Genomic DNA, 57671 nt, shown 5'->3' on the forward strand with positions numbered 1-57671 from the left:
CTCGCCGTCGTCGTGGTGCCACTGGTTTTCAAGGGAGTCGCCGCACAAGCCGGACAATGGGCCGGGCACTGCCTGTTCGTCAGCGCCTTCGTGGCAGCGGGCATCCTGCTGCCCCAGCTGAAGAACGAATCCCTGGCCCTGGGCGCGCTCATCGCCGTTCTGGCCCTGACCGCGGTGCCTGCGATGCTGGCCGGCAATGCGATCCACGCCATCACCGTGCCGGCCGCGGTCGTGTTCTTGACCTGGGTCGGACACGACCCGGACATCGCCCTGAGTCTGGTGCGGTTGGGCGCCCTGGCAGTGGCCGTGGCGGTCGCGCTGATCCTCGAGAAACGTCTCCCGGACGGGCCGGAGCACATCGTGGCCGTCTGGCTGGTGGTGTTCCTGCTGGTGCTGCGCCTGCCCACGGTCGTCCAGGAACTGCTGCGGCGGTTGGGCGTCGAGCCGGCCTGGAGCGTCACGGTCTGGGGAATCCTCATGTTGAGTGTGATCGTGGCGCTGATCGGGCTGGGCCTCGGAAGCGGGCACGCGACGACCCTGCCCCTGCTATCCGGCAGGCTGTTCGGACAGCGGGCGCACCTGGTCGACGACCCCGCGGTCGGCACGGTGTCAGCGACCCCGTCGTCGCCGGTTCCGATGATCCTGACCCTCGGGACGACCGGTGTGATGCAGTACGCGATCTACGCAGTCACGTCCTGGTCCGTGCTGCCGTGGCGGCCCGCAGCCCACCCGGCGTGGGCCTTCCTGGCCCACGAGCTGGCGCTGATCCCCTTCGTGCTCGCTGTGGGCTGCGCGGTGGTGTGGATGATGTGGCCGCTGGTGCGGCACCCGTGGCACGGCGTGGCCGCCGGCGTCACCTTCACCCTCTCGCTGCTCGGGATGAACACCCTCCTGACGGCGACGAACGTGGATTCCGCGACGAGCAGCGCCTTCCTCATCATCGCCGGCGCCCTCAGTATCGTCGCGGGTTTTCGCACCCACGCCACGGCCATGCGCCTGTACGGGCTGATGTTGGTGATGTTGATGGTGCTCAAACTCGCCGTGATCGACATGTCCGGGCAGAACTCCATCACCCGCATCCTGTCGCTGCTGGTGGCGGGCGTGATCTGCTTCGCCTTGTCCGTGGCCTACAGCCGGCTGAGCGCCCACCTGAGCGGCGCCTCGGAGGAAACGAAGGATCTCGGCTAGCTGTGCTGACCGGGGACGTTGTTCAGGTGGTCAGCCGCGGTTGATTCTCACGCTCGTAGCAGTGGGTGGGGGTGTACCGCTCTCAGCTACGGTGTGACCCGTGCACGGTTCGCGGGTGACGCTTGCCCGTCGGATCCTGCTGACCAAGAACCAGCGCACGGCATCGCGCAGGCGGCACCATCCAATGAGGTACCAGGTGCCGTTGGTGTTGGCGAACAGGATCGGTTCGACATCGCGCCGGGTGGCAGCGCCATCGGCGGCGACGTAGTCGATGCGCAGTACACGCTGCTCAGTCATGGCCTGCTCACAGGCAGAACGAATGACTCTCGAGACGGTGGCTGCTGGGTTCACCCACACGCGTGAAGCGAGCTGATCGACCCGCGCTCGTGTGTTTGGGTCGAGGACATCCATGATCTTGCGAACCGCGGCAGCGGCAAGATCGGAGTAGGGCGCATCCGGAGCTGCCGCGACGGCGGCGAGAAGCGACAGGGCCTGAGCATCAGTGAGCGTCACCGGCGGTAGTGCTCCGCCGCTGAGTAGCCCGTAACCGCCGCCGGGGCCAGGCCGCGACCAGAGCGGCAACCGCACATCGTCCTTATCCCCGGGTATTGGCTTGGCGCCTGGGCCTGGGACGAGGTGATCGAGAAGTTGACCTCCGCAGGTGCCCTGGCCACGGCCCTGACCTTGCCTGGTCTCGACCCGCGGGACCCCCAGCGCGCGGCGCGGACACTCGATGACCAGGCCGAGGCCATTGCCGGCGTGCTGGGTCAGCTGGGTGGCGATGTCGTTTTGGTGGGACACAGCGGCGCCAATGGTCCCGTGAGCGTTGTCCTGGACAGGCACCCGGAGCTGATCCGCCGCGTGATCTGGGTCGACTCCGGCCCGATGGCCAACGACGGCGCGTTCGCACCCGACCTGCCGGCAGCGGTCCTCGAGCTGCCGCTACCTGACTTCGACACGCTGAGCCAGCAAGCGAGCCTTGAAGGTCTCAACGACCAGCACCTCACCCGATTCCGCTCCAAGGCCGTGCCCGAACCCGCCGGAGTCGCTCGCGCGTCCGTCGAGCTGACCAATGCTGCACGCCACGACGTGGCCACTACCCTCATCTGTTGCTCCCTGCCCAGTGCCCAGGTCCTCGAACTGGCCGCGCAAGGACACCCCATGTTCAGCGCCGTAGCCCAGCTCACCCAGCTGGACGTGGTCGACCTGCCGACCGGCCACTGGCCCATGTGGAGTCGCCCGCAAGAGCTTGCCAACGCCATTCACACCGCAGCCAGCCTGATCGATTCCAGGTCTCCTGGCCTATCGTGAAGCGCTGGGCTGAACGCTACCGGGCCGTTAAGACGAGGATCTTCTCCTCGATCATCCGGAACAACGGGAACCAGGTGATCAGCCAGCTCCGAGGCTGGATCCGTCGCATCCCCTCGGACAACCTGACGTCGCGTTCAGCCCGGAAACCGGGCGCCACGGTGCGGCAGAATTCCTTGCCGCTGCGACATCCGTAGGTGAACTTCGCCCCGGACTTGACGACGGACTTCTCTCGCCCGAAGCGCTGGAACAGCGGCGCCATGACTTCCACCAGGGCCGTCACACCAGGGAAGGAGTCGTGAATGATCCCCATCAGGATGCGCATGTCGTCGGAGCTCAGGTACATGGTCAGGCCCTCGACGACAACCAGCACCTCGCCTGTCGCATCCACGTCCTCGGGCCATCGCGGATCCAATGCCGAGGCGGCGATCGTCCGGACCCGTTCCACTGGGGCGATGAGTCGCTGGCGGACGTCGATCACCTGCGGTAGATCGAGGTCGTACCAGCGCATCTTCCCGTCGTCGACGCGATGGAAACGGGTGTCTAGTCCGCACGCAATGTTGACGACGGTGCACCCTGGATGCCGGGCGATGAAGTCGCGGACAAGGTCGTCGAACAGCAGGGTGCGGGCCGCAGTCCCGAAGGACATGAACCGATCGGATTGAGCAGCCGTAAAATCGTAGTCGATGCGGGAGACCAGCTCGACCGCTTGCGGGTCGGACAGCAGCTGCGGGTGGGACAGCGTGTACTGGGCCCTGGCGTGAAGGGTCTGCAACATGGTTTCCGGGACCCCGGTGAGTTCGACTTTCTCCATGCCCTCCAGTCTTCCCCCACGTGCCGTATCCCCGGGAGGGTCTCACGACACGACGGGTCCGTTCTCACCACACGTCGATGGACCACGAGTAGACCGGGATTCCCTCCTCGGTCGCCATGCCGTCCAGCCGGAATGGTACGACGCTTTCGTCTCGGTATTCGGGAGTGCAGGAGTAGCCGTCCGCCTTGTGGTCCTTGACGAGACCCTCGATCGTCTCGTCGTAATGCTCCTTGCGGTTAACGACGGATACCGGGACGAAGACCCGGTTCATGGGCATGTCCTGCCCGCCGAAACGCAGCGGAACAAGGTGCAACGGTGCCAATTTCCCCTCGGCGGCCAGGGCTTCGGCCTTCAGAACAGAATCGACCTTCGTGAAATCAAGCTTCTTGGCCCACTTCCTGCCCAGCCAGTCGAGAAATCCCATCGTCACCTCCATCTGCAGGCGCGCCCCGTGTTCCCCGTCCGCGCGTCATGGGCCAGTTCCCCTGCGACCACAGTAACTAGCCGATGGGTGCAGAACCCTGGAACGTGCCCCGGGTCGTCCGAAAGACCGACAGGAAACGGCTCGCGAGCCTCACTCCTGCGCTCGTGGCTCCCCACCGGCCTCACCCCCACGGGATCCGGCGCTGCGAGACGTGGCCAGCTGTTTCTTCCTCGTCTCCCATGTCCCTGGGGCCGCGTCACCACACCACCCCGAAACATCGTTGCGCAGGCGCCGAGGACGTTTCCGCTCTCGTGCCGGCAGGCGTGTTGTGATTCATCGTAGGGCGACGGAGACGGTCAGCGGCAGGAATACACCACAAATCGATGCGGTCCGCGGGCGCGACACCCGCGGCCCACATCAATCGGTCCGGTGTTCTCAGAACTGGATGTCGTCGGCGATCCCGGGACCGGTCTGGGACGCGATCCGGGCGGCGATCTCCCGCTGCTTGGCCTGCTGCAAGGTGATGAGGGAATCGGCGTTGCGCAGGTCCATCATCCAGTTCACCCCGGCACTGCCGACCTGGGCAACGGTGACCCCGTAGTTGGACTCGAGATAGCCGCCCGCGTCGAGACCTGCCTCGGTGGCGGCAGCCGCGGCGGCTGCGCACTCGATGTAGAAGTCACGGTCGGTGGACAGCCGGGCCGCGTTCGACGGCACCCCACCGGCGGAGCCTGCCGCGTCGAACTTCGGGTGGGGACGGGACATGAGGTTCGCGTACTCCATCCCGACCGTCATCGGGAGCATCTGGACGCGCTGGGTCCATTCCGCCGATGCCTGATCCCATTGGGGACGTTCGACGCCGAGGATACGCGCGATCTCGTCGCCCGGGACCCCGGCGTGCATCTTCGCCGACGCTGCGACCCAGTCGTGGAGGGAGACCCCGAGCACCGGCTGGAGTTCGGGGGCAGCCGGGTTGACCTGTCGCATCGCCTCGATGGGCGCGAAGGCGGCGTTCTCGGCGGCACGGGCAGCGGCGCCGGAGGGGTCGTGGTAGAACCCGAGCAGCGCATTGTTCATCGAGGTGTGGATCGACACCACCCGGGTGATCGCCTCGGTGGCGTGTTCCATGGGGTCCTGACCGGAGATGCGCAGCCCGATGTACTCGCGCACCTCCTCGACCATGGCTTCCAGCGTGGTGTGGATGTCCGAGTTGGCCAGCACCAGATGGCGGTTGCCCCGGAAATCAACGAGCCGGGCCTGCTCCACGTCGGCCTGCGCCAGCTGCGCCTCCCACTGGGCCAGCGCCTGCTGTGCCCCCGCGACGTCACCGGCCTCGACGGCCTGCACCGGCGCGACGTGCCCGTCGCGCACCCGCGCCCAGATCCCGTACCAGGCGTCGGCGTACTGAACGGCGGCCGGGTCGAGGCCCGCCGGGGGACGGGGACGCGAGAGGTCGCGGGCCTCGTCGACGTCCATCAGCATCTCGAGGCTGTACGGGAAGGCATGGGTGATCCAGTCGACGTGCTCCACGCCGCGCACGGCGTCGCTGATCCCGGAGACGGTCTCCTTGGCCTTCTTGAAGAATTTTCCCAGCATGTTTCCTGCTCTCTTGAGTTCGTGGAACCGATCAGTTTCCGATATGGGCGGGACCGGCCACCCACGGGTTATCAGGGCGTCTCCTGGCGGTGACGCGTGTCGCCGCGACCATGGTCGAGGACGGCGTGAAGGTGGCGCGGGAACCGCATCCCTGGCACGCCAGGTAGACCGCGACGGGGTACAGGTACGGAACCGGCACGGGCGCCCCGCACTGGGAGCATGTGAGCCGGATCGCGCGCCACTCGGCGACGGCCTGCTCCCAGATGGCCTGGTCGTGGTCGGTCTCGGGGGCGGCGAAGGCCTCCTCGGCAATGGCTTCGAGGCTGTCTTCCCACGCCTCGAACCGCTCCTCGAGGCGTTCGTAGGCGGCCTCGGTCGCGGGGTCGTCGATCGTCTCGAACACTTTGAACTGTTGCTCGAAGACCTCGCGACCCTTGTTCGCCAGTCCTGTGATCTGGGAGGTCACCCCGGCCTGGAGGGTGTGGGCCGTGACGCGGGTGTCCTTGTCTCCGGAGGCCTGCATCTCCGCGAAGGCGGCAGCAGCCTCGGCGGCCACCTCGCGGGCCCGGGCCGTCAGTTTGCCCAGGAACGTCTCGAGGCGCGGGATGAGGGCGTTGAGCTGGTCGCTGGAGTGACTCACGGGCACTCCTGCGGGTCTCGGGCGTATTCGGTGGCAAGGGCGGCAACGAAGACGTGTCCGCAGTAGCTGCACTCCCCAACCCCGTCGGCCTCGGACCGCGGCGCACCGCAGTCGGGGCAGGTGCGGGTCTCGGCGCGTGTCTTCTCTTCCTCGAATTGGATCGATGACCTGGGCGCGGAAACGGCCTGGCGGCGCATCCTCTCGACGAACGACTCGGCCATCACAGGGCCTCGATGATCTGCGATTTCTTGGCGTTGAACTCGTCGGCGGTGATGAGCCCGGCCTCGAACATCTTCTTCAGTTTCGCGAGTCGCTCGACGGGATCATCCATCCCCGCGGACGGCGCGGACGGCGCGGGCGCTGCCGGTTGCGCGGGCTGCATCGGCTGGGCGGGGAAACCCTGCTGGGCCGGGGTACCGAGCTGCTGCTGCACCTGCCCCATCGCGATGCCCATGGCCATCCCTCCTTGGACGCCCTGCCCGGCTGCGGTGTTGGGGTTGGCGGTCGCGATGGCGGTGTTGAAGGCCTGGAACCGCGACATGTCACCGATCATGTTCATGCTGGTGACTTTGTCGTAGTACTCGTTGACCTCGTCGGGCAGCGTCACCGAGGTCACGGTGAACTGGGTGAGCGTCACCCCCAGGTCCAGGAAATAGGGAGCGATGGCGGGCAGCAGGCGCGCGTTGACCGCCGACAGGTTCGCGGCGACGTCGAGGACGGAGATCTGCTGGGTGGCCAGCACCTCACCGAACTTCGCGGCGATGTAGTCGCGAAGCTGAACCTCGAGGTCGCGGATCGTCAGCACCGGATAGGCCCCGGCGTATTCCCGGAAGAACCGGGGAATGTCGGTGATGCGCGCGGAGTAGGACCCGAACGCACGCACCCGGACCTGCCCGAACTTCTCGTCGGCCATCATCACCGGCGCCGGGGTTCCCCACTTGAGATCGACGAACTGGCGGGTCGCGATGTAGAAGATGTCGTAGATGTGCGGCGACGCGAACCCGTACTTCCACCCCGCGAGGTTGGACAGGATCGGGATGTTACCGGTCGGGAGGCTGTAGGTGCCGGGCAGGTAGACGCCGGCTGCCTGTCCCTTCGCCAGCAGCAGGGCGTTCTGGTTCTCTCGGACGATCAATTTCGCCCCGGACTTGATCCGCCCGTCGGGATCCGGGTAGCGCCACAGCACGAGCTGCGGGTCCGGGTCGAGACATTCAACAATTTCGATCCAGGGCAGTGCCACGTTCAAACTCCTTGTGACCAAGCTGATCGTCAGCGGTGATCAGCGGGAGGAGTCTAGCAAGCAACACACGACACGGTTCAAGCCCCCCGGACACCAGCCGTCACGGCTCTGACAAGGGGTGATATGTCTCCCAGGGGCCGGGGTCCTCCGTCAGGACGGCCCACGAGATCCGCGCCCGGCATCCACGCCCACATCGCGGGAAGTGACGCTGCGGTCCCTTCGCTCAGCTGGTCTGCCACAACAGCTTGAACCACACCTCACTGCCGTCGGCACACTGGTGCACGTCATACCCCTGCCCATCAACGACAACCACACGCTGCGCAACGGAGGTGCGTTGCGCGTAACGCAACACGTCGTACTCGTCGCTCACCCGCAGCACCTGGTACGGGGCATCCTGGGTTCCATCGCCACTACTCATCAGGGTGTCCAGGGACAGCCGGGCAAATTTCGTCTCGCGCTGCGCCGCCTTCTCGTCACCCAGCTGGTCGTAGCTGTGGGCAAGCATCGCATGTGCCGTGGGACTCAGAAACGCCCCCGGAAGCATGCGCCACACCGCATCAACAGCCCCTTGATGGTTGCCACTGTCCACCAGCGGGGAGACCACGGATTCGAAAAGCACGAGGGGGTCGTAGTTGGCGGCGGCCATGATCTCGGCCTGCAGCGGAGCCAACGTCTCCTCGCTGGGGTTCAGGACAAAACTTTTCATCACTTCTACGAAATCCATTGCTTCTCCTTGGTTCCGGGTCGCCCTCGTCGTCTACACATGTCATCGTCGTGAGAATCAGGTCTGTTGTTGACCTCGGAGCATGCCGCGCATCCGAGGAGCCCTGAATCGTCGGCATCGCGCATTCATGGGAGATCGAAGTGACGCAGGCCATCCGCCGACCAGCACAGCACACCATGTTCTCCCGATGCCGCGTACAGGTTCTGTCCGTCCGGCGACCACTCCATGCGCCCCACCCTTCCCGGCGGATCCGGGGCGCACGATTGAACTGGCCGCCACCCGTGCGCCGTCCGGGGAGACTGCCAACCCCTCAGCTGCAATGTAGTCCTCGGGAGAGTACACAATGCCCACCGTGGTGCCGCTCTTCCGGGAGGGGCTCACGCTCGGGCTCGACATCGCCTCGCTCGCTGGGAAGCACTCACCACTCACCGCCTCCTCGCCACTCGTCCGACCCGAACCACACCCGGCCAGCAACGCGCAGAAGCTCACACCAAGCACGCTACGTCGACGCACGTCGCTCTCTTCTCTGAGCTCTTGCTCATCCGACACCGGCCTTGCGTTTATACTTCCCAAACTCCTCCGGGGTCAATGAATTGACGAAGTCACGTCCAGCTTTGCGCGCATCCTTCTCTATGGACCGATTGTAATAGTCGTCGAATTTTTCCTCCTTAGTTTTGCCCCAGTCACTCCAGACAGGACGATTAAAATCATCGTGCCACGCTTCCACTTCTTCGCGAGTGACATCATGCTGTTTCAGCAGGTTTTCTCGATACTTCCTTTTTGCTTCTCGCTCACGATCTCCCGCAAGGTATTCCCCGGCTCTGGGAGTAACTTCTTCGTCAAGTTGATGCTGTTCGGCATGTCTGGATTCATGGGCGGCAGTATGCAAGATCTGCGGATCATCAAGAAGATCTTCGTTGATCATCAACTCGTTACCAAAAACTTCACTTTCAGTCCACGAGCCGTAACTCCTTTTTTTACCCTCATGTTTGAAGGATATTTTTGGCGCTTTCATGCCATCCTTGGCGAACTCCTCATCGACGATCGCCTGCAGTATTTTCTTCCGTTCCTCGTTGCTCAGCTTGCTCCATTCCTCCTTGACAGCAGGATCCAGTTTGCCGCGCTCCTTGTCCTCCGCCGCGTCTTGAGACGTTAGATCTGCGGCACTAGAACTGGCTTCGGTCCCCTTGTTGGGCCATTGGCGGGTTGGGTCAGCATCAGCGTGGGCCTGCGCGACCGCCTGCTCGGTATCACCCCCGGTTTTCTCCAACTCCTCAATCACAGCCTGGAAATCAGCAATCGCACGATCACGCAACGCCTGCCCTGGATCCGTGAACGGCGTAATAGTAAGCGTGTAAGTGCCCGAACCGTTCTGCGCCTCCCACGCCGCCTTCTTCTGAAACCCCTCAGAAACATCACGATCGTAGTCCGCCTTCGCGGTTGCGCTGACCCGCTTACCCTCCTCATAGTTTTCCTTACACACCTGCGCCGCCTGCTGCGCGGCCTCCAAAGCAGCCGCGTATCCCTCCAGGGCAGCAGCGGCGCTGCGGAACCCATCCGCAACACCAGCCCAACGCCGCGGCTCTTCCTCGAGACGAGAACGGAAACGATCCGCAGCCTTACCCACCCAATGCTCGGTCTCAACCCCACCCAGCGACTCACCCACCTGGTCGAAACTCTCGGAGCACGTTTTCATGGTTGCGACGCGTCCGCGGATTCCCGACGGATTCCCCTCGATCACGAACTCCGGCTCTCCCCGGTACTGCGCTCCCATCACAACCCTCCCTTCAACGGCGCACCAGACCCAGACAACGAATCCATCGCTCCCTTGAGAGCATTCACCTTTTTCTCCACCACGGACTCGTATGTGGCGTACTTGGCTGCGATCCCCTCAACACGCTTCGCCATCTCGTCCACATCCTCGATCATTGACGTGGTGGCACGTTCCCACCGATCCCGAAACTCATCGACCACCTTGGCCAGGCCATCATTAGCCAAATCCTGAACCCCAGGAACACAACTACTCATGCTGGTTCCCTTCGCAGCCTGGGTTGTTTCTCCAATCCGCTGCGCAGTGGCCTTCAACGCCCCGTGATCAACCTCAAAATCCTGACCAGCCATACCGGTAATCCCCTGACTCAATCTAAAATGGCAGCGTTTTCTGTTTCCACCCGAGAAGCCAACGAATGAATCTCCTTCATCACCGCCGCAGCCCGCTCCATCGCCTGCACCAACGATTCGGCGCGTTTCTCCACCTGTGCGGCCTTCTGCTCCTGCGCCTGACGTGACTCCGTACCAGAATCCCACGCAGCAACCTCAGAGCGAACCTCTGCGCCCATGCCACTGATTCCCTCACGCAAACCAGCCGCACGCTTGGCGAAAGCATCCTCCAACGCCTGGACGCTGGCTTCCCTGAAGATCAATTTGCCCTCCGCCACGCCTCAGCCTCCCATCCGGCCAGCAATCCGAGAACTGGACGCCACGAAACTCTCCCGCTGCTCCCCTTCGACCTGCGCCACATCACGATCAACGGCCACCAACGCATCCGCATATCCCTGAAGATCAGCTGTAAACGCCCTCAACGAATCCGTCCACCCGGACATCACATCACCCAAAGCCTCGGCTGCGGGACCAGCTATGAAAGACGCATGCTCCGACACAGCATCCGTCAGCGACGACAAGCCATCCTCGGCCTCATCACCAGCCCGCACAACAACAGCAGCCGCACGCTGCTGAGCCCCAAGCTCCAACTGCATATGGGTGCCCATGTGGTGCCCCTCTCACACGCAAGCGACCCCCAAAACCATAAGCTTTGCAATCACTTTAGCCGCCGAAGGGGTCACACCCGCCCCCGACCACAACCGCTCCCCCGAAACCGGTTGGTCCTTTCCACACAGCACCGGGGCCGCCCTTCCTTCAGGGCGGCCCCGGTGAGAGATTCAGCGCAGGTAATGACGCTGGTCGGTCTTCTTGCCCTCGTACCAGGTGCGAGCCTGCTGCGTCGACTCAAGGCGCGAGACCTCCGAAATCGGCACATCCCACCAGCTGGAGCCGGGCGGGTTGGGACCGTACAGATCGGTTTCGATGTGGATCATCACCGGGCCCTCGCAGGCCACCGCCTCGGCGTAGGCCCTGCGGAACTCCTCCATGCCATGGACCCGCAGCACCTTCAGGCCCCACGACTCCGCATTGGCGGCGATGTCGACGGGCAGCAGGTCACCGTCGGCGTTGTGGGGGGTCTCGCCGGTGCGGTAGCGGGTACCGAAACGCTGCGACCCGTGGCTCTCCGACAGCGCCCCGATGGAGGCGAAGCCGTAGTTCTGCAGCAGCACGAAGATAACCTTGACCTTTTCCTGGACGATGGTCGCGAGCTCCATCGGCAGCATCTGGTAGGTGCCGTCGCCGACAATGGAGACCACCTCGGCCTCGGGCCTGGCCAGTTTCACACCCATCGCTGCAGGGATCTCGTAGCCCATGCAGGAGAAGGCGTACTCCACGTGGTACTGCTCCGGGCTGGAGGCTTGCCACAGGCACTGGAGGTCGCCGGGCATCGAACCGGCGGCGTTGATGACCACGTCCCTGTCGCTCATCAGCTCGTTGAGTGCCCCAAACACCTCGGTCTGCGCGGGCAGCGGGGTCTGATCGCGGTGGTAGCACTCATGCGTGGCCTTCGCCCAGTCCGCTTTCAGTTCCGCGATGCGCCTGGTGTAGTCGTCGCCGACCCGGTACCCGTCGAGAGCAGCGGTCAGCGCCTCCAGGGACTCGCGGGCGTCGCCAACCACCATCTCGGCGCTGTGCTTGGCGGCGTCGAAGGCGGCGACGTTGATGTTGACGAACTTCACATCCGGGTTCTTGAACTGGGTGTGGGAGGCGGTGGTGAAGTCCGAGTAGCGCGTCCCGATGCCGATCACGACGTCGGCCTCGTCGGCCAGGGCATTGGCCGAGGCCGCGCCCGTCGACCCGACCCCGCCGACCGCAGCCGGGTGGTCGTGGTTGATCGCGCCCTTGCCGGCCTGGGTGTCGGAAACGGGAATCCCGGTGGCGTCCGCGAAGGCCCGCAGCTGCGTCGACGCCTCCGCGTAGATCACGCCGCCGCCCGCGACGACGAGGGGTTTGCGCGCGTCCCGGATGATCGCGGCGGCCCGTTCGATGGCGGCGGCCTCAGCCGGTGGGCGACGCACGTGCCAGACCCGTCGCGCGAAGAACTCGACGGGGAAGTCGTAGGACTCGGCCTGCACGTCCTGCGGCAGGGCGATGGTCACCGCCCCCGTGTCGACCGGATCGGTCAGCACCCGCAGCCCGGCCAGCAGCGACGGGATGAGCTGCTCGGGCCGTTCGATGCGGTCGAAGAACCGCGAGACCGGACGGAAGCAGTCGGTGGCGGCGGTCATCGGCGAAACCGGGTCCTCGACCTGCTGCAACACCGGATCGGGGAAACGGGTGGCGAACTGGTCGGAGGGGAACAGCAGCACCGGCAGCCGATTCGTCGTGGCCAGGGCCGCACCCGTGACCATGTTCAACGACCCGGGGCCGATCGAGGCGGTGCACATCCAGGTGCTCAACCGATTCGTGGTCTTGGCGTAGGCCGCGGCGGCGTGCACCATGCCCTGCTCGTTGCGGGGCATGACGTAGCGCATCCGCTCGCCCTCGGGGGCTGGATCGAGATCGTTCTGCAGCAGGGCCTGTCCGATCCCGGCGACGTTGCCGTGTCCGAAGATGCCGAAAGCGCCGGCAATGAGACGTCGCTCGATACCGTCGCGTTCGGTGTACTGGTTGACGAGGAAGCGAATGATCGCCTGCCCGACGGTGAGACGCACTGTTGACACTGGGTTTCCTTAGTTGAGAGGGGTCATGGGGAGCCGGGGATCGACGTCCTGGGAGGCCCAGGTGTCGCGGATCCAGGTGTATGCGGGATCGTCGGTCATCAGCCAGGTGGAGTCCTCGGCGGGCCCGGCCATGACGTTGAGGTAGTAAAGGTCGTATCCGGGCGCGGCCACCGACGGGCCGTGGTAGCCGTGCGGCATCGTCACCACGTCGCGGGAGTGCACCTCGGCACAAACGTCAATGTCGTGGCCCGAAGGGTAAATGCGCTGCAACGCCATCCCCAGCGACCCGTTCAGCCCCGGCCGTATCTCGTAGTAGTAGATCTCCTCGAGGATGCGTTCCACCTCGTTGTGTTCGTCGTGCTTGTGAGGCGGGTAGCTGGACCAGTTGCCACCCGGGGTGAGCACCTCGCAGGCCAGCAGGTGGGAGGTTTCGAGGTCGTTGCCGAGCGCGTAGTTGTTGACCTGACGGGAGCACGGACCCGCACCGCGCAGGGTGGTGACCACCTCGGTGACGGGGCAGTACCGCACCGGCAGGTCGCGGGTGGCCTTCGCCGCGGGCAGCGCGAACCGCCCCCCGGATTCGCTGCGGACCGTGAACGTGGTCTCGCGCGGGATGTAGAGGTAGTCGGTGATGGCGCTCCACACCTCCTCGCGACCGTTGAGCACGTGGGTCTCACCGTTCACCTCGACGGCGCAGCCCCCGGACAGCGGCAGCACCAGCAGCTCGGAGACCCCGGAGGTCACCGTCTCCGATCCGCCCGCGGGCAGCGCCAGCACGCGGATGGAACTCCACTCCCAACCGGCGCGCTCAATACTGACGTCGGTCTCGAACTGGCCGTGGGCGGTGCTTCCCGCCTTGATCACGTGGGTTTCGTTGTCCATGTTTTCCTCCTCAGTGCCGGATTCTGCTGACGACCGGGACGACCTGCGGGTTGGCCGCCATCAGGCGCTCCACCTCGTCGATACGCGGCATGGCGGTGGAGCATTCCAGGCGTGACGCGACGATGGCGCCCGCCGCCGACGCGAAGGCGAACGTCCTGGCGAGATCCCATCCCTGCAGCAGGCCGTGGCACACGGCCCCGCCGAAACCGTCGCCCGCGCCGAGCCCGTTGCGGACCTGGACGTTCGTGACGGGCACGTAGACCCGCTCCGTCGCGGTGCGCACCAAGGTGCCCATCGTTCCCTGTTTCACGACGGCGACCTCCACCCCGCGTTCCAGCAGCGCGAGGGCAGCGGCGTCCGGGTCGGTCTCGCCGACCGCGATCCGGCACTCCTCCAGGTTCCCGATCGCCACGTCAACGCGCTCGAGAGCCTGCTGCACCTGCGCGGTCGCCTCCTGTTCGCTGGGCCAGAAACGCGCCCGGTAGTCGAGGTCGAGGACGCTCATGCCGTTGCCGTGGTGGCGTCGCAGCGCCTCGTGGTTGGCCGAGCGCGACGGCTCCACCGACAGGCCACTGACGGTCAGCCACAGGATGCGGGCCGTGGCGACCTCCTCGGGCAGGTCGTCGACGCCGATCTCCAGGTCGGGGGTGGTGGGCTGGCGGTAGAAGAACAACGGAAAGTTGTCGGGCGGGAAAACCTCACAGAAGGTGACGGGGGTGTTGAAGTCCGGGTTCACCACGACGTGCCGGGCATCCACGCCCAGCCGTGTCAGCTCGGAGCGGACGAAACGTCCGAAGGGGTCGTCACCCACCCCGGTCACACAGGCGACGGAATGTCCCATGCGAGCCGCGGCGACGGCCACGTTCGCGGACGAGCCGCCGAGGAACTTGCCGAATCGGGTGACGTCCTCGAGGTGGGTGTTCATCTCCAGCGGGTACAGGTCGACCCCGCACCTGCCGATGGTGCAGACGTCGAGTACCGGCTCATCCACGATGATGACTCCTTGATGTCGGGGATGGCTCCTCACGGTCACCGGGGGATTGCTCCAGTCTGCCCACGAGCAGAAGCCCAGTCAACCTATGTCAGGACATTTCTTCTCGTTCCTTGCCCCGGAGTATGGGCCTGGCTTGTATGATCAATTCAGAACCGTCGCCTACCCGCCATGCCGGGACAAAGCCTGTTCCGGCCCCGAGGACCGCATCATGGAACCGACCTACGAACCGGAAATCACGCTGGACCGCGATTCCCAGGTGCCCCTGTACCAGCAGATCGCGAAGCCGATCGAGACCGCGATCCTGTCCGGGGCACTGCCCGCGGGGGCAATGATCGAGGACGAGGTGTCGATGGCGAGCCGCCTGGACGTGGCCCGCCCCACGGCCCGTCGGGCCTTGCAGGAGCTAGCCTCACGAGGGTTGTTGACGCGCCGCCGGGGAGTAGGAACCCGCGTCACTCCACCCCACGTGCACCGCCCCATGAAGCTGTCCTCTCTGAACGACGACCTCGCCGAGGCCGGATTCACCCCCTCCACGCGGGTGCTTTCCTACGAGGTGCGGGAGGCATCGTCGGAGGAGGCCGAGAAACTCAGCATCCCCCAGGGCGAGGCGCTGCTGTCGGTGCGTCGCCTCCGCTACGCCGACGACCACCCCCTGGCGCTGCTGACGAATCTCATCCCCCACGACATCGCGCCGACCTGGCAGGAACTCGGCGACGTCGGTCTCTACCGCTGCCTGGCGGCACGGGGGGTCGAAGTGACCTCCGCCCGGCAGGTGATCGGCGCTCGCGGGGCGAACGCGAAGGAAGCCGAGGACCTGGGCGAGGAGGAGGGCGCGCCGCTGCTCACGATGGAACGCACCGGCTACGCCGCCGACGGGCGGGTGGTCGAGTTCGGGCAGCACGTCTACCGCCCGAGCCTGTACTCCTTCCACTTCTCGCTGTTCACGTCCTGACACAGCGAGGGTCGTTCTGGGTAGCCGACAGATTACGTCTGGCCGTGTAACGCCCTGAATCAAACGACCGGGCGTCCCCGCCGCTATTACCCGACACCCGACGCAGGCAGCAGACGCTGAGACACTCTTTCGTCCTGCCCGCTGCCGCCGAGAACACCTCTCTACCCAAGACCACTCAAGACCGGGCTTCCCAACATCACACCTTGCCCTGAGCCAAGAGACAGGTCCGCACATCCCAATCTTTCCTTGACTTGGGGCTCATCGGTATGCCACACCAGCGGCAAGTGATGTCATCGACCTCTGTGAGTCACGCTCGACCCAATCGGCGGGAGAAGGAATGCACTTTTGGCCATGAAACCCATCCACTATTCTAGAAAGAATGGTTGAGGTACTTGCACCATAAATTCCGGCCACTTAGCATGGAGACATCTTCAGCGCGCGATGAAGTGCCAAGAAGGCAACCAATTCTCAAAGGAGAAGGAAATGCACAAGAAGTACAACGAAGAGATCATCGACGACCTCGCCGAGATGAGCGACGCCGAGATCGAGGACCTGCTGGGCGCAGGATGTGGAATTGTCTGCACCCTTACCCTCGACTGCAACACGGGCACTCTTGGACGCTGGTGGGGCTGCTGCTAAGTAATGGTCATCCTTGGGGGTTAGGGCCACACTGCGTTCCTAACCCCCAAGGCCTCAATTAAGTCAGACTAGAGCCGGGACCCCACTACACATCAAAGGAGCATTACGTGATGTTCACTCAAATTTCACAAAGCTCAGCGAGTATTGCTTCAGCGGCTTATTCTCAAACACCTCCACTCACTATCGAAACCCAAGGGGTCACCAAAAAGTACGGAAACCAAACTGTGGTCAGCAACCTCAATATCGCTATTCCACAGGGAAGGATCTACGGTTTCCTGGGCCCAAATGGCGCAGGTAAGTCCACCACCATGAAGATGCTCCTGGGACTGACCAAACCAACCAGCGGTGAGATTCGTATCTTCGGTCGCGATCTGCCTTCCAGCAAGGCAGAGATCCTGCCCAGGATCGGCTCCCTCATTGAAGGCCCCGCCTTCTACCCGCATCTCAGCGGGGTTCAGAATCTACGCCTTGTGGCCGACTATTTGTCCTGCCCCAAAGAGTCCGTCGAGGCAGCACTTGACATCGTCGATCTCACCAACAACGCCGAAAAACTAGCCCGCCAGTACTCCTTGGGTATGAAACAACGCCTCGGCATCGCGATGGCACTGATCTCTGATCCCGAGTTGCTGCTGCTGGATGAACCGACCAACGGCCTTGACCCTGCCGGAGTGGCCGAGATACGTTCCCTGATCATCAACCTTGCACGCGAGCGCGGCATCACCGTCATGGTCTCATCCCATCTGCTGTCAGAGATCGAACAGATGGCTGATGTGGTCGGGATCATCCAGGCAGGCCATCTCCGCTACCAAGGCACCTTAGAGAACCTGCGCGACCAAGGGCATCTTGTGCTGAAGACCGCTCCAGTTAACGCCGCCGCCGCTCATCTTAAAGCACTGGGACTGCAGCCACAGATTGCTGGAGACGAGATCAGTCTGCCGCTCCTGAGCGATGACCTGATCGCTGAGGCCGTGAGCCAGCTCGTCACTGCAGGAGTGCGCATCGCCCGAGTCGAACTTCGACGCAAGAGCCTTGAGGAAGCTTTCCTCGAACTGACGGAGACTTCCACTGTCATCGCAAAGCCTCAGCCATCCAGAACCCAGAGGAGCCGAGCATGACCGCCCTCACCCTAGAGATCCGCAAGTACCAGAACAGCCGCCTGTCATATGTGGCCCTAGGTCTGGCCGGCTTCCTATCTCTCTGGCTAGCGACTCTGGTTATCATCGGGGCGGCCCGCGCTGTCCCCGGTCCGCAAACTACACTGACAATGGCCCTATATAATTTTATCGGCCTAACCACGCTACTCATGGGACCAGCCGTCGCGATACTCGCCGGGCGGCTGGCTGGCGTGGATCAAGAGGAACGCATGGGCCAGTTCTATCGGGCACTCGGGCAATCGCCTCTTCAACAGTTCTTGATCAAGCTGACGCTACTGACGATTCTTGCGGGCTTTGTAAACTTCAGCATGCTGCTCGTCGGGATCACCGTGGGGGCGCATGCCGGCCTAGCAGGCGCTCCTTCATACGGCGCGTCCTTTTGGCCTGTTGTCGCCCTGACGCTGGCAGCTACACTCGCGGTCAGTGCAGTCCAGTTGGCTTTGGCTAGTATATTTGATCAACCCTCGGCCGGTGTTGTTGTAGGCATCGCGGGATCGTTGGTGGCCACGTTCACACCCTTTTTGAATATCCCCGCGCTCGCCTGGGCACTACCCTGGGGACTAACCACCGCAGCCACGCCGTACCTGCCAGAAGCACGCCAATTCGAAGGCAATTCTGATTTTCTCTTGGTAAGGAACCCCGGCCTCTTAGCAGGTATCGCGATCATCGTTGCCATCATCTGGACAGTTATCGCAGCTTGGTTCACGGCACACTTGAAGGATAAATCATGACCACTGCCGCTATGAATATAATTCGGCCCCCTGCAAGACACAACCAGATCAACCTCTTGACGGTTTGGCGGAATGAACGACTCAAATTCCGTCGCTTCTGGTTCTTTGTTGGAGCTGTGGGGCTTGGATCTTTCGCCCAGCTCCTTGGCGTGTCAAACTACCAAAATCATCAGGCAACGTTCGTTGAGCAGAACATTACCTGGCTCGCGATCTGGGGAGAGGGCGCTGTCCTCGTCACCAAGATTTTCCTGCCCCTCCTCTACGTCGTGATCATCAGCCAAGCCGCAGGACTTGAGTACCAGACACGAGGCTGGCAACGCCTAGCCTCGCTAAACCGCACTGTGCCAGCTGTGCTCGGCAAGCAAGTAGCGGCTCTCGAAATCGCGGTGCTTGGTCTCGTCATCTACACCATCGCCACCATCGTGAGCGGCCTGGCCCTCGGGTTCGACCCCAGTGAACTACCCCCCTACGCCCTACGTGCTGGTTGTGGGGCACTTGGAGCATGGGCTCTCAGTTCGGTCACCTTGCTAATTGGCACATACTTCCGGTCGTTCGCGGTCATCGCCACCGTTGGCGTCGCGGCCGTGATACTCGGCATGGGAATGTCTGTTCTGTTCCCGGCAATCACCACCGCTTATCCCTATAGCCTCATTGCCCAGGGCTTGGTCGGCCAAGACTTTTCCGATTTAGCCTCGCCTATCGCCATCATCGGCACAGCCGCAGTGTCTCTGGTATGGGTGGCCATCAGCACCGGCCTGATGTGCCTGACGATCAAACATCGAGAATGGTGAAGCCCTTGGCATTATGCAGGTGGCCGCTTACCGTTGAAAACCTACACATAATTATCATCCTGCATGCGGGGCCGCATCGAAGGCCTGGACCAACCTCTACCCGAGACCACAGTATCTTTTTCCCGACTCTTAGATGAAGTCGCATCAAACACACTAGACCTAGTTGATCCTAGCGCAACTCACGGTTTCGAGAGCCCGGAATAAGCCGATTACAACCAAATCACACAACTCTTCTTGAGGAGAGCCACCCATGACGACAACCCATTCTACACCGGCCATCCCGTTTTCTGGGATCATTGATTCAGCGCTTGACACCGTCTTCGACCAGACACTCCACCCACTGATTCCCGAGGAAACACTGAAGGGATATGCTTTTCATGCGCTGGAAACCCCACTGGTCTACCTTATGAATGAACGCCGTCTGCAGGGAAAACTCACTGGAAAGACTCCTGAAGAACAGTACCTGCGGTTTGCAGAAGACATACCCGAGGCTCTGAACGCGTTGCAGGAGCGTTTCCCGGAGCACTGGGCACGCTGGGTCGAGATCAGCGCCCGCCTAAGTGGATCACTGAGGGTGATCTTGCGCCATATCACTGAAGATATGCCCGCCATCTCAAGGCTTCTTCACACAGATGGGCGTCCCACTGTCAAGGCCATCAAACCGCTCGGTGACATCCACCCTCAAGGGATTGTGTGTGAGGTGGTCACTTCAGCAGGTGTGATCTACCACAAGCCGCGTCCTGGCGGGAATGAGTTCTTCCTTGCTGCTCTTGACAGGTGGATGTCTGAACGAGCCGGGTATCGCCCGTGGCTAGCTCTCCATTTTCCGGAGGTCATCGACCGCGGTGATCACACGTGGGTAGCCCCTGTACGACCAGAGCCCCTCCCCCACCGTGACGCCGCTATTTACTATTACCGTCGCGCCGGCCAGCTGCTCGGGCTTGCCTATCTGGTAAATCTCACCGACCTACATCACGAGAACATCGTCGCCACGGCAACCCAGCCGGTTCCAGTGGATGTAGAGACGATTATGAGTGTGCCGCCTCGCACTCCGGATAGTCTTCCCGATGCCACTAAAGCTGTTCTGAAACAGACGGCTTCCTCCGCTGCATCCCCAGGTCTCCTGCCGCTCGGCACCACCGTGAAGGAGCTGGGTGGCGACATCAGCGGTTTTGCGGCCAGCACTCTCCGGACGCTCCGGCGGATCCTCGATCGGCAAGGTCGTTCCGATATGCGCTACGTGCGCGCCAGCTTGGAGTTCACTCCTGACACGAACCGTCCTAAGCTGAGCGGCATCCCGGTACCGGCAGCAGAGTACGTTGATGACATCGTCGAAGGTTTCATCACGACCCTGCATATCGCACTAAAATACCGCGATGAACTAGCTGTTTTCATCCAGAAGCACTCACCCGACTTGCACGTGCGAGTGCTAGCTCGCATGACCAATCATTACTCAGCGCTGTTGGCCGGTCTGTCCCGGGTGGGATGCAACACCTCCCCCGAGGCGCTTTTCGACGTGCTGCGCCGAACCGCTTATGGGCTTGCCGAGCCTCTAGTGGCTTCGGAGGAAGCTCAACTGCGCCAATGGGCGGTGCCTCACTTCTGGACCACCGCAGATTCCACGGCAATTCGAGACCCCTGGGGTAAGGACGTGGGTCAGCTCAGAGTCGCCCCGGCTACCCGGACTATCGCAAAGATCAGCTCGCTCACGGAGACGGATATCGAATACCAGGTCTCGCTCATCCGGTTAGCTCTCCAGGACATGGAGCAGGTTGCGCTCCCCTTGCACGGTGGACTTGTCCAGCTCGGGGAGGGCTCATTCGAAAATTTTGCGACCTGCTATTTCGACGCCCTACGCGCCCAGGCCGTCGTCGGCCGGGACGGCAGCGTTAACTGGCCTACCTTGACCATTGATGAAGCGGGCCAACTGTTGATCCAACCCTTGACCGGTGGGCTATACCGGGGTGTCTCTGGGGTGGCGGAACTCTTGGCCATTACTTGTCCTCCAGGGGAAACCTGGCACCAGCTGGCCGAGTCGCTGCTTAACACTCTACGGCTTGAAATTGAATCGTCACTCACCGAAGCAATCCAAGCCTATTATCACGGCCCAGCGAGTCAACTCGCTGCAGCAGGACGGCTGAGTTTAGCTTTCAACCTTGCCGCCCCCTGGCTGCGGCCCTATTTCGAAAAACTCCTCAGCACCTTGTGTGAGGCCGATTCCTCGCGTTCACTGGATCTGCTTGAGGGACCGGCAGGGCACATCGTCGCCCTGCGGAATCAGCCAAGCCAGCACGCTCGAGCAGTCTGCCATCACCTCGGCCATCAGCTGTTGGCGATGACCTCCTGTGGATGGGACTCAAAGGAGGCCTTCCCCTGGAGCCGGAATGCCAGTTTCGCGCACGATTCCGGAGGTGTGGGCACCGCGCTGCTCATTGCGGCCGGTCTGGCAGAAGACCCGGAAATGGTCGATGGCTGGCGTGGCGCCTGGGAGTTTGAGAATACCTTCAAACTCGTTGAGGGCTGGAACGATGCACGCTACCCGGAGACGACATACTCAACGAACTGGTGTCATGGCCTAGCCGGGATTGCTCTGGCACGCATCGTCTGGCTGCAAACCATTCATGGCAGTGCTTTTCTCGAGAGGGTAGTCTCAGCCAGCGAGATCGCCCAGATCCGCAGTGAGCTCGACGAGGCTTCTGGGATTCTCATGCGTGCCCTGCATGATTGTGGATCCCCCAGCCTGTGTCACGGCATCGCGGGCGGTGCCATGGTGCTCGACGCCGCAGGGCGACTGCGCGACCGGCAGGACTGGCGCAAGGTAGCTGACGACCTCGTCACCCGCGCTGGCGCCACACTTTCTCGCTCTCCCTGTACATGGGGCAAGCACGACGTGCGTGACTTCGGCATCATGACCGGGCCAGGCGGTCTAATCCTCGCACGCAGTTTCATCCGCAGTCCGCATGAGGGCCTCGGGCCGCTGCTACCCACCATGGGACCAATTCCAATTGGAGGTACGGCATGAGGATTGTGTTGCAACAGAGCGAGCAGGACTGTCTGTTGGCTTGCTACTCGATGGTTCTCAGCAGCATGGGTTCGCGGGTTTCGCCCGGGGAACTGCGCGACTGGAAACCCCTACCCCCTGACGGCTTGAGCGTCGGTTTCTTACGCCTTCTCAACTCCGAATACGGGTTGACGATGAGCGCCCGCAAGGTAGACCGGAACCAGGTTTCCGATGACAGCCTGCGCAGACTCACTACCCCCGTGATCGCCCATTGGGAGGGGCATCACTTCGTAGTCATCGAAAAGTTCGGACGTCGGCATGTCAGCGTGATCGATCCTGCTCTGGGACGTCTGCGGATAACGTACCAGGATTTCTGGGTTATGTTCACCAATGCTCTGGTGTTCTTGAAACCCTCCGATGACTTCAAGCGACACCATTCAGCGTCATCACTTCATCAACCCTTGCGTGCGCTTTTCCCTGCGAGCGCCGGTGCCCTACTAACCCTGAGCATCATTCTGGCGCAGCTCGTGACACTGGGTGTCACTGCCGGAACCCGGCAGCTAGTCCACCTAGGCCCTCCAGCACCCATCCTGGTTCTCGGAAGCCTAGCGCTGACAGCAACGCTGACAGCCGCCTCATTCACCATCCGCTCCCTTGGACTGCAACGCGGCTCCAACCACTTCGAAAGCACGTACACCAAGCGACTCTTCTCTGGAGTATTCGCACAACGTTTGTCTTATTTCACCACCCAGTCGGTCGGAGCAATCACCGAGAAAATTGGCTTGAGATTCATCCTCAAAAATGCCTTGGTCATGACTATCCTTCCGTCGGTGCTCTCAGTCCTTTCACTTCTTCTCACACTGACCTACCTAGTCTTGGTGTCTCCACCTCTGGCCAGTCTGCTGGTGGCTGGCTCTATCTTCTATTTCTTGGTGAGTCTATTCCTAACACGCCGGCAGATGGAAGCCAGCCAGACCCAGGTGCAGGCACAGGTGCAGATGAGCGGAGAGACCCAAGCGACCCTGACGAACATCGACGCTGTGAAGGCGACTGGCACCGAAGAGCATCACCTGCGACGCTGGATTTCAATGAACCAACGAGTCAATACGGAGTACAACCGTGTCATCCGGTGGAGTACCCTGACAGCAGGCGTACAGACCGGTTATACCACCTGCATGCTGGTGCTCATCGTGGCCACAGGCCTCTGGCTGGTCGGCAGAGGGCAAGTCAGTATCGCCGACATCATCCTATTCCAGACGGGCATGGCGTTATTTACCGGCGCGGTATCCGAAGCTCAAGGCGTGGTGCAGCAAATCGCTAACGTTGCTGTCTACCAGGACAAGCAAGCCGATCTCTTTCATACCTCACCCCACTTCGGGGAATTAATACCCGCAGATGAGGCCGGCAGGATCGAGGCCAGGTCACTCGCCTTCGGCTACCCGGGAAGTGCTTTGGTATGCAACGGTATCGACCTCCAGGCCGCACCTGGCGAGAAAATTGCCGTATTTGGACCATCAGGGGCCGGAAAATCCACCCTGCTGTGTGTACTGCTGGGGCTCAATGACTTCTCTGGCACCCTGAAGGTGGGCGATGCCCATTTCCGGGAAACTACCGGCGTGGTCTTTCCCAAGATGACCTTGGTGGAGGGAACCATACGCGAAAACCTGATGTTGGGGTACGACCATGATGTCAACGATGCAGACCTGTTAGACATCTTGGCGGATGTCAACCTAGGTCAAACCGTGAACCGCCTTCCAGCCAAGCTGGATTCACGCGTCCAAGCGGGTGGCCGTAATTTCTCAACTGGACAGGCACAACGGCTCCTGCTGGCTCGCGCGCTGGTACGAGGACGGCAATTCCTATTTCTCGATGAAGCCGTCAGCAGTCTCGACGAGGACAACCGTCGCCACATTTATAAGCATGTGATCCGCGGAGAACGCTACCGAGACGTCACCATGGTCATGGTAAGCCACGACCCCACAGTCACGGAGTACTGCGAGACAGTTTGGAACATGGCAGACCAGGACTCAATCGATGTGATGCCCACCTCAGGACGCAGGTTCATGTCGGCGGCGGTCACCGCTCCCACACCGCTAGCCGAAAAAACTTTCGATGCACTGCCGCGACGGGCCAAACAGGCGGTAGACAATGCTCCTGAGTTGATGACCTATCCGCAACCACCCCGGCGCTACGAGATCTGGGCGCCTTGCACCCAGGCAGCGGCTGCGCCACGTGTGACGAGCGCCAGGGTTGAGCAACCTGAGCGAGGACGCCCCCAGCAGGCCAAAAGTCTCAAAGACCCTGGTTCACTGTGATTCTCGCAAAGTTTCCCCAGCATCAAGATAGCACTGGATTCCTGGCAGCGGCACGCCAGATCAGCTCTTCCGGCATATGCGCCGGCAAGGAAGGTGGAGTATCATATCATTATCTAATCAGACTCCAGCACACTCCCGGGAAGAAAAAATCAACCAGCAGTTTCGTAAAAACATCAGTCACTCGACTCATCCGAGCTCAACCCTTTAGGAGAGAAAATGTTCATTCGCAAACTGATTACGGTTACCGCAGTCACACTATCTTTAGCACCTCAGATCGAGACTTCCAACATACCTCAAACGGTCGAAGTCACACAGCTCACCACCTCATCTTCCCCAGAGTATCTGTGCCACATTTTCCCTCAGTTCTGCGACCTCTGAGCGCACTACTGTGAGTTCCCGTATCCCCAAAATGGACTGGATACCCAAGAAAACCTGGAAGCGGCAGAGGCCAGACCACGCCTCCCTCATCCCAAGGTGGCTTCGCCTAGGACTATTCTTAGCAGCATTGGTAGGACTGGTTAGCGACGCGACTTCCACTCCCTGGACGCCCGCAAATCTCTGGATTATAATCCAGTTTATTTTATCGTATGCAGCCATTGGCTTGTGTCTGATTTCAATACGGGCATCGCTCATCCTCTGCGCAATGACCATGGGAACGACGTTTACCACCCACCTTCCCTTCTTCCCCATGATAGCGGCGACGGTAATCATGCTGGTGGTATGCGCACTGTCCCGACGTCGCGTAATGGTCATTCACTGGACCCTAGGCCTTGTATGGCTTATCTTGACGACTTTACTCGTGGAGCTCAGGGGAGTCGGAAGCACAATAGCTTTCTGGTGGGGCTCTATCTCGGTGCTCTGCGGCGCCAGTCTGATCGGCCTAGCTCTCCGATACCTTGTGGTAAGGACGGTCAAGATGCGTCGACAACTGGTTGCCATTAGAGCCCGCCAAGAAGAGGTACGCCGCGAAGAACGTCAGCATCTGGCGCGAGAGCTTCACGATGTGGTGGCTCACCACATAACTGTCATCACGATGAACGTCATGGCTCACCGAAACTCTCGAGACCCTGATCTACTCCAGGACATTTTAGGCATCATTGATGACTCCGCTCGCGAAGCACTCTCTGAGTTAAGAGCACTACTAGACGTCCTACGGACAGGAGAAGCCAAGGACCCCAAAGCTTTCGCCGAACAGATAAACAGTACCCCCAGCATAAACGAACAGATTGACCGACATATAGAATCACTAAGAGGATTGGGTTTTACCATAACCTCAACGAACATTGACCCGCGGGTAAAATCACTTCCGTTCTCACTCAGAAACACATGCGCACGCCTGATACAGGAATCAGTTACTAATATCGCCAAACACGCGCACCCGGGAGCGGCCTGCTCTATCACTCTGGCCGTCAAGATGACAGAGGTGCAGGTCAAAATCACAAATTCCCATCCCAAGATCGTCGCTCAACAAAGACTGGGAGGATATGGATTTACCTCTCTCCACGAAAGAGTCATCGCAGTGAACGGCAGCTACTCATCTGAACTTCGCGGCGATCAGTGGGTGGTAGAAGCTCGCATCCCCATTCACAATTCAGATCTTTCGCACTAGGAGGCTTATTCATAGGGGTGTTTTGACTTTCCCCAGCTAGTGCTTTGTCCCGAGGGGGATGTGAGGGCGGCTTGCCCGATCTGAGACAATTCAAGCTGTAGAAACAAGAACCTCAGATAAAAGACAAGCCGCTGCCATGAATGTTACCACGCTCCTTGAGCGTGATCAGATCCTCAACCTGTGTGAACTGATCCACACATCCCATTCCGGAAACCTATCCGGCAGCAGGATCCCGTGTCCTGGGGTTGTTTCGCTGTATCCAGATCCATTTTGTTGACGCTCAGACACAATCTCACCCAGGAATTGCTGGTCGACATCCACACGGTCTCCCAATCCACCATCTCACGAGTGGTGGCTGTCTACACCCCCTTGATCACTGAGGCCCTCCAAGCCTGGGTGCCCGGCGTGGAAGACCTCGACCCAGACCGCCAGTACATCATCGACGGCACCCTTGGTGTTCTGCTGGTCGTGGCACGAGCACCCCTGGGCTGTGACTGGGGCAAACACCACACGGCAGGAGTGAACCTGCAAGTGGCCCGCACCCTAGCCGGACACCTCACCTGGCTCTCCCCACCCCTGCCGGACCGGATCGTCCGGGAACCAGGTCAAGAGCCTGACCCTGGTACCTGACTTGGCTCATGTTTGGTGTTTTTGGGGTTGGAGGGGGTGTTGGCTAGGGGTTTTGGTTGGTGTGGTGTGCACTAATCGGGGGTGTTCTAGCCTGTTGGGGTGAGTCCGTATGTGAGGACGGTGAAGACCGCGTCGGGGGCGACGGCGGTTCAGGTGGTGTGGTCGTCGTCTCGTGGATCGCGGTCGATGGATCACATCGGGTCGGCACACACACCGGAGGATGTTGAGGTGTTGAAAGCGGTGGCGCGGCAGCGCATGATCGCCGCTGGTCAGGATGAACTCGATTTCGGGGACGGGCAGCCACGACGGCGGGCGCTACCGATCCGGCGGTCGCGGGCGGAGCACTTGTGGAATGCTTTGTCGGTCGGGTTTGAACGGCTCGGGTTCGATACCGCCAGTGGTGGTGACGAGGTTTTCAAGCAGTTGGTGCTGGCCGGTTGATCGAGCCGGCCAGCAAGTTGGAGACCTTGCGGGTTCTCGAAGAGATCGGGGTTCGGCCTTGCGGGCTAGGCGACGGTGAAGCGTCGGCTCGCCGTGTATGCCGAGCCGGCGTGGCGGCAGCAGATAGCGTCCGCGTGCGCTTGTCACGTCGGGTTGGGGCCTGCCACCTTGGTGTTGTACGACGTGAGCACGCTCTACTTTGAGACTGATGCTGGGGACGGGTTCCGGGAACCCGGATACAGCAAGGAACGCCGCTTGGAACCCCAGATCACCATCGGGTTGTTGACCGACGCGCGGGGGTTCCCGTTGATGGTGGAAGCGTTCGAGGGTAACCGTGCGGAGACGACCACGATCATCCCGTCGCTCCAGGCGTTCCAGGCCGCTCACGCCCTGCCGGAGATAACGGTGGTGGCTGATGCGGGCATGTTGTCTGACGGGAACCTGCGGGCGTTGTCCGGGGCGGGGTTGCGGTTCATCGTGGGCCAGAAGATCCCCGAGGTCCCCTACATCGTGCGGGAGTGGCTGAAAACCCATTCCGGTCAGCAGCCCCCTTGACGGGCTGATCCTGACTCAACCCTGGTCGAGGGGCCCGGCCGAGGCAGCAGTGACAGAGACGATCTACTACCAGTACCGGGCCGACCGAGCACGCCGTACCCTACGCGGTATCAGCGAGCAGGTCAGCAAGGCCGAACGCGTGGTCGCGGGGAAGAACCCGGTGAAACGGAACCGGTTCATCACCCTCACCGGCGCACAGAAATCGGTGAACCGGGACTTGGAGGCCAAAGCCAAAGCGCTGGCTGGCTGGAAGGGATACATCACGAACCTGGCTGACCCGAGGCCGGAGTACGTGATCGGCGCCTACCACCAGTTGTGGCAGATCGAGAAGTCGTTCCGGATGAGCAAATCCGATCTGAAAGCCCGCCCGATCTACCACCACCTGAAAGACTCGATCGAGGCCCACCTCACCATCGTGTTCGCCGCCCTCGCCGTCGCCCGCTGGTTGGAGGCCACCACCAAAGTCAGCTTGAAGACCCTGGTCAAAACACTACGCCGCTACCGAACCATCGACATCCAAGCCGGCGACGCCATCGTCACCGCTGAAGACCCCATCCCCAACAACCCCCAAACCTGGCTCGACGCCATCCACAACACCCGGGAACGACACTAAATGAGCCAAGTCAGGCCTGACCCTGGTACATCCCTGGGCATCTGGGGTCAGGTCAACCATCCCGGTCAGCTCTTTCGGGACCCGCCCGCCAGCTTCAACGGGGCGGGTCGAGACATGATGCCAGATGTGTTCGTCCACACCTAAGTGGGTGACCCCAGCAAAACGGAATTCATCGTCGGCGGCCGCCGCTAATAGTGGTTTGATCACCGCCCATAACATCCGCCAGCCGCAAGCGAGCTGGCGACGCAGCCCGTTCACGGAGGCGTGTTCCTGGCAGAGCTGACCGATCGCCCACAAAAACGCGCCTTATCAGGCTCCCCTTTTTGGAGTCGTTGAAGAAATACGTCACAAAAATGGCGAGTTCCTCTACGGCGCTTTACGGATTTCCGGTATACCCCTGTTGCACCAGGGTGTAGCAGTCCTGAATGCAAAGCCACCCGGCTAGTGGCATATCTAACGGATTAGGTAATTGCCTTCTTCACAGAGGGGTTTACCCGTATCGTGCTTTTACCGGGACTCCTGCGCGAAGAAAGCTGCCACTTTTCAAGAAATCGATCCCGCGTCCGGGCCTCACACAGCTCTGTTTTGATTTTCTTGTACTCGGCAAGTTGAGCTGCCGCCATTTCCTTGCCCTCGGTTCCGGAACGGGTTTGACGGCTCTTCGTGCCTGAGCGTGGGGTGAGTGTGGATCCGTTGGCGGGTGTGTCGGTGGGGTGATGGTGGGTCGAGGCCCTCAAGAATCGGGGTTACCACACCACTTGATTCCGAGGACCTCGACGATGACCGATTCTACTTCCTGCTGCTGTGTGCCCAGCGGTTACTGCGAGCGCTGCGACCTTCTGCTGGGCCTGCCTGGGCTTCACGTGGTCGGTGTCCAGCGCGACGACGCGGGGCTTCGGGTTGAGGTCGAATCCGTCCGGCCGGAGGTGATGGGCTGCCCCGCCTGCGGGGTCATCGCGCATGCGCATGGCCGGCAGAGGGTGGAGTTGATTGATGCGCCGTGTTTCACTGTGCCGGTGAGGCTGTGGTGGCGGAAACGACGCTGGTTGTGTCCCGAGCCGATGCCTCCGGTGACCTCGTTCATGGAGCAAGACCCCGACATCGCGCGGCCCAGAGCGTTGCTCACCGCGCGGGCGACGTCGTGGGCGATCGGGCAGATGCGGCGGGAGAACGCCTCGGTTCAGGGGATGGCCCGGCAGCTCGGCTGCACTTGGAGGACCCTGTGGCGAGCGGTCAAGCCGATCCTTGAAGCCGCCGCCGGCGACGAGAAGCGCTTCGCTGGCGTCACCTCACTGGGCGTCGACGAACACATCTGGCATCACGTCTCCGCCAAGCCCGTCGACCAGGGCGGCCGCGGCCCGAAGGAGTTCACCGGCATGGTCGATCTCACCCGCGACAAGGACGGACGCGTCCGGGCCCGGCTCCTGGACCTGGTCCCGGGCCGCTCCAGTGAGGCCTACACGTCGTGGCTGCGTGACCGCGGTGACACGTTCCGAAAAGGCGTCGAGATCGCCACCTTGGACCCATTCCACGGCTACAGATGCGCCATCGACGACCAGTTGGACCACACCATCGCGGTGCTCGACGCCTTCCACGTGGTCAGGCTCGGCACAGCCGCGGTCGATGAGGTCCGCCGCCGGGTCCAGCAGGACATCCACGGCCACCGCGGCCGCAGAGATGATCCGCTGTATCGGATCCGCAACCTACTGCGTGCCGGGAAAGAGCATCTCACCAACCGGCAGAAGACCCGCCTGGAGACCGCATTCACCATCGACGACCGACACGTCGAAGTCGAGGTCGCCTGGCACTGCACCCAACAGCTCCGCTCGGTCTATCACCAGTCGAGTCACGCCGACGGCCGCAGGGTCGCGGAGAAGATCCTTGCCTCGTTCCCGTCGTGTCCGATCCCGGAGATCGCCCGCCTCGGCCGGACGCTAAACCGGTGGCGAGACGCGTTCCTGGGCTACTTCACCACCAGCGGCGCCAACAACGGCGGAACCGAAGCCATCAACGGGTTAATCGAACTCCACCGCCGCATCGCCCGAGGTTTCCCTAACCCCGACAACTACCGCCTCAGAACGCTCCTCACCGGCAACGGTCTACAACTATAACCCCACACTCAAGTACGAAAAGCCGCTTTTTGGAAGGCTTATTCATGGAGTGTAGGCGAAGATGAGTCCGGTGATGGCTTGTATTGTGGTTTCGAAGGTGTTGTAGGGGCGGCGGTAATCGGTGTGTAGGACACGCCAGGTTGTGACGTTCGCGATAACACATTCGATGAGGTAGCGGACACGGTTGATGGTCGTGTTGTTTCTCCTGTCGGTGTCGGTGAGTTCACCATGGACGGGTTTCTTCACGGGGGTGATCATCCCCAAACCGATATAGCACTTGTCCCCACTATGCATCGTGGCATCAAGTGCCTCAAGGAATCTGGATTCCTTGATGGCCTTCGCATCATGCACACTGCCTGCTGATGGTTCTGGGGATCCAGGCGAGCTGTCCGGCTAGGGTGCGGGCCACTTGCAGGTTCACTCCTGCCGTGTGGTGTTTGCCCCAGTCACAGCCCAGGGGTGCTCGTGCCACGACCAGCAGAACACCAAGGGTGCCGTCGATGATGTACTGGCGGTCTGGGTCGAGGTCTTCCACGCCGGGCACCCAGGCTTGGAGGGCCTCAGTGATCAAGGGGGTGTAGACAGCCACCACTCGTGAGATGGTGGATTGGGAGACCGTGTGGATGTCGACCAGCAATTCCTGGGTGAGATTGTGTCTGAGCGTCAACAAAATGGATCTGGATACAGCGAAACAACCCCAGGACACGGGATCCTGCTGCCGGATAGGTTTCCGGAATGGGATGTGTGGATCAGTTCACACAGGTTGAGGATCTGATCACGCTCAAGGAGCGTGGTAACATTCATGGCAGCGGCTTGTCTTTTATCTGAGGTTCTTGTTTCTACAGCTTGAATTGTCTCAGATCGGGCAAGCCGCCCTCACATCCCCCTCGGGACAAAGCACTAGCTGGGGAAAGTCAAAACACCCCTATGAATAAGCCTCATGGCATAGATCGTACCTCACGTGTTCGATTGAACCTGTTTTAGTCGCTGCCCTCGAAACGCCTAGCACTCCAACCGACCCAAACCCTCTCCGACAAGCATAAAAACCTCCAGCAACCCCAAAATCAGCCACAAATAGCATGGGCAGGTGGTAATCTATCACCATGGCAGGTATCTCTGTTCTAGTGGTTGATGACCAGCCACTCATGCTCTATGCCATGAAGACCCTCCTCGATAACGAGGATGGCATCTCAGTAGTAGGGACGGCCGAGGATGGTCAGGCAGCAGTTGAACAGGCCCATGCGCTCGTCCCAGACCTAGTTCTGATGGATCTCAAAATGCCCCGCCTGAACGGGGTCGAAGCCACGCGAAGGATCGTCGCAGAGTTGCCTGGCATCAGGGTGTTGGTGATCACGATGTTTTCTACGCTAGACCATGTTGTCCCCGCCCTCCGGGCAGGAGCCTCAGGGTATCTGGTCAAGGACGCCCGCGCTGAGGAGATCCTTGCCGCCATTCATGGCAGCATGACCGACAACCTGCCGCTGTCTCCCGGCATCGTGCGCCTCCTGGCTCAGCAGGTGATCGGCGGCGTCCACGACCCGAAGGCCGTCTCTGCGTCAGCCGCGACGGAGGTGGGCCTGGCGCCCCGCGAGATTTCCGTCCTGCAGCTCCTGGGACGGGGACTCAGCAACCGTGAAATCGCCAGGGAAATGCACATCTCCGAAGGCTCCGTCAAGGCCTACCTGGCCAATGCCTGCACGAAACTCGGCGTCCGCGACCGGCTCCAGGCCCTGATCCGGGGATTCGAGTTGGGCATCGTCAGTCCCCGGCTCTCCATGGAGGACTAGGGTTTTCACCCTGGGCAGAGAACAAAACCCCTAGCGATCATGCCTCCCGTAGCCTGCACGCCACCCCTTGGGGTTCACGGCATAGCTCCATCATCCAGCCAGGCGAGGCACAGCGTTATTCGGGGGCAAGGAGACACCCCAGCGGGATTGCGCAAGCCGCGGCGCGTCGTGCCGGCACGCAAGGTGAAGCGCAAGTCAGGCTAATTATGGGCACCAATCCTGCGCTGGAGGGTTCTCGGCCTGTGTTGTTCACATCCCGATGCCTAAACCGATCGATTTGTCATTACAAGCGCTTGACTTGGTGTTGCCATTGGGGTTGACTTGGTTCGACGACGGCGATGACGCTGCCGCGACCCCCGAGAAGGAGCCTGAAGTTCATGACTGACATCGAGTACACGCCAGGACCTCTCCTGGACGCCGCCCGCAACACCCCGACGGCGCTCTGGAACGATTCCTCCGATCTGGACGAGCTACGCCAGTCCATCTCGTACGGCGGCGTCGGCGCCACCTGCAACCCGGTCATCGCCTACACCACCATCAAGAAGCACCTCGATGTGTGGGCGCCGCGCATCCAGGCCATCGCCGACGCGAACCCCACCTGGGGCGAGTCCGAGATCGGCTGGAAGGCCGTCAAGGACATGTCGCAGGAAGCCGCGAAGCTCCTGGAGCCCATCTTCGACGAGCACAAGGGACGCAACGGTCGCCTGTCGGTGCAGACCGACCCGCGTTTCCACCGCGACGCCAAGAAACTCGCCGACCAGGCCGAGGAGTTCCACAACCTGGCCCGCAACATCGTGGTGAAGATCCCCGCCACCAAGACCGGCCTCGAGGCCATCGAGGACGCCACCTCCCGCGGCGTCTCGATCAACGTCACCGTGTCCTTCTCCGTGCCGCAGGCCGTGCAGGCCGCCGAGGCCATCGAACGCGGCCTGAAGGCCCGCGAGGCCGCCGGGCACGACACCTCCGAGATGGGGCCGGTCGTCACGATCATGGTGGGTCGTCTCGACGACTGGCTGAAACACGTCGTCGCCCGCGACGGCATCTTCATCGACCCGTCGGCCCTCGACTGGGCGGGCATCGCCGCCATGAAGCGCGCCTACCAGATCTTCCAGGAGCGCGGCTACCGCGCCCGCGTGCTCGCAGCCGCTTTCCGCAACGTCAATCAGTGGGCCGAGTTCGTCGGCGGCGACGTGGTGGTCTCCCCACCCTTCAAGTGGCAGAAGATCATCGCCGACTCCGACTACACCACCCGCGAACGCATCGCCGACCCCGTCGACCCGCACTACATCGCCGAGCTGGAACGCATCCCGGACTTCGTCCGCGCCTACGAGCCCGACGGCATGACCATCGAGGAGTTCGAGGAGTTCGGCCCCACCCGCAAGACGCTGCGCCAGTTCCTGGCCGCCGACGCGGACCTCGACGCCCTGGTGCGCGACATCATCGTCCCCGCGCCCTGACCCGGTCCCCGAGACAATCCGGTTTGCTGGCCTTGTACCCGGTTTGCTGGACCTGTTGCTGTTTGCCTGCGCTGTAGCGCAGGCAAACGTGAATACGCCCAGCAAATCGGCATTAGAGCCAGCAAATCGGCCCCCCACGCCCAGCGGGCATCTCACTCCCAGGAAGGAAACCCCATGCTGCGCATCGCAGTGATAGGCGCGGGTCGCATCGGCAAGGTCCATGCCGCCACCGTCGCCGCCCATCCCCAGGCCCGGCTCGTGCTGGTCTGCGACCCGTTCATCGAGGCCGCGAAGGCCCTCGCCGAACCTCTCGGGGCACGCGCCTCCACCGACGCCGCCGAGGCCTTCTCCGCCGACGACGTGGACGCGGTTGTCATCGGTTCTCCCACTCCTCTGCACGCCGAGCACGTCCTGGCGGCCGCCCGCGCAGGCAAGGCCGCGCTGTGTGAGAAGCCGGTCGCGTCCTCCGTTGAGGCGGCCCGCGCCCTCGCCGACGAGCTCGCGACCTTCGAGCACCCGCCGGTGATGGTTGGTTTCCAGCGCCGCTACGACCCCTCCATCGCGAAGGCCCAGCGGCTCGCCGCCGACGGGCGGATCGGGCGCGTCGAACAGCTCACCATCATCTCTCGCGACCCTGCCCCGCCGTCGGCAGAGTACCTGGCGCAGTCGGGGGGTGTGTTCAAGGACATGACCATCCACGACTTCGACGAGGCCCGGTTCTTCCTGGGTGAGATCGTCTCCGTCAACACCATCGGACAGAAACTCGACCCGGCGCTGGCCGACGTCGACGACTTCGACGGCGCCGTCACGACTCTGCGGGCCGCCAGCGGCGCGGTCGCGATCATCAAGAACACCCGCCACTGCGCCAGCGGCTACGACCAGAAGGTGGAGGTCTTCGGATCCGAGGGTGAACTGGTGACCGAGAACCTGCGTTCCACGTCGCTGATCATCAACGACGCCAAGGGGTCGGCCACCCAGGAGGTCTACCTCGACTTCTTCCTGGAGCGTTACGCCGACGCCTACCGCGACGAACTCACGGCCTTCATCGACGCCGTGAACAACGGCTCCCCCGTGACCCCGACCGTCGAGGACGGCGTGGCCGCGCTGGTACTGGCCGAGGCCGCAGAACGTTCCGCCCGCAGCGGACAGACCGTGGAGGTGACGAAATGAAAATCGCAGGAGCCCCGATCTCGTGGGGCGTGTGTGAAGTGCCGGGCTGGGGGTTCCAGATGAACCCCGACCGGGTGCTCTCCGAGATGGTGGAGCTGGGCTTGACGGCCACGGAGTTCGGCCCGCAGGGCTGGCTGCCCGTCGAACCGGAGGCACGCGCAGCAGCGGTGAAGGCGCACGGCCTGACCCCCGTGGGCGCGTTCTTCCTGGCCGTGATGCACGACCCCGACCACGACCCGATCCCCGCCGTCAAGGCGGAGCTGGAGGCGTTCCGCGTAGCGGGCGGGTCGGTGCTGGTGCTGGCCTGCGACTCGGGTCGCGAGGGCTACGACGACCGTCCCGTCCTCGACGAACAGGGCTGGGCGACGCTGTACCGCAACCTGGACCGGATCGCCGAGGTGTGTGCCGCCTCCGGTGTGACCGCGTGCGTGCACCCGCACTGGGGCACCATGATCCAGAACGCCGACGAGGTGGAGCGGATCCTCGACGAGACCGGCGTCGGGCTGTGCCTCGACACGGGACACATGATGGCAGGCGGCGCGGACCCGGTGGACATCGTGCGCCGCCACCCGGAGCGGGTCGCGATCGTGCACGCGAAGGACGTCCACAAGGAGCTCGCCGACAAGCTCCTGACCGGGGAACTCACCTGGAGCGAGGGCATCAGGGCCGAGATGTTCGCGCCCATCGGGGACGGCGACGTGGACTTCGCCACCATCGTCTCCCTGCTGAACGAGGTGGGCTTCGACGGCTACTGGGTGCTGGAGCAGGACATCATGCTCGACGAGGATCCCGCCCCCGGCGAGGGTCCCATCCACAATGCCCGCACGTCCTTCGAGGCGCTGAAGTCCTTGGCTGGCTGAACGCCTCACTCCTTTTCCACATGGGTTGAGCCGGGTCACTTTCTCGTGGCGGCCCGGCTCAATCCGTTTCACCATGTCCAGACCGGGTGGCCCGTTCCGCAGCCTGTTGTCCGGCCATATATTTCTAGTTAACATAGAAATATGCTGTGGCGGGTCAACCCTTCGTCGCCCACTCCGCTCTTCGAGCAGGTGGCGGCCTCCGTGCGGCGGGCCATCGCGGACGGAGGCCTCCAGCCCAAGGAACGCCTGCCTTCCGCGAAAGAGGTGGCGGCGGCCCTCGGCATCAACATGCACACCGTGCTGCGCGCCTATCAGCTGCTGCGGGATGAGGGACTCATCGAGTTGCGCAAGGGGCGCGGAGCGGTCGTGCTCGCGACGACGCCAGGATTCTCCCGACTCAGCGACCTGATCACCCAGACGCTGACGGAGAGCAACCGGCTCGGGATCCCGCTGGACGACCTCGTCCACATGTTCCGGGAAAGGACTGCATCACGATGACCACACACAACACCGGATCCGCCCTCCCCCCGCGACGCCCGTCGTCGCTTCGACGCCGCGCGATCCTCATTCCCATGGTCGTCGCCGCCTGTTTCTCCGCCGGTTCAGCCCTAGCCGTCTGGATGATCCGTGACGACCTGCCCACGCAGATCGCTGTGCATTGGGGAGCCAATGGCAGGGCGGACGGCTTCACCGATCTGGCCGGGGTCATCGCGACGGGAACGGCCTTGTCCCTGCTCCTGCCACTCGGCATGATCGGACTCGGAGCAGTACTCCGGGAGGAGCACCGGATGAGTGGCGTCGCAGCCGGGCTGGGCTCCTTCGTCGCCACCCTGATGGCCCTGGTCGTACACGCGCAACGCGGCTCCGCCTCCACTGGCGAAGCATCGCCCGGCCTCGGCCTGGGAGTGGGCGCCGGGGTGGGAATCGGCGTCGGACTACTCACCTGGCTCGTCACCCGCGCCCCACGGGGAGAAGCCGTGGCGCTGACCGCCCCGCTGCACGACGGAACGAGCCAGCCCGAGACGGGCGATCGGATCGCCTGGACCGGTCGCACCACCACGGGCAGGATGATCTGGATCGTTCTTCCCATCCTGCTGGTACCCGCCGGATCGATGGCCGTCATTTTCGCGGCACAGGGACACTGGAGCGCCGCTGTCGTCGCGTTGGCACTTGCCGTCCTTGGCGTGGCCTCGACGCTGGCCATCCACTCACGGGTGATCATCGACTTCCGCGGGATCAGGGTGGTCGGCCTCGGCACTGTCCGCTGGGTCAGCCTTCCGTTGAGCGCTCTGGATGGCGCAACATCGACCACGGCATACCCCCTGGGCGATTTCGGCGGTTGGGGACGCCGCGTCTCCCTCGACGGCACGACGGATGGTTTCGTCACCGCCGAGGGCCCGGCTCTCCGCATCACCCGGGTGGAGGGAAAACCCCTGGTGATCACCGTCAGGGATGCCGAGACCGCGGCAACGGTGCTCAACACCCTCATCCAACGCAGAACGGTCACGTCCACACCTCGGGAAACGAGGATGTAACGGCCACCGAGGAGGTCGTCGACACCGCTGCGTCACACGCCCTGCCCTCAACCTCTCAGGACGCTACGAGAGCGTTCCGCCCGGGGCATCGAATTTTCCCCTGAACCCTTCCAGAACATGCGGCTTCACGCCACGGTCTCGTCGCGCCCAACAGGCGGGCCTAAAAATCTGATATCATTTTGACATCATCAGGAAGGATTCGACATGACCACCAACGTTCCGCTTCCCTCCACCCCGGATGTCGACGTGCAGGAGCGCCGCGCCTGGACCATGCCCGCCCCCGTCGGCCTGCTGGGAATCGTCGTGGCCGCCGGACTGATCGCCCTGGGCGTCCAGCAGTCCATCATCAAGAATCTGCCCCTGGGGCCGATCCTCATCGGGATCGGCGCCCTTGCAGTGGCCGTCCTCGCCTCCGGGGTGTGCATGCTCAGTCCCGGTGAAGCGAAGGTGCTGGAATTCCTCGGCTCCTACGTGGGCACCGTCCGCAAACCCGGCCTGTGGTTCGTGGTCCCGTGCGTCGTCCAGAAGAAGATCTCGGTCAAGGTCCACAACTTCGAGACCCACGAGTTGAAGGTCAACGACGCCGACGGCAACCCGATCAACATCGCCGCCATCGTCGTGTGGCAGGTGGCCGACACCGCCCAGGCCAAGTACGCCGTCGAGGACCACATCGACTTCGTGCGCGTCCAGTCCGAGGCAGCGCTGCGGCACATCGCGATGAGCCACCCCTACGACAACCAAAACACCGCGATCACGCTGCGCGGCGACACCGAGGTGATCGCCAAGGAGATGGCCAACGAGGTGGCGGCGCGAATCGCACTGGCCGGACTGCGCGTCGTCGAGACCCGGATCTCGTCGCTGGCCTACGCCTCCGAGATCGCACAGGCGATGCTGCAGCGCCAGCAGGCCGCCGCCATCATCGCGGCCCGCGAGAAGATCGTCGAGGGCGCGGTCTCCATGGTCCAGGACGCCCTCACCCAGCTCGAGGCCGCCGACGTCGTGGTCCTCGACGATGAGCGCCGAGCCGCGATGGTCTCCAACCTCCTGGTGGTGCTGTGCGGCGACTCGCGGGCGACACCCATAGTCAACACGGGGTCGCTGTATCAGTGACCCCGAGGTCCGCGGATCGGCCGGAGCGCAAACAGCTGCTGCTCCGGCTCGATCCATCCGTGCACACGGCCCTGGCACGCTGGGCCTCGGACGACCTGCGGTCGGTGAACGCACAGATCGAATACCTGCTCCGAGACGCCCTGAAGCGGACCGGCCGCCTGCCGGGCGACGCCGCCCCCATGCGCCGCCCAGGCCGTCCTCCGAAATCGGAACCCGACTGACGCGCCCCTCCCCGCACCAGATCTGCTTCCTGGTCGCGCAGGAGTTCACCCGCGTAGGATCGAAACAGGCAGAGGAAAGGGGAAGATGTGGAACGCAGGCGAATGGGCAGCAGCGGGGTTTCGGTCTCGACTCTGACACTGGGAACGATGACCTTCGGCGCGGAATCCCCAGCTGAGGAATCCTTGGCGATGCTGGACACCTACGTGGAGGCGGGCGGCAACTTCATCGACACCGCCGACGTCTACGCCGATGGCGTTTCCGAGGAGATCGTCGGCGAGTGGTTCCGCTCCCGACCGCAGGAGATCACCCGGGAGATGGTGCTGGCGACGAAGGGACGTTTCCCCACCTCGGCGCTCGGCGGGTCACTCGGGGCGTCGCGGCGACACCTGCGCCGCGCCCTGACCGAGAGCCTGCGCCGTTTGCGGGTCGATCACATCGACCTCTATATCGTGCACTCCTGGGATCCCATCACTCCGGTCGAGGAAACCATGGACTTCCTGGACCAGGCGATTAGCGACGGCCTGATCGGCTACGGAGGCATCTCCAACTACCTGGGATGGCAGATCCAGCGTGCCGTGCGGGCCTGCGACGTGCGGGGGTTGCGCCGCCCCGTCATGCTGCAGCCCTCGTATTCGCTGCTGCGCCGCGAGGCCGAGTGGGAGATGTTGCCCTCGGCTGCCGATGCGGAACTGGGTGTGATGGCGTGGTCACCGCTGGCGGGCGGCTGGCTGACAGGCAAGTACTCCCGGGACGACACCCCGACGGGCGCCACCCGGCTGGGTGAAAACCCGCAGCGCGGCATCGAGGCCTACGACCGGATCGCCCGCGACGAGCGCACGTGGGACATCCTCGACGCCCTCCGGCAGATCGCCGACGACAACGACACCACCCCGGCGAATGTCGCGTTGGCCTGGGTGGTCGCGCAGCCCGGCATCACCACCGCGATCCTGGGCGCCCGGACCGTCGAACAGTTGCGGGCGAACCTGGCCGCGGCGTCGGTCACCCTCGCACCGGACCAGCTGGCGGAGCTGACCTCCGTCTCCACCCCTCAGACGGGTCCGTGGCCGTACGGTCCCGATGGCGTGACCCAGCGGTCGCGAGGCGAGGATGAGGGGTAAGGCCAGGACAAGGCCACAAAGAAAACGCCAATAACCACTCGTCAGTCCCCTGACTCATACCGACGGACGCACTTTCGGTACCTTTACTGCTGCGGTCGTAGACTCATGATGAATCGTGCACCTTCCTCCGGGTATGTATCGGTCGCCAGCCACCGGGAGTTGGAACCACTCTGCCCCGCCATGCCATTGGAAGCACGCATGAGCACGTCCTGTAAAGGGACTCCACTGACGTGGAGAAGAGCCAGTTCTTCACGCAACCCACGACCGGGAATGACAGCAAGCTGTGGAGCTCCAGATCCTGGTCGAAGACCTTCGAACTCGAGGAACAGCGTGACAGCGCACTCCACTAGCCGATCCCAACCATTTTTGAGAAGGGGAACTTGAGAGCGGCTGGGCTCACGCAATCCACTGTATTCAAAAAGTGCAGATTTTCCGGCAGCAAAACCGCCGGCACGCCTCATCTGAATCAGCCACCTGACATGCGGAAGAATCGGCTCATTGAATTCAAGAAAAGGAGTATCGAGAGACTCTTTGACAAACACCGTCCGATGTAGCGTGATCAATTCGGTGCTGATCATGACACCACGACTCAGCATCGCGCGTGCAGCATTCAAGGTCTCATTTAGAGAATCCTGAGACCACGACATCATGAGATCGGTGAGAGATTGATTCAAGGAGCTACGATTAATGTTGGGAAATCCGCAATACAAATCCCCGTCCATCAAGACTGTAGCTGCTTCCATTGAACCCCGCAGACCCACGCGCAGCCCCATGGACTTGGCATCACGACTCACCATTTGCGCAAAATCTATGTCATCGGACTGCAGAATGACCCATCCACAGCCCTCCCGTTCAATGATTCCGAGAGCCGATGACAGATCGCTTCTGTCGCGAATCCAACGCTGTCGATCAGAAGTTGGCTCTACATCAACCAAGATGGGGCCACCGGCAAAGACCTCAGGAGCAATCGGAACGTCACGCGATATCGCTTGCCATCGCCACATTTCAGCCCAGCTCGCAGCCGGCACCCACACTTCTCCGACCCCTTGGTCTTCAAGCAGCATCAGAATAGCCGACGGGGCACGAAGGATTGAATCCATCACTCCTTCTCGATAGCCTGCAATACCGCATGACATATCAGTCAGAAATGGAACAAAAAATTGCTTCCCATTTTCAGCATGACCCACGGAAGCAACATCCCAGAACGCCTGCCTCGTGGCCGACTGCCCGGAAAACGTCATCGATGACTCTCCTTCCCGTCCTGGTAAAAATTGTCAGCCGTGATTCGAGATGCAGAAACAGCCCGAAAAGCACCGGCATCGGGAGATGAACTAATCGAATCTCCCATCTTTGATCTGCGCGATCTGTTGGAGGTACCACTCCTTGGATTCCAGAACTGCTTCAGCACCAACCACTGGTGGAAAAGGTGAGGAACAAGACCGCCAAGGAACAGCCCACCCATCAGGGCTGTACACCCCAATAGGATTCCAAGCCAACACTTGGCCACCAAGGTTCGCCACCCGAAAGCAACATGGATGCTGGAGAACAACACTGCTTGCACTAAGACCAGCCACCACCCTGTACTGATGGCAGTAACTGCGCTTTCTCTAGATATCCACATGCGTTCGAGCATCGCGCCACGAAACAAGAATTCCTCACCAACAGCCGCGCAGATGGACAGCAGAAAGAACCACAAAGGATTCTTCGCTATCGCGGCCACGCCAGACATGCTCTCTTTTCTTCCGGGTAGGGCCAGCGAGCCAGTCAGCGTACCGGAGGATCTGCGGCCACGCAGCATCAATAAGCGGCGCTCGAGCTCATATCCAGACCAAGCGCCTGCCAGACCCAGGAGCGCTGCCGCAAGAGCCAGCCACCAATTTGGCAACCAGCCTTGCTCGGCCCACAGTCCGCCAAGCAGAATCCTTCCCAATTCAGACGTGGAAACACCGTCCAACAGGCTGAAACCCAAGCACAGCCCCATCAAGCCGATCATCACCGAGACAGCACTTGGAATAGCCTTGCGCCATCTGGGAATCAACCACGCTAAAGCGAAGCTCACTCCGCCAACGGCGGCCATCATGATGCTCCAAACCACGAGCAACGGGCTCAATATGGCCCACATCTCCATCATTGCTCACCGCCGTGTTGAACGATCGATACGCGCACTATGCGGGCGCGGGCCGATCGGAACAACGCACCCCACGTTGCGATCTCCGCCTGGCGGATATCCCATAAGCCGGTTGATCTTGTCATCATGATACCCTGCTACAGCACAGCAGCTCATCTCATGAGCGGTGCAGGACAGATAGAGATTTTGAAGGGCAGCTCCCACATCCATGAACGAGATTCGGTAGCCGCGAGTCTTGTACTTCCAAGCCACCTTTCGCTGATCGTTACTCAAGACAACGATTACTGGTGCATAGAATATCCAGTCATTCTCAAATGTGGCCTCCACCAACGGCTGACGGTAATCTCCCAACGAAACCAGAACCAGCCTGTGCCCAACTTTGTCGTACCTATAGTACCCCCGCTCCATTCCCGAGACGTTGTTGATGATCACCACGACCTCCACCGGGTCTAGGCCACCTATATTCGGGTAGGGCATCTGGGGCACGTCACGCGTTCCGTAGCCGTCCTCTGTTGCATTACTTAGGAAAGCCATCTGAAGAACGCCGCTCAGCTCCTCCAACTCCATCGGACGCCGCGCATAATCACGCTTGGAACGCCGAGAATCTAGCACCGAAGACAAAGAAATTTCGGGGAAGTCAGAAATACGCGGAAGAGGAATACCCTCTGGATCTGGGAGAGTGAAACGAACCAGCCTCGTCGGCAACTGCATACTGGACGCAGTCTCCTCCGAAAAAAACTCCACCATGGAACGCTCAAAAACCCTGTGTATCACTCTCCGAAGCGCAGGGGCGACGCCAGCATTTTCAAGATCTTGAATCGCACCAACGGTTTCATCAAGAGCATGACGCCCCTCCGGCGACATGGCAGCAATCTCTTCGATGAGGCTTTCGAAAGTTTCACTGCTCAAGGTCGAGTCAGCCATGATTGTCCTCGATTCGCAAGAAAGAAGGTTTCGGAATGTCAACTATCCCCATGACCTGTACACCACGTTCCACACCATCACATCGGGTTGCATCATTGACGAGATGATCAATGAACTGGGTCGCCGGAACGAACTGAAGTGGAGTGGAAAGACCCGCCAATACGGCCCAGAGCTGCCCCAGTAGTACGCCGCATGCCGTGGCTGCCTGTCGAAATGCTCGGTCGCCGCTAAGGTACGAGCTTCTTACGATATTTCCCACAGCGAACACGAAACCATCAGGAAGAGATTCGCGGGCCGAGTAGGGAGGCACGGCCGACAACGCTTGACGGGCCAAATCCTCATTCCACGACCCTTCAAATTGCAGTCCCGACCTGTTCGGGATGACTTTCCAGAGAGCAGAATCAAAAGCGACAAGCAGGTCTGCGCTGAACAGCATGGAAACTACCACTGGATTTCCCGACAATGGCGAAAGCAGGTCCCGAACCCACGCCGGAGCATCATCGAATGGCATGACCCAGCGAGAGGCTTCTTTTATCAACTGGTCATAGCCATCAGCGGCTGTCGTCAGGTAGAAATCAAGGATGGTTTTCACGGATTCCGGATCGGCCAAACGTTCCCAGCTTGCCTTGGTCAAACAAGAATTCAGCTGGTACCTTTCGGCCAAATTACCACGAAGCGAGCCAAGGCGCGCCGTCGTAGCTCCGATCGTATCAGGATCAAGCTCTATTACTTGAGTAGGTGGCACGAGGGTCTGCTCGAGCATTCGGCGCAGCTGATCAGCCGGAATGGACATGCTCAGTTCTCCTTACAAGAAGGGATGGCGGAGGTCAACCCGCATTCCCATATCGACCGGGTTCCTGGGAAGGCGCAGTACCTTATCCCTGATGATTTCCATACGCTCCAAATCGATCCGCATGATGTGATCCTCGAGGAAGCTTCCTTTCCCCCACAGATGCTGGGCTGCGGCCACAGTGGTCCACCCAGCCGCAATGGAGGCAACGAAGGCCGGCAGTGGCGCGGTTTGCTTCACATCCGGGTCGGCCGCTTTGCTATACAGGAATGGGGTGCGCATGACACGAGCGGCTTCATCCATGGTGTCGAGATCATAGTAGTTTACCCCCGAACCTGGAACAAAAGTCGGTCCCACGAGAACCTCAAAGCCATCCACTCGAGTGAGATGCCACGGCGTCTGAGTCGCGCGCGACAATTCGTCGGCATCATAGCAGAGACCAAGATCGATTCCATCCATTGCTGCGATGACGAAATCCGCATCACTGAATGCTTCCTCGGCAGAATTTGTTGACATGACGGGATGAGGAACCAGCTCGGACAATTGGCTTGCAATCGCTTCAGCGACACGACCTTGCCCCAGAAGTGTGATCGCCACATCGTGTTCCACAGGACTCCACTTGAACCCTGTCAACAGGTAGGAGTAGTCAACCTGCTCTGGTCGCAGCAAGACACGGCCACGGGTGAGATGTTCCACAAAATCTTGTCGAGTCTCCTCGTCGATCCCCAGCCTTTCAGCCGCTATATTAACGTTTTGAGCTTCTTTAAAGCTCAAAACAAAATCTGCCAACAAGCCACGCGATTTATCGTCCGAAATTCGGTGCGTATACCGCGATCGGGTCCCAACCTCAACAAACACTTCATTTGAGGTGCTCCGAATCACGTTGACTGACGGGTTGATAACCAACACTGCGCCCCCCATGTTTACGGCGTCGTCACCATTACTACTGATCGCGGGATTCCGCTCATTAATCATTGTTTACTCCATCGATTTCATCGTTGTCAAATGCAACGCGCCTCTGCTTTGTGCGCACGAAAGCTTTCAAGACCAACGCCCCTAGAAGAAAGATCACGCAAGACACGGATGTGATGATCTGCAAAATGGCCCAGAGCACGTATCCTTGGCTGACCAGACCGATTGCGCTTACGACTGACAGGACCGTAAGGAATACACTTGATACCAAACCAACCCAATGGCGCATAAAGAGCAACACAATAGTTGAGAAAAGCCAACATAGTCCAACCCATAGCTGAGCACCGTCACCGGGCTTCGGAATGAAGCTGTCTTCTTCTGGCCGATAGAAGAATGCGAGCACCACCTGGGGAATCTTCAGCATCAAAGAAATGATTGCTAGTCCCAAAAACGTACGTGCGCGACTCTCAGTTCGCCAAAAAGAACCTGTATACGTCTGATCACGCGAATGAAACTCGGCCACGGCAACAACCTTCCAACTGGCTAAGATCAGGGATAGGGGAGGGGGTCGGTTGGGAAATCTGCCGGTGTCCATGGCGTATCCGAAATTCCCATTCGCTGCCGAAGTTCTCGGTAGCGACGATGTCCGATCAAAGGAATATTTGGAGGAAATGCCGGAGCCAGTTCAGGAACGAATACCTTGCGCAAGCGAATCTTGTGGAAACTCTCCGGCGTCAGAGGGTAAGCGATCGGCGTCAAATTGTATTTCTTGTACAGATCGATCACTCGATCATAGTCATCTGTGAACTCTCCATCCGTGCGGCACTCAGAGAGTTTTATGGTAGGCATGCCAGGATCTCTCAGATACCAGTCCAATCGTTCTTGGTTCTCACGGAAACCATAGTAATCAACCACTTGAATGAAGTTGGTGAAATCATCGAGATCGGCATCGCGCTTGACCGTGAAACGTCTCTTGAATCCCTGGGTCAATTCCCATCTTGGTGCCAATGTTGGGCTGCGAACCATCCGCTCTGCCTGAACGACCTCAGCCAGCGCACTCCGAATAGCATGCTCGATCTCAACACCGACGCCGCCGCCTGAAACATATGAATGTGCATCCAGCCCCGGTTCAACCGCCGATGCCGTCACTACGAAAAACTCTGGCATGTCGAGACGGTGGAGATAGAAACTAATTTTCATCCCAGCGCGTTCAGCAATTTGCATCCACCGATCGATCGCCTTGTCTCGGAAGGGTTCGTCGAGCATGATGCGGGTCAGCGGAATTTTACAGAACCACGCCAAGTTCAACGCGTCGCGCTCGACCACTTCCAGCAGGGCATGCGTAAGTGCATGTGCGTCATCATACCCCGTGGCCAGACCACCTGAACTAGAGGCCCCGATACGGTCTTCCTTCTCCCTTGGAACATAGAACAAATGTATGAACTGTCCAGGAGCCCACCAGTCTTCGCCCGTGATCAAGTTGGTTCCCTTGTGCCATGCCAATCGCGTGTCCTCGGTCCAAGGGACACAACGGAATCCTGGCGTTTCCAGCTGCTCCTGCGTGAAGGAATCAAAATCTTCCGGGCCCACAATGTTGTACCCTTCATCGCGCATCTGGCGTGCCGTAGCTGTGATGTCGGCATCTGTTTCTTCGAGCGCTAGGGAGGAAAAAGCAGCAAGCATACGTTCGACGGCTTCTCCCAAGGACGATGCCACGGAGTCCGAAATAGTCAGCCCTTTACCTCCACCATAGATTTCACGATCCAGCCCGACCCCAAGAGAACTCATTCCAACGATCCGACGAAATACATGATCCAAGGACAACGGCGTTGCAGAACCTTGAAATCCACCTATCCCGACCCCTGAGCGAAATGAAGATAGGACGTTTCGTATCTGACCGAAAGGGCTATAGGCATCCAGCATTTCCTCAAGGCCCTCGAAGCTTGCCACTTCAGATGAGGATTCGGCCCATGGCAAACTATGGTTGTATACTTGTTCTTTCATAGCTTATCACCCATAATGATTTTCTTGTCGATAGGGGCTTTGTGCCACGTAGGGCCCGCCACTCACCAAGGTTGTCACGATCTCCGATGAAAATAGGTCATTTTTGCATCTTACCCAAATGCCCGCATCTTCGCTTTCTTGCTATGCAAATCGTAGCACATTTCTGGCGCAAGCAAACGAGGCGATCTATAGAGGTACTGACAGACCTAGAACGCCATTCCTATTGGGATCCTGTTGGGCGGAAATCTTGTTAGTACCCCGCCCAACAGGATCTTTACATTACCTTACGTTCACTGCATTTTTCCGTATTACCAGTAGATGTTGAAGTTACACCAGCAGCAGCAGGAGCAGCACCAACCGCCAGGAGCAACCGCGTTTTCCGAAGTAAAGTGTTTCTCCTCGGAGTGACCCAGTGTTGTCGACATGAATTTCACCTCCTTCTCTGTCATCTAGTTTTCGCTGAAGCTCAACGTCTCCGTTTCCACGAATGCAGGCCGACAAAGACGCAGATGAGCGTCAAAGGAATTGCCATCAGCAACCTTAGATATTTTGCCTCGCTCGGCTGCTTTCCTACATAAACGTCAACCATTACGTCGAGCCATTGCTTGAGTGGATTCCACTCAAGAATTTGCTGCAGCACTTCCGGTAGACCCTCCAGAGGCACCGCGGCGCCGGAACCGAAGAACATAGTGAAGAACAGTACTGCCGACAGGGCCTGCGTGGTCCGAGACGAGATACGCAGTGCACCGATGAAGAACCCCATGGCGGAGAGCCAGATGACGCACCCTAACACCAAAGCAAGGTATTGCAGTTCCCACAGCTGGGGACGAATACCATCCCTGACCGCCACCACCGTGATGATAATGATCGCCGCTGCGAGCACGAGCGTCAAGGTGGCTAACAGGACTGCCCATATAAACACGCCGCCCGGCAGCGGCAGGATAGCGTAACGCTTGTCGACACCCTTCGAGCGCAACTCAGCCAAATATATCGGAAGTCCCATGAGCAAGAGGTTCGCGATAACCGACACTATCAAGGCGGAGAACATCGCGTCAATAAATTTGATGCCGTCACCAATATCTTTGTCTCCGTACGGAATCCCGATGAAAACATACATGATGACTGGGAACATCATCGAGAAAAATACCGCAACAGGTTCCCGTAGCAGCAGGGTAACCTCCTGCCGCGTCCACACCGTCAAGATTTTCCACCACGGAACCCCAACTGCAGGAGTCATTTTTCGGGGGCGGTCAACCGTCTCTCTATCGTTCATCGATCATCCACAGGTAGGTCGGATCGGGCGTCAATGGCAAAAGCGAACACATCTTCCAAGCGAATGGGCCCTCTCAAGGAATCAAGATAGTGAACAGCACCCGCTTCTCGAGCGGTCTCGAGTTCTTCGCCCAGCCTGCTGACGGAGCTGCGATCTCCGATGAAAATCCTGGAATCTCCAGCCGAGATAAAATCATGATGGTTCGTTCGTGACCACTGATCGAAGTCGGGTTCGGCACCGATGATTCGGAGACGCCATTCTCCGCCCGCAATCCCAAGAACCTCGCTTACTCCACCTTGAAGAACCAGGTGCCCACGGTTGAGTACTAGAAGCCGATCCGCGTAGGCCTCAGCCTCACTCAGGTCGTGCGTTGACACCAACACCCCCGTGCCATCCGCGCGACGCCGCCTGAGGAACTCCCACATGTGGCTTCGGGCGACCGGATCGATACCGCTGGTCGGCTCATCCAGCACCAGCGCCTTCGGTTTCCCGACGCACGCCAAGGCGACATCCAATCTTCTCAGCCACCCGCCCGACAAAGACTCAACAGGAGCATTGATGTACTCATTTAATCCCAACTGGCTGATGATCTCGTCCACTGGTCCAGGATCTGCATAAAGGCACTTAACAGCCCTGAACGCCTCCTTGACACGCACTCGTGCCGGAAGACCCGATTCCTGCAATTGCACGCCAATGACACTGCGTTGATGACCTGCTGGCCGGACCGCTTGTCCCAGCACTTTCACAGCCCCTCGAGAGGGAAGTCGCAATCCTGAAGCCATCTCCATGGCAGTTGTTTTACCTGAACCATTCGGACCCACCAAGACAACAATCTCACCGACATTAACACTGAAGCTAACGTCATCAAGGGCATTGACAGTTGCCTTGGGATAGCGTTTGACTACGCCATCCCATTCCACAACAGGATCCGCTGCCTGAGACATGGCCGCACCTTCATCAATTCATCAACAATGATTACGAATTGCAACCACCGGCAACTGCTCGCATCGCGCTGATTGCGAGCAACACACACAATGACGATGGTCGCCGATTCAGTTATGTATCGAGTAGGAATTTACCCCACCAACAGGCCAAGCGCAACCCCTCGCGAGGAAAATTGCGAAAACTCCCACCGGACACGGGCCCCACACGCTAGCTAGTCACACACTCAACCAAAAGCGCCTCGCAAGCCTTACACCGGTGAGCAACAGAACCTTAAAGCGGATTTGACAAGGTCTTTTACCATTAGTTAGTAAACTTTAGGGATTAGATTGATATTTTTATTTTCTTGATAGCGTTTTCTTCGCCACACCCCGGCAACAGTAGTGTCGACGAGACATGGCAGACACGGACTCAGAAGGGCAGCACATCAAGCGGTCATGGTGCGATGTGTTTGATCGCCGAAGTCAGCACGAAACGCAGCAGCCCGCGAGCCGTTTTGCCACGTGAAACCCGTCAGCCAGGCGACGGTGTACAGGCCCTGATCTCCCCGCCGCCCTGCGCCTGCAGGACACCGAGGAGCACCAGGACCAGCAGCAGCTGCACGAGGCCCATACCGCCCCACAGCGCATGGGGCCACATGAAGCTGTCCAGCACCAGACATTGGCCCGCGATCCACCCGAGCATCACCGTCCCGGCGAGCGCATGCCCCAGAGGAAGCCATCGCTTCATCCGCAGATGGACGAGAGCGGCAGCCCACTGGAAACCACCGACGACCACCCCGAGGAGCAGCGCGGCCAGGACGTACCGGCCCGCAAACGCCGTGGAATCGAGCAGCGGGGCGAACCACTGCGGCACGACCAGCAGCTCGACAGCTCCAAGCAGCGTCGAGAAGATCTGGAAGACGGCGACCCCCAGTAAACATCCCCGAACGGCCTTCATGGCATCCCCGTAGCGTCGGTGGCCACCACATGGGTGGCTCGAAAATGCTCCAGATGAAGCCTCAGCAGACGTTGCGCCTCGGGTTCGCGACCGGGTTCTTCCGCCGCGGCAAGGATCGCCAGGATCGGGCCCCAGAAGGCCAGGGCGAGGGCCTCCGGGTCTGCGGGGCGGAACCGTTTCTTGCGGATGAGTTCGGCGAAAACAGCCGCCTGGAAGGCCAGCGGACGCTCCACGGTCAGCTCACGCAGCAACCGGGCAGCCTCCGGGGTGCGGTACTGCTCGAGGGTCAGAACGCGACGCGCGGCGACGACGTCCGGGTCGTGCACCCAGACGTCCAGGAAACCGCCGGCAGCGGTTCCCAGCTGCTCAAGGGTGATGGTTTCGTAGACGGGCGCGGCGTCCTCCGGATCGCCGAGCGGGACTCCGAAACGCCTCGCCACCGCGACCAGGCGTTCGTCGATGCGGGCGAGCAGCGCGTCGAGCACCGCCTGCTTGCTGGCGAAATGGTTGTAGACGGAACTCTCCTTGATGCCGACCGCGGCGGCGAGGTCTCGGACGGAGGTACCTGCGAAACCGTCAACGGCGAAACGCTGCTGCGCGACGTCCAGCAGGGCGGATCGGGTGTCACGACGCATGGAATCCTCCTGGCCTGTGGATGCGGCTTCGGCACGGGCCATCCCATCGTCGCAGTCCGGTTCACCCAACTCCGAGAGGACGTTCCCGCGCAACCCTTGGCTAACACTTGTTAGTTTACTTCACAAAGGGCGCGTCCTCCACAACCGCACGTCATCAAACGAAACCGGGCCGGGCGCCCCGAAGGAGCCACCCGACCCGGTTGCAGAAGAGACAGCAGAGCTGGATCAGCCAGCGTCGTCAGCGAGCACCGGAGAGTCGTGCCAGACCACCACCGACCACGGCTGCACCTGCGTCGCACCGTCGAGGACCATGCCCTCACCTTCGGACCAGGAGTTATGGGCGGGCTCGGCCCAGACCCCGGTGTCGATCAGCCGGCGCCACACCCTGCCCTCAGCGGGGGTCGGCGCGTTGAACGCGACCTCGGTGTCGGCCATGTTGACCATCATGAGGAAGTTGTCGCCGGGAGAGTTGATGTAGACGCTGAGCGCCCGGTCCCCGTCCTGCGGATACCCCTCCATTGAAGGGGTGTGGAACAGGTAAGACACGTCACGATCGTCGGGCACCAAGTCGCCGTACTGCTTCTGCTGCAGCGATTCGTGCCGTTGCCGCAGATGCGCGAGGAACCTGGTGAATCGGAACAGTCCGTTGACACCCGGTTCCGTCTCGAAGGTGCCGAGGTTGTCGTGGTACGACGCATCGGTCACGCCGGGCGCCACCGGCACCTGTTGCGGGGCGTTGGTGGGGATCATGGTGTAGTTGTTCCACATCGCCACCGAATCGATCTCCCATGGGTTGTTGTTGCCGTTCTGAGTGCGACCGAACTCATCGCCCGCAACGAACATCGGCACCCCGCGCGACAGGTACAAAATGGTCAGGAAGTTGCGGATCCGCTGCCGCCGCAGCTCCTGCGACCCTCCACAATCCCATGACAGGTTGTCGTCCGACCCGCCGTCGGAAGGACCGAACGGATAGGGCTGGTCGTTGTTCTTCTCCTGATAGCTGACCAGGTCGGCCATGTTGAAACCGTCGTGGGCGTCGATGAAGTTGATGGTCTTCTGGGGTCCGCCGTTGTCGGCGAAATGCGCATGATCACCGTTGACGACATCCAGGAACTCGATGGCGTTGCCGTCACCCTTCGCGAAACGACGCACTGCGTCACGGTAACGACCGTTCCATTCGGCCCAGCCCTGCGGGAAATTGCCGACCTCGTAACCCCACAAGTCCCATGCCTCCGCGATGACCTCAATGTGCTGATCCTCGGCGAACTCGGCGATGGCGGTCAGCAGCGGATGGTCGGTGTAGAAGCGTTTCTGGTTGTCCCAGTCCTCGCGGTCGGCGTCGTTCGGTTTGCGACCGAGCACCGTCGCTAGGTCGAACCGGAAGCCGTCGGCCCCCATCTCGACGGTCCAGTGTTCGAGCGAGTCGAGCACCAGCTGTTGGGCCACGGGTGAGGAGTAGTTGAGCTGGTTGGAGGTGCCCGTCGCGCCGTCAACCAGCGCGTGTGACGCCGTCATCACGTAGTACTCGGCGGCGGCGAACCCTCCGAGGGAGGTGAATCCGACGGTGTTCGGGTCGCCACCCCAGTTGCCGCCCTCCGCAGTGTGGTTGTAAACGACGTCCAGGTACACCTCCAGCCCGGCCTCATGGAAGGCGGCCATCATCTGCTGGAATTCGCGCGTCGGCCCACCCAGCGACTTGTCGTAGGCGTATTTGCGGTTGGGAGCAAAGAACGACAGGGTCATGTAACCCCACGAGTTCGTATGTCCTTCACGCGCGGACTCGGACTGGTTGGTCTCGTGGATGGGCAGCAGCTCCAAGGTGGTGATGCCGAGGGCTTTCAGATAGGGCGCCATCATACCGACGCCCCGGTAGGTGCCCAGGTACTCCTCAGGGATGTTCATCACGTCCTCGAAGCCCGGTTCACTGCTGAGCAGCGTGGCGAGCTTGACGATGGAGGGGTGGCCGACGAGCTGCGAAACCGAGGCCTCGTAGATGGCGGCCTTCTCGCCGGGCAATCTCGGTTTGGTGAACACCGGACGGGTGGGTCGCAGGATCACCCCCTTGGGGGCGATGCGGGCGGTGTCGGCTTCTCGGCGGGGCGCGCCTCGATAGTCATCAGGGCCGGTCCCGAAGGCGCCGCCGTCGAGACCGGTCTCCAGGATCGCATCGGAGTAGACGGTGTGGGTGATCTCCCGGGCATAGGGGTCGAACATCACCTTGTTGGGGTTGAAACGGTTGCCGTGTTCGTCGATGTCAGAAACGAAACCAACGGAGCTGCCGGGCTTCCAGGCGGGGTCCCAGGGCCAGTTCGAACCCCAGACACGGAACCCGTAGAGGTCGCACTCGGAGACGCCGCGCACCTGGGCCCGCCACACACCGTCGGGGCCCTCTGACATCACGAAGGATGCGACAGCATCGGCCCCCAGGGCCTGGGGGAAGAAGTCAAGCTGAACCCGGCTGGCATCGGGCGCGTAGACCGCGAAGGTGGCACCGTCCTCGGTGAGGTACGCACAGAGCGGCCACTCGGCGTGCCCCCAGTTCTCAGGCTGCACAGGGGCCATACAGGAAACGTCCATGTGGGACATCATGGCACGAGCATCGACGGAATCACGTTGTCAAACCGGGCCTCTCGCGGATCGAGCCAGCCTTTCTCACGTCCAGGGCTGTGGGCCATCTCACGGAGATTCCCTATTCTCAGACCGCCAGAAGTCAGTACAACGGTATAATTAACGATTCACTTGGAAAGGCCCACGATGAACCATCCGGACTCCCCCGATCCCACCCCCTCGGATCCCGACGTCGCCGCCATGCCATCATTCCAGCCTCCCGGAGCGCCACAACAGTCATCCGCCGGAGCGCCACCGAGAGCCCATGAACAACAGTCCGACCATTCCGCACCCTACGGACAGACACCTCCCTTGTACGGGGGCCACACACCCTACGGGCAGGCACCGTCACCGTATGGCGCAATTCCCCCCATGAGCGCTCCGAAACGACCCGCAGCCGCAACCGCCGCGGCTGTCCTCGGCATCATCAGCGGCTCACTGGGAGTCTTCCTGGCCCTGGGAGGGTTGAGCAGTATTCTCACCGACAGATCAAGCTCGTCGGACCCCATTGCCGCTGCCACCTCGTGGTTCCTGTGCCTGACGATCATCGCCACCGTCACCGGTCTCCTCGTCTGCGGGATCCGCTTCCTGAGCGGCAAATGCTACAAGCTCTTGCTGTCCTCGGTTATCGCGCAGACGGTGATGACGGCACTCATTGCCGCGGTACTGCTGGTCGGAGCGCAGTTCTTCGCCAGCACACGTTCTCCCAGTGTCAGCAGCTCGACGGCGACCGGAATGGTGGTGATCGCCGTCTTCTACGGGCTGGTCGGCCTGGGATTGTCCATCAGCAATCTCATCCTGCTGCTCAGCCCCACGACCCGGCAGTGGGCGAAACAGGTTTCCTGACCCCATACCCGACGCGGACCTCATCACCACAAAAACGCAGAATCCCTTGACCTCGAGGGTACATAGAATCGGCCTGAAAGGCACGCGACCCATTGAACACGATACAGTATCGTATCGGCCATGGACCCGCGCAGAAAGGCCCACGAATGAACCAGCCCGGATCATCCTACGAAGCGACCTCACCCCAAGGATATGAACCGCCCGGCAGCTTCCTTCAACACCCGAAAACGGCGAAGACCGCGTCCACGTTGGGCATCGTCAGTGGGGCGCTGGGCATCGCCTCCGCTCTCCTGACCTTGGCCCTCAATGCAGGCCTTCAGAGCGAACTCAACAAGCTCCAGGGCAGAGCCAGACCGGATCTTTTCGCCCAGGCGATGGCTCTCGTGAACATGACCTACGCCCTGGCCGTGGCCATGATCATTGCCGGGGTCATCCTCTTGGTGGGTGGCATCCAGTTCCGCGGCGGCAAGGGCTATGCGCTCCTGCGCGCCGGCGCCATCGCGCAAATCGTGGTCGTGGCTGCAGACCTGCTCCTCACGTTCAGCGTTTCGGGAACGCTCAACATCGCACCCAATGCCGGATCGTTCCTACGTGTGGTGGTCGGGTTGGGCTTGGCAATCGCCATCCTCACGAACCTATCCAAACCGGAGACAAAGCAGTGGAAGGACTCCGTGTCCTGACCTCAGCACTGTGCACAACGATGGCCGTCACGGATCACTTCCGGGACGGCCATCACGCCCGAATCCACATCCCGATTCCCCAGAACATAGCGGCAGCTCACCTAGCGACAGCGCAACCCCAAACCGCTAGAGTTAAGCGCGGAATCCTCGAGAAAGGCCTGCATGCATGAGCGATCAATATCCGCCCCAACAACCTGACTTCCCGCCTCAACAAGGTGGATCCACCCCCTACGGCCAGCAGGCTCCGCAGCCCTATGAGCAACAGCCCTACGGACAGCAGACCCCACAGCCCTACGGACAGCAGGCCCCACAGCCCTACGGACAGCAGGCCCCACAGCCCTACGGACAACAGCCCTACGGACAGCAGGCCCTGCAGCCCTACGGCCAAGCCTCACTCAACCCGTACGGCGCACCGATGGCCGGCCCCCAGCGCCCGGGCGCCGTCACCGGAGCTTCCGTGCTCGGAATCGTCAGCGGCAGCTTGGGAATAATCCTGGGCATCAGCGTCATAGTGACGCTCTCTGCCATCCAGGGCGTCGCCAGAGTGTTCGGAAGCAACGTTGGGATGCTGCTGGTGCTCGGCTACCTCCTGGCCTTCGGCACACTCGCTGCTGCTGTCGCTCTGCTCGTGGGAGGGATCATGTTCCTCAAGAGGAAGGGATACATGGTTCTCCTCATCGGAGCCTGCGGGCAAGCTGGCCTCGCCTTGATCGGCCTCGTCTTCACCGCAATGAACCCCACCGCCAACGGGCTGAGCTACCTGATCTACCTTGCTGGCCTGATTCTGGGGGGATTCACCATCTACCAGCTACTCACACCAGTGGCAAAGCAGTGGAAGCAGTAGGCGAGTCGAGATTCGTTCTGACGTGTTGTGTGGCTGAGCCGGATCGAGATCCTGCTCAGCCACACAATTTTTGGGAACACATGAAGTAGTTACGGCCAGCCGGACGTCTGCCAAGGCCCGTTCTTCCCTCAATACCCCAGGACATAGCGACAGCTCACCCCGCGACAGCGAAACTCCAAGCCGCTAAAGTTGCGCACGGTGTCCTCGAGAAAGGTCTGCGTACATGAGCGATCAGTATCCGCCCCAGCAACCTGACTTCCAACCTCAGCAAGGTGGATCCAGCCCCTACGGCCAGCAGACTCAACAGTTCTACGAGCAGCAGCCCTACGGCCAACAGGCTCCACAGCCGTACGAGCAACCATCGTATGGTCAGCAGCCTTACAGCCAGCAGCCCTACGGTCAGCAACCGTACGGTCAACAGCCCTACAGCCAGCAACCGTACGGTCAACAGGCCCCCCAGCCGCCCTACGCCCAAGCACTATTCAACCCCTATAGCGCAGCACCGACTGGTCCCCGACGCCCGGGTCCCGCCACCGGAGCCTCCGTGCTCGGAATCGTCAGCGGCAGCCTGGGGATAATCCTAGGTTTCGCCAATATTGCTGCTCTCGCCATCCTCCAAAGCGCGACAAGCATATTCCCCAATCTGGGACTCCTCACGACCATCAACTACATCCAGGCCTTTGGCACTTTCATCACGGCTGTTGCCCTCTTGGTGAGCGGCATCATGTTCCTCAAGGGCAAGGGCCACCAAATTCTGTTCATCGGCGCATGTGTGCAGGCTGGTTTGACGCTCATGAGCTTCATCGTCAGGCTTTTCATGCCCGAACTTCTTGGCGTGAAACAGATGCCATCGCAGATCTCACCCGCAGTCAACTCCGCACTCGCCATTGGCCCCTATGAGATATTTGTGCTGCTCATCGGGGTCGGATTGGCCGGTTTCACCATATACCTGATGTTCACACCAGCAGCAAAGCAGTGGAAACAGTAACCAGCTGAGTCCATTCGCGTTTTCTCTCTTCTGGCTGCATGAAGCATCGGTCCACGGTGGCCTCACCCCATCGCGAGATGTACCGCCAACAGATTCCCCTGCCCCGCCACGTGACCAAAGGTCCGATACCACAGAAGTCGAAACGCCCCGATAGCACAACGGTCGCGTCTGCAACGGGGATCGTCAGTGGCTGCGTGGCATCTTCATGAACTTCTTTGCGACTACCATCGCATCCATTTTTCACAACTCGGTCCTTGATGACCCTCGGATCTACTCCAGGACATCCATGGATTCCTCACAACCGTGACGTGACAATGAATGGTCCCGCTATCCACGGACAGCGACGAGACCTCAGATACCCGAGAAGCAGAAACCGAGGATCGCAACCAACCGTTACAGCCGAGACTCGAAAATTTATTCACATCCGAGCCATCCCTCGGGAAAGCCCTCACCAGCTCGAGGCCGAGGGGTACTGGAACGCGTTTTCCGCACACTGGCCTCAGCAGAAAGGCTCACGATGAGTTCCACGAGCTCCCCCGAGACGTCAGCCTGTACAGGGTAGCTGCCCAACCCAGTGGCCCGAAACGTCCCGGGCCGGCGACCGCCTCGCCGTGATCGCTCTCCTCGTTGCCGGGATCACGTTCCTCACGGGGCGGGGATACACGGTGCTGTTGTCCGCCGTCATCACACAGCTCACGCTGACGGCTCTCTACGTGGTGATCATGCTGTTGGCACTCGACTCGATCTTCCAGACAATGCGAAACAGGAGTTCGGAGTCCGGGGCAGTGGTGATCATCATGTCCTGCATACTGATCGGCCTGGAGCTGGCTGTCAGCACTCTCGTCATGATGCGCAGACCCGCAACCAGACAGTGGGCGAGGCAGATTTCCTAGCACCGCCGCCCTGTCCACACCGGCAGCTATCCTTTGCCCGTGTCTGATCGCCGTTTGATGTTCGTCCATGCCCACCCCGACGACGAATCGTCGCAATCCCCCGCCACCATGTCGCGTTACGTCGACGAGGGCGCCCAGGTGACGCTGGTCACCTGCACCCTGGGTGAGCTGGGAGAAATCCTGGTGCCCGAATGGGAGCACTACAGCCCCGAGGAGCTGGGCGCGAAACGCGTAGATGAACTCGCCACAGCACTCGACATCATCGGTGTCACCGACCACGTGTGGCTGGGTGGTAAGGGCAGGTACCACGACTCCGGCATGGCCACCGACGACGAGGGCCATGTGATTCCCCACGACGAACTTCCCGACGGGGCGTTCTGGGCTGCCGACCTGCTGGAGGCCTCCGACCACCTCGTCACCCTGATCCGCGACCGCCGGCCCCAGGTGGTCGCGACCTACGACCAGAACGGCAACTACGGCCACCCCGACCACATCCAGGCGCACCGCGTCACCATGTACGCCACGCTGCTGGCGGGGGTGTCGTCGTACCGGCCCGACCTGGGGGAGCCGTGGCAGGTGAGCCGGGTGCTGTGGATCACCCACAACCCGCAGGCGTGGCTCCGAGCCGCGGAGAAGGCCCGCGAGCTAGGGATGCCGCTGCCCGAGGGCATAGATGAGGAGGCCATGCGTCGCCGTTTCGCCATCGACCCGCGTCATATCGCAGCGGTGATCCCCTACGAGGGTCGCGCCGACTTGTGCCAGGCCGCTTTGGAGGCCCATCGCAGCCAGGTGGATCCAGAACATCCGTTGTGGAAGATGTTCCGCTTCA

The 57671-nt window shown here is 61.1% G+C and carries 57 protein-coding genes and 1 pseudogene (2 of these 58 running past the window's edge); 28 read left to right on the forward strand and 30 right to left on the reverse strand.

Annotated features, from left to right (window positions below; genetic code table 11):
- Positions 1–1188 carry the 3' end of a DUF2339 domain-containing protein gene (locus tag V7R84_RS08460; RefSeq protein WP_338567956.1) on the forward strand. Its footprint begins 1395 nt before the window's first position, so only the last 1188 of its 2583 coding nucleotides appear in the window; its start codon lies beyond the left edge, outside the window; it ends in the stop codon at positions 1186–1188.
- A gap of 30 nt (positions 1189–1218) precedes the next feature.
- On the opposite strand, the gene V7R84_RS08465 is transcribed toward V7R84_RS08460, so the two are convergent.
- A complete protein-coding gene (locus V7R84_RS08465) occupies positions 1219–1770 on the reverse strand; it encodes a helix-turn-helix transcriptional regulator (protein ID WP_338567958.1) in 552 nt (183 codons plus the stop codon).
- 15 nt (positions 1771–1785) lie between these two features.
- Between V7R84_RS08465 and V7R84_RS08470 the strand changes: the two genes are divergently transcribed.
- On the forward strand, positions 1786–2499 hold the full coding sequence (locus V7R84_RS08470) for an alpha/beta hydrolase (RefSeq protein WP_338573864.1): 714 nt from the start codon (positions 1786–1788) through the stop codon (positions 2497–2499).
- A gap of 16 nt (positions 2500–2515) precedes the next feature.
- Here V7R84_RS08470 and V7R84_RS08475 read toward each other — a convergent pair whose 3' ends face one another.
- The 14 genes from V7R84_RS08475 to iolC all read right to left on the reverse strand — a co-directional run bounded on the left by V7R84_RS08475 (position 2516) and on the right by iolC (position 14633).
- The gene (locus V7R84_RS08475) at positions 2516–3310 is read right to left on the reverse strand and encodes a class I SAM-dependent methyltransferase (RefSeq protein WP_338567961.1); all 795 of its coding nucleotides are present in this window, start codon (positions 3308–3310) and stop codon (positions 2516–2518) included.
- Positions 3311–3374: 64 nt separating this feature from the next.
- Positions 3375–3734, reverse strand: coding sequence for a hypothetical protein (locus V7R84_RS08480; RefSeq protein WP_338567963.1), 360 nt, complete (start codon positions 3732–3734; stop codon positions 3375–3377).
- A 435-nt stretch (positions 3735–4169) separates the two neighbouring features.
- A complete protein-coding gene (locus V7R84_RS08485) occupies positions 4170–5330 on the reverse strand; it encodes a DUF6620 family protein (protein ID WP_338567965.1) in 1161 nt (386 codons plus the stop codon).
- A gap of 31 nt (positions 5331–5361) precedes the next feature.
- A complete protein-coding gene (locus V7R84_RS08490) occupies positions 5362–5970 on the reverse strand; it encodes a hypothetical protein (protein WP_338567967.1) in 609 nt (202 codons plus the stop codon).
- Positions 5967–6191, reverse strand: coding sequence for a hypothetical protein (locus tag V7R84_RS08495; protein WP_338567969.1), 225 nt, complete (start codon positions 6189–6191; stop codon positions 5967–5969). The genes V7R84_RS08490 and V7R84_RS08495 overlap by 4 nt, the downstream gene beginning before the upstream one ends.
- A complete protein-coding gene (locus V7R84_RS08500; RefSeq protein ID WP_338567971.1) occupies positions 6191–7210 on the reverse strand; it encodes an SPFH domain-containing protein in 1020 nt (339 codons plus the stop codon). Before V7R84_RS08500 ends, V7R84_RS08495 begins: the two co-directional genes overlap by 1 nt.
- Before the next feature lie 223 nt (positions 7211–7433).
- Complete coding sequence (locus V7R84_RS08505; protein WP_338567973.1) at positions 7434–7934, reverse strand: DUF4919 domain-containing protein; 501 nt, start codon at positions 7932–7934, stop codon at positions 7434–7436.
- Between the two features lie 538 nt (positions 7935–8472).
- Positions 8473–9708 carry a putative T7SS-secreted protein gene (locus tag V7R84_RS08510; protein ID WP_338567975.1) on the reverse strand — a complete coding sequence of 412 codons (1236 nt, stop codon included), beginning with the start codon at positions 9706–9708 and terminating at the stop codon, positions 8473–8475.
- Positions 9708–10055 (reverse strand): hypothetical protein, encoded by a 348-nt coding sequence (locus tag V7R84_RS08515; RefSeq protein ID WP_338567977.1) that lies wholly within the window; start codon positions 10053–10055, stop codon positions 9708–9710. The genes V7R84_RS08510 and V7R84_RS08515 overlap by 1 nt, the downstream gene beginning before the upstream one ends.
- A 17-nt stretch (positions 10056–10072) precedes the next feature.
- Positions 10073–10372, reverse strand: coding sequence for a hypothetical protein (locus V7R84_RS08520; RefSeq protein WP_338567979.1), 300 nt, complete (start codon positions 10370–10372; stop codon positions 10073–10075).
- Between the two features lie 3 nt (positions 10373–10375).
- Positions 10376–10702 carry a hypothetical protein gene (locus tag V7R84_RS08525; protein WP_338567981.1) on the reverse strand — a complete coding sequence of 109 codons (327 nt, stop codon included), beginning with the start codon at positions 10700–10702 and terminating at the stop codon, positions 10376–10378.
- A 171-nt stretch (positions 10703–10873) separates the two neighbouring features.
- The gene (iolD, locus tag V7R84_RS08530) at positions 10874–12760 is read right to left on the reverse strand and encodes a 3D-(3,5/4)-trihydroxycyclohexane-1,2-dione acylhydrolase (decyclizing) (protein WP_338567983.1); all 1887 of its coding nucleotides are present in this window, start codon (positions 12758–12760) and stop codon (positions 10874–10876) included.
- Positions 12761–12769: 9 nt separating this feature from the next.
- On the reverse strand, positions 12770–13642 hold the full coding sequence (gene iolB / locus V7R84_RS08535; RefSeq protein ID WP_338567985.1) for a 5-deoxy-glucuronate isomerase: 873 nt from the start codon (positions 13640–13642) through the stop codon (positions 12770–12772).
- A 10-nt stretch (positions 13643–13652) separates the two neighbouring features.
- A complete protein-coding gene (gene iolC / locus V7R84_RS08540; protein WP_338567987.1) occupies positions 13653–14633 on the reverse strand; it encodes a 5-dehydro-2-deoxygluconokinase in 981 nt (326 codons plus the stop codon).
- 211 nt (positions 14634–14844) lie between these two features.
- On the opposite strand from iolC, the gene V7R84_RS08545 reads away from it, so the two are divergent.
- The 7 genes from V7R84_RS08545 (at position 14845) to V7R84_RS08575 (ending at position 24219) form a co-directional block, all read left to right on the forward strand.
- A complete protein-coding gene (locus V7R84_RS08545) occupies positions 14845–15588 on the forward strand; it encodes a GntR family transcriptional regulator (RefSeq protein WP_338567989.1) in 744 nt (247 codons plus the stop codon).
- 483 nt (positions 15589–16071) lie between these two features.
- Entirely contained in the window at positions 16072–16227 is a 156-nt protein-coding gene (locus tag V7R84_RS08550) for a type A2 lanthipeptide (protein WP_338567991.1), read from the forward strand.
- Between the two features lie 224 nt (positions 16228–16451).
- A complete protein-coding gene (locus V7R84_RS08555; RefSeq protein WP_338567993.1) occupies positions 16452–17342 on the forward strand; it encodes an ABC transporter ATP-binding protein in 891 nt (296 codons plus the stop codon).
- Positions 17339–18112: a hypothetical protein gene (locus V7R84_RS08560; RefSeq protein WP_338567995.1), complete on the forward strand. Its 774-nt coding sequence runs from the start codon at positions 17339–17341 to the stop codon at positions 18110–18112. The genes V7R84_RS08555 and V7R84_RS08560 overlap by 4 nt, the downstream gene beginning before the upstream one ends.
- Positions 18109–18903, forward strand: a complete 795-nt coding sequence (locus V7R84_RS08565; protein WP_338567997.1) for a hypothetical protein — start codon at positions 18109–18111, stop codon at positions 18901–18903. Before V7R84_RS08560 ends, V7R84_RS08565 begins: the two co-directional genes overlap by 4 nt.
- Before the next feature lie 250 nt (positions 18904–19153).
- The gene (locus tag V7R84_RS08570; RefSeq protein ID WP_338567999.1) at positions 19154–21925 is read left to right on the forward strand and encodes a type 2 lanthipeptide synthetase LanM family protein; all 2772 of its coding nucleotides are present in this window, start codon (positions 19154–19156) and stop codon (positions 21923–21925) included.
- On the forward strand, positions 21922–24219 hold the full coding sequence (locus V7R84_RS08575; protein WP_338568000.1) for a cysteine peptidase family C39 domain-containing protein: 2298 nt from the start codon (positions 21922–21924) through the stop codon (positions 24217–24219). The genes V7R84_RS08570 and V7R84_RS08575 overlap by 4 nt, the downstream gene beginning before the upstream one ends.
- 324 nt (positions 24220–24543) lie before the next feature.
- On the opposite strand, the gene V7R84_RS08580 is transcribed toward V7R84_RS08575, so the two are convergent.
- Positions 24544–24930, reverse strand: a complete 387-nt coding sequence (locus V7R84_RS08580) for a hypothetical protein (RefSeq protein ID WP_338568002.1) — start codon at positions 24928–24930, stop codon at positions 24544–24546.
- Between the two features lie 73 nt (positions 24931–25003).
- Between V7R84_RS08580 and V7R84_RS08585 the strand changes: the two genes are divergently transcribed.
- The 4 genes and pseudogenes from V7R84_RS08585 (at position 25004) to V7R84_RS08600 (ending at position 30178) form a co-directional block, all read left to right on the forward strand.
- Positions 25004–25828: a sensor histidine kinase gene (locus tag V7R84_RS08585; RefSeq protein WP_338568004.1), complete on the forward strand. Its 825-nt coding sequence runs from the start codon at positions 25004–25006 to the stop codon at positions 25826–25828.
- Between the two features lie 273 nt (positions 25829–26101).
- The gene (locus V7R84_RS08590; protein WP_338568006.1) at positions 26102–26458 is read left to right on the forward strand and encodes a hypothetical protein; all 357 of its coding nucleotides are present in this window, start codon (positions 26102–26104) and stop codon (positions 26456–26458) included.
- A 186-nt stretch (positions 26459–26644) separates the two neighbouring features.
- Positions 26645–28067 (forward strand): annotated as a pseudogene (locus V7R84_RS08595) (IS1634 family transposase).
- 779 nt (positions 28068–28846) lie between these two features.
- The gene (locus V7R84_RS08600; RefSeq protein WP_338568008.1) at positions 28847–30178 is read left to right on the forward strand and encodes an ISL3 family transposase; all 1332 of its coding nucleotides are present in this window, start codon (positions 28847–28849) and stop codon (positions 30176–30178) included.
- 42 nt (positions 30179–30220) lie between these two features.
- Here V7R84_RS08600 and V7R84_RS08605 read toward each other — a convergent pair whose 3' ends face one another.
- On the reverse strand, positions 30221–30529 hold the full coding sequence (locus V7R84_RS08605) for a transposase family protein (protein WP_338568010.1): 309 nt from the start codon (positions 30527–30529) through the stop codon (positions 30221–30223).
- Positions 30522–30845: a hypothetical protein gene (locus V7R84_RS08610; RefSeq protein WP_338568012.1), complete on the reverse strand. Its 324-nt coding sequence runs from the start codon at positions 30843–30845 to the stop codon at positions 30522–30524. The genes V7R84_RS08605 and V7R84_RS08610 overlap by 8 nt, the downstream gene beginning before the upstream one ends.
- Positions 30846–31281: 436 nt before the next feature.
- Between V7R84_RS08610 and V7R84_RS08615 the strand changes: the two genes are divergently transcribed.
- The 9 genes from V7R84_RS08615 to V7R84_RS08655 all read left to right on the forward strand — a co-directional run bounded on the left by V7R84_RS08615 (position 31282) and on the right by V7R84_RS08655 (position 39437).
- The gene (locus V7R84_RS08615; RefSeq protein ID WP_338568014.1) at positions 31282–31965 is read left to right on the forward strand and encodes a response regulator transcription factor; all 684 of its coding nucleotides are present in this window, start codon (positions 31282–31284) and stop codon (positions 31963–31965) included.
- Between the two features lie 377 nt (positions 31966–32342).
- Positions 32343–33422, forward strand: coding sequence for a transaldolase family protein (locus tag V7R84_RS08620; protein WP_338568016.1), 1080 nt, complete (start codon positions 32343–32345; stop codon positions 33420–33422).
- A gap of 174 nt (positions 33423–33596) precedes the next feature.
- A complete protein-coding gene (iolG, locus tag V7R84_RS08625) occupies positions 33597–34592 on the forward strand; it encodes an inositol 2-dehydrogenase (protein ID WP_338568018.1) in 996 nt (331 codons plus the stop codon).
- Entirely contained in the window at positions 34589–35452 is an 864-nt protein-coding gene (locus V7R84_RS08630; RefSeq protein ID WP_338568020.1) for a sugar phosphate isomerase/epimerase, read from the forward strand. Before iolG ends, V7R84_RS08630 begins: the two co-directional genes overlap by 4 nt.
- Positions 35453–35593: 141 nt before the next feature.
- Complete coding sequence (locus tag V7R84_RS08635; protein WP_338568022.1) at positions 35594–35950, forward strand: GntR family transcriptional regulator; 357 nt, start codon at positions 35594–35596, stop codon at positions 35948–35950.
- Complete coding sequence (locus V7R84_RS08640) at positions 35947–36987, forward strand: DUF1648 domain-containing protein (RefSeq protein ID WP_338568024.1); 1041 nt, start codon at positions 35947–35949, stop codon at positions 36985–36987. The genes V7R84_RS08635 and V7R84_RS08640 overlap by 4 nt, the downstream gene beginning before the upstream one ends.
- Positions 36988–37191: 204 nt before the next feature.
- Positions 37192–38097, forward strand: coding sequence for an SPFH domain-containing protein (locus tag V7R84_RS08645; RefSeq protein WP_338568026.1), 906 nt, complete (start codon positions 37192–37194; stop codon positions 38095–38097).
- Complete coding sequence (locus V7R84_RS08650; RefSeq protein ID WP_338568028.1) at positions 38094–38318, forward strand: toxin-antitoxin system HicB family antitoxin; 225 nt, start codon at positions 38094–38096, stop codon at positions 38316–38318. Before V7R84_RS08645 ends, V7R84_RS08650 begins: the two co-directional genes overlap by 4 nt.
- A gap of 87 nt (positions 38319–38405) precedes the next feature.
- Complete coding sequence (locus tag V7R84_RS08655) at positions 38406–39437, forward strand: aldo/keto reductase (RefSeq protein ID WP_338568030.1); 1032 nt, start codon at positions 38406–38408, stop codon at positions 39435–39437.
- 83 nt (positions 39438–39520) lie between these two features.
- Here V7R84_RS08655 and V7R84_RS08660 read toward each other — a convergent pair whose 3' ends face one another.
- The 12 genes from V7R84_RS08660 to V7R84_RS08715 form a co-directional block, all read right to left on the reverse strand.
- Complete coding sequence (locus tag V7R84_RS08660; protein ID WP_338568032.1) at positions 39521–40678, reverse strand: hypothetical protein; 1158 nt, start codon at positions 40676–40678, stop codon at positions 39521–39523.
- Positions 40675–41568 (reverse strand): CPBP family intramembrane glutamic endopeptidase, encoded by an 894-nt coding sequence (locus V7R84_RS08665; protein WP_338568034.1) that lies wholly within the window; start codon positions 41566–41568, stop codon positions 40675–40677. Before V7R84_RS08665 ends, V7R84_RS08660 begins: the two co-directional genes overlap by 4 nt.
- A 3-nt stretch (positions 41569–41571) precedes the next feature.
- Entirely contained in the window at positions 41572–42489 is a 918-nt protein-coding gene (locus V7R84_RS08670; RefSeq protein ID WP_338568036.1) for a SagB/ThcOx family dehydrogenase, read from the reverse strand.
- Entirely contained in the window at positions 42482–43282 is an 801-nt protein-coding gene (locus tag V7R84_RS08675) for a hypothetical protein (protein ID WP_338568038.1), read from the reverse strand. Before V7R84_RS08675 ends, V7R84_RS08670 begins: the two co-directional genes overlap by 8 nt.
- Before the next feature lie 12 nt (positions 43283–43294).
- Positions 43295–44254: a hypothetical protein gene (locus V7R84_RS08680; protein WP_338568039.1), complete on the reverse strand. Its 960-nt coding sequence runs from the start codon at positions 44252–44254 to the stop codon at positions 43295–43297.
- Positions 44247–44714 carry a hypothetical protein gene (locus V7R84_RS08685; protein ID WP_338568040.1) on the reverse strand — a complete coding sequence of 156 codons (468 nt, stop codon included), beginning with the start codon at positions 44712–44714 and terminating at the stop codon, positions 44247–44249. The genes V7R84_RS08680 and V7R84_RS08685 overlap by 8 nt, the downstream gene beginning before the upstream one ends.
- Before the next feature lie 26 nt (positions 44715–44740).
- Positions 44741–46195, reverse strand: coding sequence for a YcaO-like family protein (locus V7R84_RS08690; protein ID WP_338568042.1), 1455 nt, complete (start codon positions 46193–46195; stop codon positions 44741–44743).
- A 466-nt stretch (positions 46196–46661) separates the two neighbouring features.
- Positions 46662–47468 (reverse strand): ABC transporter permease, encoded by an 807-nt coding sequence (locus V7R84_RS08695; protein WP_338568043.1) that lies wholly within the window; start codon positions 47466–47468, stop codon positions 46662–46664.
- Positions 47465–48412 (reverse strand): ABC transporter ATP-binding protein, encoded by a 948-nt coding sequence (locus V7R84_RS08700; RefSeq protein WP_338568044.1) that lies wholly within the window; start codon positions 48410–48412, stop codon positions 47465–47467. The genes V7R84_RS08695 and V7R84_RS08700 overlap by 4 nt, the downstream gene beginning before the upstream one ends.
- A 511-nt stretch (positions 48413–48923) precedes the next feature.
- On the reverse strand, positions 48924–49349 hold the full coding sequence (locus V7R84_RS08705) for a hypothetical protein (RefSeq protein ID WP_338568045.1): 426 nt from the start codon (positions 49347–49349) through the stop codon (positions 48924–48926).
- Positions 49346–49984 (reverse strand): TetR/AcrR family transcriptional regulator, encoded by a 639-nt coding sequence (locus V7R84_RS08710; RefSeq protein ID WP_338568046.1) that lies wholly within the window; start codon positions 49982–49984, stop codon positions 49346–49348. The genes V7R84_RS08705 and V7R84_RS08710 overlap by 4 nt, the downstream gene beginning before the upstream one ends.
- Before the next feature lie 225 nt (positions 49985–50209).
- Positions 50210–52561, reverse strand: coding sequence for a glycogen debranching protein (locus tag V7R84_RS08715; RefSeq protein WP_338568047.1), 2352 nt, complete (start codon positions 52559–52561; stop codon positions 50210–50212).
- Positions 52562–52963: 402 nt separating this feature from the next.
- On the opposite strand from V7R84_RS08715, the gene V7R84_RS08720 reads away from it, so the two are divergent.
- From V7R84_RS08720 to mshB, 6 genes are all read left to right on the forward strand, one after another.
- On the forward strand, positions 52964–53437 hold the full coding sequence (locus V7R84_RS08720; protein ID WP_338568049.1) for a hypothetical protein: 474 nt from the start codon (positions 52964–52966) through the stop codon (positions 53435–53437).
- Between the two features lie 146 nt (positions 53438–53583).
- The gene (locus tag V7R84_RS08725) at positions 53584–54117 is read left to right on the forward strand and encodes a hypothetical protein (protein ID WP_338568051.1); all 534 of its coding nucleotides are present in this window, start codon (positions 53584–53586) and stop codon (positions 54115–54117) included.
- A gap of 166 nt (positions 54118–54283) precedes the next feature.
- Positions 54284–54961 carry a hypothetical protein gene (locus V7R84_RS08730; protein ID WP_338568052.1) on the forward strand — a complete coding sequence of 226 codons (678 nt, stop codon included), beginning with the start codon at positions 54284–54286 and terminating at the stop codon, positions 54959–54961.
- Positions 54962–55184: 223 nt separating this feature from the next.
- The gene (locus tag V7R84_RS08735; protein WP_338568053.1) at positions 55185–55949 is read left to right on the forward strand and encodes a hypothetical protein; all 765 of its coding nucleotides are present in this window, start codon (positions 55185–55187) and stop codon (positions 55947–55949) included.
- 611 nt (positions 55950–56560) lie between these two features.
- Positions 56561–56842: a hypothetical protein gene (locus V7R84_RS08740; protein WP_338568054.1), complete on the forward strand. Its 282-nt coding sequence runs from the start codon at positions 56561–56563 to the stop codon at positions 56840–56842.
- 39 nt (positions 56843–56881) lie between these two features.
- On the forward strand, positions 56882–57671 hold the 5' portion of the coding sequence (mshB, locus tag V7R84_RS08745; RefSeq protein WP_338568056.1) for an N-acetyl-1-D-myo-inositol-2-amino-2-deoxy-alpha-D-glucopyranoside deacetylase. Its footprint extends 104 nt past the window's final position; 790 of the gene's 894 nt are visible here — the first part of the coding sequence; the start codon lies at positions 56882–56884; its stop codon lies off the right edge, out of view.

The organism is Arachnia propionica (assembly GCF_037055325.1).
Classification (GTDB): Bacteria; Actinomycetota; Actinomycetes; order Propionibacteriales; family Propionibacteriaceae; genus Arachnia.

Coding starts and splice junctions, on each gene's coding strand:
- V7R84_RS08515 (WP_338567977.1), bottom strand. CDS start 10,055: ATGGCTGGTCAGGATTTTGAGGTTGATCACGGGGCGTTGAAGGCCACT.
- V7R84_RS08715 (WP_338568047.1), bottom strand. CDS start 52,561: ATGGACGTTTCCTGTATGGCCCCTGTGCAGCCTGAGAACTGGGGGCAC.
- V7R84_RS08705 (WP_338568045.1), bottom strand. CDS start 49,349: ATGAAGGCCGTTCGGGGATGTTTACTGGGGGTCGCCGTCTTCCAGATC.
- V7R84_RS08670 (WP_338568036.1), bottom strand. CDS start 42,489: ATGGCTGACTCGACCTTGAGCAGTGAAACTTTCGAAAGCCTCATCGAA.
- V7R84_RS08580 (WP_338568002.1), bottom strand. CDS start 24,930: ATGATTACCGTCGCCGCTATCATGGGGAAGAAGGGAAGGTGGGTGGTA.
- V7R84_RS08680 (WP_338568039.1), bottom strand. CDS start 44,254: ATGATTAATGAGCGGAATCCCGCGATCAGTAGTAATGGTGACGACGCC.
- V7R84_RS08660 (WP_338568032.1), bottom strand. CDS start 40,678: ATGACGTTTTCCGGGCAGTCGGCCACGAGGCAGGCGTTCTGGGATGTT.
- V7R84_RS08620 (WP_338568016.1), top strand. CDS start 32,343: ATGACTGACATCGAGTACACGCCAGGACCTCTCCTGGACGCCGCCCGC.
- V7R84_RS08575 (WP_338568000.1), top strand. CDS start 21,922: ATGAGGATTGTGTTGCAACAGAGCGAGCAGGACTGTCTGTTGGCTTGC.
- V7R84_RS08695 (WP_338568043.1), bottom strand. CDS start 47,468: ATGAACGATAGAGAGACGGTTGACCGCCCCCGAAAAATGACTCCTGCA.
- V7R84_RS08710 (WP_338568046.1), bottom strand. CDS start 49,984: ATGCGTCGTGACACCCGATCCGCCCTGCTGGACGTCGCGCAGCAGCGT.
- V7R84_RS08505 (WP_338567973.1), bottom strand. CDS start 7,934: ATGGATTTCGTAGAAGTGATGAAAAGTTTTGTCCTGAACCCCAGCGAG.
- V7R84_RS08630 (WP_338568020.1), top strand. CDS start 34,589: ATGAAAATCGCAGGAGCCCCGATCTCGTGGGGCGTGTGTGAAGTGCCG.
- V7R84_RS08600 (WP_338568008.1), top strand. CDS start 28,847: ATGACCGATTCTACTTCCTGCTGCTGTGTGCCCAGCGGTTACTGCGAG.
- V7R84_RS08720 (WP_338568049.1), top strand. CDS start 52,964: ATGAGCGCTCCGAAACGACCCGCAGCCGCAACCGCCGCGGCTGTCCTC.
- V7R84_RS08735 (WP_338568053.1), top strand. CDS start 55,185: ATGAGCGATCAGTATCCGCCCCAGCAACCTGACTTCCAACCTCAGCAA.
- V7R84_RS08525 (WP_338567981.1), bottom strand. CDS start 10,702: ATGGGCACCCATATGCAGTTGGAGCTTGGGGCTCAGCAGCGTGCGGCT.
- V7R84_RS08640 (WP_338568024.1), top strand. CDS start 35,947: ATGACCACACACAACACCGGATCCGCCCTCCCCCCGCGACGCCCGTCG.
- V7R84_RS08560 (WP_338567995.1), top strand. CDS start 17,339: ATGACCGCCCTCACCCTAGAGATCCGCAAGTACCAGAACAGCCGCCTG.
- V7R84_RS08550 (WP_338567991.1), top strand. CDS start 16,072: ATGCACAAGAAGTACAACGAAGAGATCATCGACGACCTCGCCGAGATG.
- V7R84_RS08690 (WP_338568042.1), bottom strand. CDS start 46,195: ATGAAAGAACAAGTATACAACCATAGTTTGCCATGGGCCGAATCCTCA.
- iolG (WP_338568018.1), top strand. CDS start 33,597: ATGCTGCGCATCGCAGTGATAGGCGCGGGTCGCATCGGCAAGGTCCAT.
- V7R84_RS08495 (WP_338567969.1), bottom strand. CDS start 6,191: ATGGCCGAGTCGTTCGTCGAGAGGATGCGCCGCCAGGCCGTTTCCGCG.
- V7R84_RS08480 (WP_338567963.1), bottom strand. CDS start 3,734: ATGGGATTTCTCGACTGGCTGGGCAGGAAGTGGGCCAAGAAGCTTGAT.
- V7R84_RS08700 (WP_338568044.1), bottom strand. CDS start 48,412: ATGTCTCAGGCAGCGGATCCTGTTGTGGAATGGGATGGCGTAGTCAAA.
- V7R84_RS08545 (WP_338567989.1), top strand. CDS start 14,845: ATGGAACCGACCTACGAACCGGAAATCACGCTGGACCGCGATTCCCAG.
- V7R84_RS08665 (WP_338568034.1), bottom strand. CDS start 41,568: ATGATGGAGATGTGGGCCATATTGAGCCCGTTGCTCGTGGTTTGGAGC.
- V7R84_RS08565 (WP_338567997.1), top strand. CDS start 18,109: ATGACCACTGCCGCTATGAATATAATTCGGCCCCCTGCAAGACACAAC.
- V7R84_RS08675 (WP_338568038.1), bottom strand. CDS start 43,282: ATGTCCATTCCGGCTGATCAGCTGCGCCGAATGCTCGAGCAGACCCTC.
- V7R84_RS08635 (WP_338568022.1), top strand. CDS start 35,594: ATGCTGTGGCGGGTCAACCCTTCGTCGCCCACTCCGCTCTTCGAGCAG.
- V7R84_RS08730 (WP_338568052.1), top strand. CDS start 54,284: ATGAGCGATCAATATCCGCCCCAACAACCTGACTTCCCGCCTCAACAA.
- iolB (WP_338567985.1), bottom strand. CDS start 13,642: ATGGACAACGAAACCCACGTGATCAAGGCGGGAAGCACCGCCCACGGC.
- V7R84_RS08475 (WP_338567961.1), bottom strand. CDS start 3,310: ATGGAGAAAGTCGAACTCACCGGGGTCCCGGAAACCATGTTGCAGACC.
- V7R84_RS08615 (WP_338568014.1), top strand. CDS start 31,282: ATGGCAGGTATCTCTGTTCTAGTGGTTGATGACCAGCCACTCATGCTC.
- V7R84_RS08485 (WP_338567965.1), bottom strand. CDS start 5,330: ATGCTGGGAAAATTCTTCAAGAAGGCCAAGGAGACCGTCTCCGGGATC.
- V7R84_RS08645 (WP_338568026.1), top strand. CDS start 37,192: ATGACCACCAACGTTCCGCTTCCCTCCACCCCGGATGTCGACGTGCAG.
- V7R84_RS08725 (WP_338568051.1), top strand. CDS start 53,584: ATGAACCAGCCCGGATCATCCTACGAAGCGACCTCACCCCAAGGATAT.
- V7R84_RS08510 (WP_338567975.1), bottom strand. CDS start 9,708: ATGGGAGCGCAGTACCGGGGAGAGCCGGAGTTCGTGATCGAGGGGAAT.
- V7R84_RS08570 (WP_338567999.1), top strand. CDS start 19,154: ATGACGACAACCCATTCTACACCGGCCATCCCGTTTTCTGGGATCATT.